This is a genomic window from Acinetobacter sp. YH12156 (assembly GCF_013418235.1).
Taxonomy (GTDB): domain Bacteria; phylum Pseudomonadota; class Gammaproteobacteria; order Pseudomonadales; family Moraxellaceae; genus Acinetobacter; species Acinetobacter pseudolwoffii.
In genome coordinates this window covers 1-57671 of the sequence record NZ_VPCL01000005.1, presented here as the reverse complement: position 1 = coordinate 57671, position 57671 = coordinate 1, and the positions used below count along the sequence as shown (strand labels likewise).

The following is a 57671-nucleotide window of genomic DNA, read 5'->3' as shown; positions in this document are numbered from 1 at the left end:
TGCTTGATAGCATGACACCGTTTGACTGTAGTCTACGCCATGTTCAATACCTAAGCGAATAATATTTGCTTTGGATAAATGTAACAAAGGTGTTTCAAATTTGAGCGCCTGACCCTCTACGCCAACCTTGGTCGCAAGGCGTGCCATGTTGGCAAATGCGTCAATAAATTCCGGTCGGCAATCCGGATAGCCCGAGTAATCAACCGCATTAATTCCGATCACAATTGCTTCGGCTTTAAATACTTCCGCAGCGGCTAAAGCATAAGACAGGAAGATGGTATTACGTGCCGGAACATAGGTAATCGGGATACCGGCTTGTTCATGATCAGGCACCTCAATGCTATGATCGGTAAGGGCTGAGCCACCCAGATTGCCCAGATCAATATTAATCACACGATGTTCCACACCGGCAGCTTGAGTCAGTGCTTTGGCTGCATCCAGCTCTGTGGTTGAACGCTGACCATACTTAAAACTGATCGCGATACATTCGTAGCGTGCCTGTGCCCAAGCCAGACATGTAGTTGAGTCTAATCCGCCAGATAACAGAACAATGGCACGAGGGCGCATAAGCTGATTCTCCAAAAAAGTAACTTTACAAAAAATTAACGACCAGTTTCATCATTCCATAACAACTTGTGCAGCTGTAACTGGAAACGAACAGGGAGATGGTCTTCTAAAATCCACTGAGCCAAATCACGCGCCAGTTGCGGTAAACGAACCGCGCCTTTTTCAATCGCAAATGCAGGCGAGAACCAGACTGTACTGACTTTCTCTTGAAGCTGATACTGTTCAAGCTGCTGCTTTGACCATTCATAGTCTTCACGGTTGCAGATCACAAACTTGATTTGATCATGTGGCGTTAAATGATCCAGATTGGATAACAAATTTCGTGCAACTTCACCTGAAGTTGGGGTTTTTAAATCTAGAACTTTGGAAACGCGCGAGTCTACTTTAGCAACATCTAAAGCACCACTGGTCTCTAAAGAAACCTCACAACCTAAATCAGCAAGGCGCTGCATTAAAGGCAGGGCATTCGGTTGAGCCAGTGGTTCACCACCGGTCACACAGACATAGGGTGTTTTAAAATCGAGCGTGGTCTGAATAATTTCATCCAGAGACTGACGCTGACCACCTTCAAATGAATAGGTGGTGTCACAGTATGTACAGCGTAACGGGCAGCCGGTTAAGCGGATAAAAACCGTTGGCAAGCCCGCAGCATTGGCTTCACCTTGTAATGAATAGAAGATCTCCGTAATGCGTAAACCCGCAGACGGATCAGAAACTGGAATTGCGGAAGAACGAAGCGTATTCATAACAAAACTAACCACTGAGAAATAAATAACCGGGTATAAAAATAAAAATCCCTACGATCATGACTGATCGTAGAGACGGGGAGCGCTTGAAGCTCCGAGGAACACCAATGTGCCCTCTAAGTTAAGACATATTAGTCTTCGCGTAATAGATCGTTCAGGCTGGTTTTAGAACGAGTTTGCGCATCTACTTTTTTCACGATAATCGCAGCATAAAGGCTGTAAGTACCACATTTAGAAGGCAGACTACCTGCAACAACGACTGAACCTGCTGGTACGCGACCATAGTGAATTTCACCAGTGGCACGATCATAAATCTTGGTCGATTGACCAATGAATACGCCCATTGAAATTACAGAACCTTCTTCAACGATCACGCCTTCAACGATTTCAGAACGTGCACCGATAAAGCAGTTATCTTCAATAATCGTCGGGTTGGCTTGAAGTGGTTCAAGTACACCACCAATACCAACACCACCAGACAAGTGAACATTTTTACCAATCTGTGCACATGAACCCACAGTTGCCCATGTGTCCACCATCGTACCTTCATCTACATAGGCACCGATGTTGACATAAGAAGGCATCAAGATCACGCCTTTGGCCTGGAACGAACCTTTACGCGCCACCGCGGGAGGGACTACACGTACGCCAGCCGCTTTGAATTGTTCTTCAGTCCAGTCTGAGAATTTAGTATCTACTTTGTCATAGAAACGAAGATCACAAGCTTGCATTGGTTTGTTGTCGTTTAATTTAAATGATAACAATACCGCTTTCTTAATCCATTGATGAACAATCCATTCACCATCGATTTTTTCAGCAACACGTAAAGTACCATTGTCTAGACCAGCAATTACGTCCTCAACTGCTTGACGGATTTCATCAGGGCAATCTGCAGCTGTGAAATTCGCACGATCTTCAAACGCTTTTTCAATGATTGTTGAAAGCTGCGACATGATCTTCCTTCCAGAAAAAATTTTCTAGATTTTACACTATATTGCATTAAAAATAGTTGAGCAGACTGAAAATAGATGAAAAATAGCCAAAAGTGTGGGAAGTTTGAAATAATGAACGTGATAAGTGTTATTTTTCATTATTTTAAAATGTAGTAGAAGTGTTAGAAAAAGCCAGGTTATCAACAAGAAAAACTAATTTGTATCAGAAAATAACAAAAGATCAGCAAAACATGAATAAAAAATATTTTTTAAGTCCTTTATATTGAACCCATCACGAATAACTAATGATCAAAATAAGTTCTTTTGAGGAGAGAAATAATGAAATCTTTACATAATATTTTAGCAGTATCGGTCTTAGCTGTAGTAGCGGGTTCTGCGATGGCTGCTGATGAAACAATCGTAACAGATGAAGGTGTGGCATCTTTTTCTTTCTTTAAACCAGCAGCTGTTCGTGCTGAAGTCGGTACTACCGGTTATGGTGGTGCACTTTCATGGAACGTAAACCCATATGTAGGGTTAACTTTAGGTTATAACGGTGGTGATATTTCTTGGTCTGACGATTTGTCCATAGATGGGACAAAATATGACCTGGATATGGACAATAACCTGACTTATCTAAATGCTGAAATCCGTCCTTGGGCGAACTGGTTCTATATGGCGGCAGGTGTAGCATATATTGACAATGATTATGGTATAGAAAGTCGTACGGGAGCTAATGGAATTATTACACTTGATGGCAATCGCTACCAAACAGTCGGTAATACTACTGGACGTATTTCTGGTGACTTATCGTATAAAAACAATATTGCGCCTTATGTAGGGATTGGCTTCTCACCAGCCATTACCAACCGTTGGGGCGTATTCGGTGAGATTGGTGCCTACTATAATGGTAATCCAACTGTTAATTTAACTCCTTCTGGTGAATTTACGTCATTAGATACAGGTGCTCCAGATTTTGAAGATGCTTTAATAGATCAAGAAAATAAAATTCGTAATGACAATGAATACGAATGGCTTCCAGTAGCGAAACTGGGTGTCAGCTTCCGCTTCTAAGCTATAGCTGCATAAAAAAAACGAGCTTCGGCTCGTTTTTTATTTATTAGAAGCTATTGAAAGTGATAGCCCAGTTTCAAACCTAGGATCAAAGCATTGTTATCAGAAACTGCAGATAAACCTGCAATCTGTGGCGTAATAGGTTCGGATGAGGAAATTTCAGGTTTTTGAAACTTTAAATAATAGAATCCTGTGGCAATATCCCAAGTATCTTGAATCTTGTAAAGATGACCTAGTCCAATACCCCAATATCCATCACTCGGATTTAATGTCGAAGCCGGATTTCCTGTACCGGAATCCCATAAGAGTTCGATAGAATTTATGCCAAAGGAGGGCCATTGATGGGCAAACCCAATTTTTGCAGACCATTGATCCTCCCGATAATCAATCATCCTGAATGATTTTAATTCTGGGAACTGTAAGGCCGCATAGTCAATCACTGCACCGAATTTAGGCGGCTGAATGACAAAATTTTGCCAGTTCGACCAACGCAGTGTGCCATAAAAGGCATTTTGATAAGGCAATCCTGTTTGAAAATCCAGATGGATGGATTGAGGGGTTTGAATCTGGGTATAGGGGGAGGGATTGGTGCCTACGACAATCGATTCAGCAGTTTTATGATGGTGAGCAATGGCTGAACGGTAAGTCAGCGCAGTTCTAAAAAAATATTCGGGTAGTTGATAACTGAATCCTGCAAGCCAGCCCCAAGCGGGATCTTGTTCAAATGTAGCCCGATAACCATTAAATATATAAAAGGTTTGCCCGGATAAATATAAGCTTCCTTCCAGACTTTGATAACTTAGCCCTGTATAAAAATTCCAGTGATTATCCGGTTGGAAGCCGATTAATGATGTGAGATTGTGGCTATCAAACTTGATAGTCGCGGCCTCAACAGAAAGCGCTTCACCTGCAAAAACAGGATTATAACTATAAGCCACATCTACATGATAAGGCTGATCATAAATCAGTCCCCATGATAGTTGAGGGTGAAGCTGTAATTTTAAGGCAACATTAGAAATAAATTGCGTACTGGCAAGTTGGCCCGTAGAAAAGTCAGTAATACCCAGTTGTTGCAGCTGCTCGGTATGCTGTACCTGACCGCTAATATCAGGGCGAACCCAAGCCAATGAAATTTCAGCATAATGATTTTTTTCAAAAAAAGACTGAATACTTTGATTGGACTGTTCAAAAGCAGCGCTATAACCTGACCCAGAAAAAGCGCAGCCCATACAGAAAAGAGCAAATTTGCTGTCGATCATATTGGTATAATTCAATTTATTATTAATGTGATTATGCTTGATATTTATACAAATTATCCACTTGAAAATAATAAAGAGGCTCGCGGGCCTCTTTGATTGAAAACTTATATATTTTTATTCGTCTGGATAGGCGACTTTTTTAAGCGCTTTAATATCGGCATCCGGCGAGCACAGGGAAATAAACTCGTAGCCATAACCACGTAGTAAATGTCCTTTACGTACCGCAATCCAGGTGGTATTCATGCCAAAAATATCCGTTTTAATCTGCTTTAAACGGTAATCACGCTCCGGGTCATAAGCGACATCGTTGACAATGCCGACGCCCATATTCATTTCCACATAGGTTTTAATCACATCGGCATCGAGTGCGGACATCACGATATCGACATCAAAGCCGGCTTCTTCAAAGGCGGTATCAATCTTGGAGCGACCGGTAAAACCACCATGATAGGTAATAATCGGGTAATGGGCCAGATCTTCGATCCGGATCTGATCTTTAGTTGCAAGTGGATGATTTTGCGGCGTAATAATACTATGTTGCCAGTTATAATAAGGTACGCTGGCCAGATTGTCTTCAGTCGTCAGTGCTTCGGTTGCAATACCGATATCGGCTTGACCTTGCAGCAGCATTTCCGTGATTTCTACCGGGCTGGCCTGTTGCAGAATCAAATGCACTTTAGGAAATTCTTTTTTGAATTGGCTGACAATCGGCGGTAGCACATAGCGCGCCTGGGTATGCGTGGTGGCAATGGTCAAGGTACCTTCATCAACTTTATTAAAATCATCAGCCAGACGCTTAATATTATCGGCATCGACCAGCATGCGTTCTACAATTCCTAATAGTGCCTGACCCGGCTCGGTTAAACCCAGTAGACGCTTACCCTTACGGATAAATAGCTGCACGCCAAGCTCATCTTCCAGATCTTTAATATGCTTACTCACTCCAGACTGCGAAGTATAAAGTGCAGCTGAGGCTTCAGTTAAATTAAAGTTCTGTCTAACCGTTTCTCGTATAATTCTTAATTGTTGGAAATTCATAATTCTCTTTACCCTAGAAGAGGATGGGGCATTTCGAAGCCCCATCTTTTGGTCTTAAGCGACCTGATTTTCAAATAAATGCAAGTTCACTGCACTTAACCACACGGTTTGATTGGGGCGGAATTGGTGTGCTCTTGCTTCATCAGGTGTCAGTAAGATTTCAATCAAGTTACCCTGACGGTCATTCAGTTCTGCAACGACTTTACCCGCAATCCATAATTCACGTATGAAGGTGGCCTGAATGGCATTGTCTTGTGGCTGTGCATGAATGCGCAGTTCATCAGGACGTGCGAATAAAATCACTTCACCTTGAGCAGCATTTTTTGCGCCATCAAACTGAATACGATCTTGACCGAGCTGAATAATGCCGCCGTTGTTCTGGCCTTCAAAACGATTGGCTTGACCCAAGAAATCAAACACAAATGGGGTTGCCGGCGTTTCATAGACCTCACGTGGCGAACCGATCTGTTCGACATTACCTTTGTTCATCACCACAATCTGATCGGCCACTTCCAGCGCTTCTTCCTGATCGTGGGTCACAAAGATCGAGGTGATGTGCAACTCATCATGCAAGGTACGTAACCAGCGACGTAATTCCTTACGGACTTTGGCATCCAGTGCACCGAAAGGTTCATCTAGCAACAGCACACGCGGTTCAACGGCTAAGGCACGTGCCAATGCAATACGCTGACGCTGGCCACCTGAAAGCTGAGCAGGGTAACGGTCAGCCAGAAAACCCAGCTGAACCAAATCAAGTAAACGCGTAACACGTTTTTTAATTTCCGCTTCAGATGGACGGGTTTTACGTGGGCGAACACGCAGACCAAAAGCAATATTGTCAAATACCGTCATATGACGAAACAGGGCATAATGTTGAAACACGAAGCCGACTTCACGTTCACGTACATGAACATTGGTCGCATCCTGACCTTCCAGAATGACCTGACCGCCATCTGCAGATTCTAGACCTGCAATAATCCGTAGCAGCGTGGTTTTGCCGCAACCTGATGGGCCGAGCAGGGCCACCAGTTGACCATCTGGAAAATCCAGCGAGATATTTTTAAGTGCATGGAATGCACCAAAGTGTTTTTCAATATTTTGTACTTGAATACTCATGTTGGCATTCCTTAAGAAACTGTAGAATCTTGATTACGTTTGTCCTGTTTTTCCTGGCGCAGTTCCACCCATGTTTTTAAAATCAGGGTGACAATTGCGAGGAGAGCCAGAAGCGAAGACACGGCAAACGCAGCACTAAAGGTATATTCGTTATAAAGAATTTCGACGTGTAGCGGTAAAGTATTGGTTTCACCGCGGATATGACCGGATACAACCGATACTGCACCAAACTCACCCATGGCCCGTGCATTACACAGAATCACGCCGTAAATCAGACCCCATTTGATATTTGGCAGGGTCACTTTCCAGAAAGTTTGCCAGCCAGATGCACCGAGCACAATCGCAGCTTCTTCTTCTTCCGTGCCTTGTGCTTCCATTAATGGAATTAACTCACGAGCCACGAAGGGTACAGTAATAAAGATGGTCGCCAGGACAATGGCAGGCACTGCATAAAGGATCTTGATGTCATTGTCCATTAACCAGGACCCCATCCAGCCTTGCGTACCGAAAATCAGTACCAGCATTAAACCGGCAATCACGGGAGAGACCGAAAATGGCATATCAATCAAGGTGGTCAGGAAGGATTTACCCCGAAAGTTAAACTTCGCCACTGACCATGCTGCAGCCACACCAAATACCACGTTCAGCGGTACGGCGATTGCAGCAGTCAAAAGTGTAAGTTTGACCGCAGATAAAGTATCTGGATGCACCAATGCCTGTGTATAAACACCAATTCCCTGTTTAAAGGCTTCCACAAAAACCAGAATCAAAGGCAGGATCAAGCAGCTCAAGAAAAAAATCAGTGCAAGAGTGATCAGGGTATAACGTACCCAGGTTGGCTCACGGGTTGCATCACGGGATTGCAGTTTTTCAGCCAGTGCATTGCTGTTGGTATTCAAACTCATCGTGCAGTTCTCCCGGTACGGCGGCTGGCCCAAGCTTGCAGTAAGTTAATCAGGAACAGCAGGACAAATGAAATCAGCAACATCACCACCGCAATTGTGGTTGCACCGGCATAATCATATTCTTCTAAACGAGAAATAATCATCAGTGGGGCAATTTCTGTTTCAAAGGGCTGATTCCCGGCAATGAAGATCACCGAACCATATTCACCAACACCGCGAGCGAAAGCTAACGCAAAGCCAGTGATAAGCGCAGGAAGTAAAATCGGGAAAATTACCTTGGTCACAATTTGCAAGCGATTTGCCCCGAGTGCAGATGCAGCTTCTTCCAGTTCGGTTTCCAGATCACTGAGTACCGGCTGTACGGTACGAACCACAAAAGGCAGGCCAATAAAGATTAGAGCCAGCGTAATACCAATCGGGGTATAAGCAACCTGAATACCAATCGGTTCAAGATACTGACCAATCCAGCCAGTCGGCGCATATAAAGAGGTCAAGGCAATACCGGCCACCGCTGTTGGCAGGGCAAAAGGCAAATCGACCAAGGCATCGACAATACGTTTGCCCGGGAAGCTATAACGTACCAGACACCAGGCCAATAACAGGCCAAACACCACATTCACCAGCGCAGCAATAATGGCTGCACTGAAACTGAGTTGTAGTGATTTTTGAATACGTTCAGAGCTCAGGATTTCCCACAAGCCTTCCCAGCCAATGCCCAGTGATTTAATAAAAACAGCAGACAGCGGGATTAAAACGATTAATGATAAATACGCTAGGGTAAAGCCTAGAGAAAGACCAAATCCTGGCAGCACTCGGGATCGCTGCGACATGATGACTCCTCAAAAGAGAGAAAGCTGGTTAAAACTAACCAGCGAAAATTAAAAAAAGAAATTGGACACAAGCATAATTTGCAACGACTAAAATGCAAATTTGAAATAATACTTGCTGTCATCAGTATTGCTGATATGTTGCATAGTCTTTTCTGAAATCAAATACTGGGCAAGTTCAGGAAAAGGGCCAAATCCTGAAGCGACATTGACATGCCCCACCTGTCCGAGATTAATCGGTTTGAGTTTCCAGGCTTTGGCCAGAAACTGGGCGTCTGCATAGCTTAACCAGGGATCATTTTCACTGATTAATAACGTGGCCGGAACCTGAATCTGCACTTGCTGAAAATAATGGCTGTAATCGGTCTGGCTGTTACGAACAAAACCATTTTCCCCAAAACGTGCCGGATTGGCCGGCGCGACCAGAATCAGCTTTTTAACTTTAGCAGTCAATTCTGGATGTTGTGCCAGTGCTGCGACCGAGGTTAAACAGCCAAAGCTGTGCGCTACAATCTGTACATCATCTTGAATATCTTGCAGGGCTTTGACAAATTCAGTGATCCATTCCTGCAAAACGGGATGATTCCAATCTTTTTGTTGCACACGAGAGCATCGACTGAGCTGATGTTGTAAGCATGTTTGCCAGTGATTGTATTCGCTACCACCTACACCTGGAACAATAAGCGTATGTATCATGTCGATGCTCCTGTCAGATCAGCTGCGAATTACTTCGCGCTGTTTGCCTTCACAATCTGGTCGAAAATACCGCCATTCTCAAAATGCGCTTTTTGCACTTTTGCCCAGCCGCCAAATTCCTGATCAATCGTTACCAGTTTGAGTGGTTTGAACACATGATTATATTTCTTTAAAGCTACTTCACTGCGTGGGCGATAATAATGTTTGCCTGCCAGATCTTGCCCCAGTGGTGAGTACAGGAAGTTTAAATAACCTTGAGCCAGATGCTTATTGCCTTTTCTCGCTGCATTTTTTTCTACAATCGCCACTGGCGGTTCAGCCAGAATAGACAGACTTGGCGTGATAATTTCAAACTTACCTGGTTGCTCACGAATCGCTAAGTACGCTTCATTTTCCCAGGCCAGCAAGACATCACCGATCCCGCGCTCGGCAAAGGTGGTAGTTGCACCACGCGCACCTGAATCCAGGACTTTGGTGTTTTTATAAATTTGGCGAACAAATTCTTGTGCAGTCGTGTCATTGCCACCGGCCTGATGTTTGGCCCATGCCCATGCCGCCAGATAGTTCCAGCGCGCGCCACCTGATGTTTTCGGATTCGGGGTAATAATGCCGACACCCGGTTTCACCAGATCGCCCCAGTCTTTAATCCCTTTGGGGTTGCCTTTACGCACCAAAAATACGATTGTTGAGGTATACGGTGTCGAGTTTTGTGGCAGTTTCTTTTGCCAGTCTGTTGGCAATAATTTGGCTTTTTCTGCAAGCACATCAATATCGGCTGCGAGGGCCAAAGTCACCACATCTGCATTCAAGCCATCAATAACAGAGCGGGCCTGTTTACCAGAACCACCATGGGATTGCTTGAAGTTAATTTTTTGACCCGTACGGCTTTCCCAATATTTGCCAAAACTCTTGTTGACATCTTCATACAATTCACGTGTCGGATCGTAGGAAACATTCAGAAAATCACGTGCTGAAGCACCCAATGAGGTTGCCGAAATCACAGCAGCCAGAACCCCAAGTTTTATTATTTTTGAAATACTCATTAGAAACCTCAATTTCTTACACGTTTTGTAACATAGCTGCAGAATAAACCTATTCTTTATGCGTAAAAAATAAATAAAAACGAATTTTATATGAAAAAAAAAGATAAGACAGAGCTGAAGTTATTGAAATGAAAATGGCCTTATCAATAAAGGCCATTGTTTCTGCTGGACTGCCTCATTATTTCGTATGATTTGCCTTTACAATTTGATCAAAGATCCCGCCATTATCGAAATGTGCTTTTTGTACCTTGGTCCAGCCACCAAATTCTTTGTCGATGGTGACTAACTTTAAAGGTTTAAATACGCTGCTATATTTCTTTAATACTTCGCTATTACGTGGACGATAGAAATTCTTCGCAGCCACAGTTTGCCCCGCAGGAGAATACAGATAATTCAAATAAGCTTTGGCCAGGTTTTCATTGCCATCTTTCTTGGCGTTTTTCTCTACAATTGCCACCGGTGGCTCGGCCAAAATTGACAGACTTGGCGTGATGATTTCAAATTTACCCGGCTGTTCACGAGTAGCGAGATGGGCTTCATTTTCCCAAGCCAGTAATACATCACCGATCCCGCGCTCAGCAAAAGTGGTGGTGGCTCCACGTGCGCCTGAGTCCAGCACTTTGGTCTGTTTATAAATTTGACGCACAAAATCTTGTGCTTTGCTGTCATTGCCACCAGGTTGATGTTTGGCCCATGCCCATGCCGCCAGATAGTTCCAGCGTGCACCGCCAGAAGTTTTCGGGTTTGGCGTAATGATCTCTACTCCAGGTTTCACCAGATCTCCCCAATCTTTAATCCCTTTTGGATTGCCTTTTTTGACCAGAAAGACGATGGTGGAGGTATAGGGGGTCGAGTTTTGCGGGAATTTTTTCTGCCAGTCTTTAGGCAGCAGACCTCTCGCTGCAATTTCATCAATGTCGGCCGCCAGCGCGAGGGTCACGACGTCTGCATCCAGACCATCAATCACAGCACGGGCCTGTTTACCTGAACCGCCATGCGACTGTTTATAGTTCACGTCCTGACCCGTGGTTTTTTTCCAGTATGCGCTGAATTCCTTATTAAAATTGTCATATAATTCGCGGGTTGGGTCATAAGACACGTTCAGGAAATCTTTTGCAGACACACTGAAAGCAGTGGCCGAAACCAGTGCAGCCAATACCCCAATTTTTAATTTACCAATATTCATTTTTGCCTCAATTTTTTTAGCTTTTGTTGGACAAGGCAAGAATAGCTAGAGATATTTTGCATAAAAAATAATTAAAAATGCATTTGATGTGAGTAAAAGAGATAAATCGATGGAGCTTATCTCTCAGTACTCAATTGTTGATTTGAGAGGCAATAAAATATGCTCTGTTTGAAAAATGCGAACCATGTCAGTGAGATAGAAGTACTCGATCGGGCCTTTCATTATGGTGATGGCTGTTTTAGCACGGCCCGGATTCGACAGGACCGGGTGGAATTATATGATCGTCATCTGGCACGTTTGCAGCTCAGTAATCAAAAATTAAGTTTGCATGCTGATTTAGCTCTGATTGCAGAAAGTTTAGAACTTTTACGTGAATCAGAAAGTCAGCTGAATGGAACATTAAAGATCGTGCTGAGTCGTGGAGTCGGCGAGCGGGGCTATAGTTTGCCAGAGCATCCGGCGGATCTGTGGCTATTTTATTATCCTCAAGCCTTACATGATTTAAAGTATGAACAGATCCAAAGTGGGGTATTACAGCAGGCACTGGGATTGACCATGCCGGGTCTGGTCGGACTAAAAACCTTGAATCGCCTGGAGCAGGTTTTGCTCAAGCAGGAGGCGGATCAGCGCGGTTGGTCTGAGGCACTGGTGACAGATGTACAGGGCGGGGTTGTCGAAGGGGTGAGCAGTAATTGTTTCATTTGTATAAACAATACATGGATTACGCCGGAACTTCGTTATAATGGCGTCTTTGGGGTGATGCGTGCAGAAATTCTACAACGGATGCAAGATCAGGGAATTGCCTGTCAGCAACGTTACATCGATATGGAGGAAATAGCCCATATTCAGAGTCTGTTTTTTTGTAATGCGCTAAACCCGATGAAAATTGTCACTCAATTTGAGCAGCGATCCCTGGATGGCGATGCTTGTATTGAACTTTTTAACCGTCTTCGATTAAATCAGATGTCTTAATATGTCAGCTTCCAAGTCTAAAGCCAAAAAGAACAATACAGCCAAATTTTCGTCACTTTTCAAAGGAATTGCCTTCGTCCTGATTGGACTTGCCTTGATTTTGGTACTGGTCTTAAAAAGTAGTTTGTGGAAAGACTATCCTGTAGACGGACAAAAACAGCTGCTGGCGATTGGGTCAGGGGAAACCTATTCTGGTTTTATTGACCGTCTGGCCAAAGAAAAACAGGTCAGTTTCCCGATTATTCTCAAGCTTTATCAGCGCATCCTGATTCATGACACCATGAAAGCTGGCGTATATGAAGTGCGCCAGGGCATGAGTATTCGTCAGGTTCTGGATATGATCTCCAATGCTGAAAATGCCCAGATGAACCGGATTTTGGTGATTGAAGGAACCACATTCAAACAGCTGATTGATGCTTTGAAGAAAGATGATCTGGTGACCAAAGAAGTGTCACATTTGCCAACGGCACAACTCCTTAAAGAGCTCAATATTCCATTTTCACATCCTGAAGGTCTGTTTGCACCGGATACATACTTCTTTGCTAAAGGTGAAACTGACCGTAAAATTTTAACCAATCTGTATCAGCGCCAGATGAAGGCACTGGATCAGGCCTGGGAAAAACGCGTGACTGATCTGCCCTATCAGAATAAATATGAAGCGCTGATCATGGCGTCGATCATTGAAAAAGAAACCAGTGTGGATAGTGAGCTAGAACAGGTTTCTGGAGTGTTCGTGCGCCGTTTAAAAATTGGCATGCGTTTACAGACCGATCCTACCGTGATTTATGGAATGGGCGATGCCTATAATGGCAATATTACCCGCAAGGATTTACGTACGCCGACGCCGTATAACACCTATACCATGTCTGGTTTGCCGCCAACGCCAATTGCACTGCCAAGTAAGAAAGCCATTGAAGCAGCCATGCATCCGGATAATTCTGACAACCTTTATTTTGTCGCCACGGGCAATGGCGGACATACGTTTACGACCAATCTGAATGATCACAATAAAGCAGTGCAGGAGTATCTGACCATTTTACGCTCGAAGAATAAGGAATGAGTATGTTTATTAGCTTTGAAGGCACAGAAGGTGTAGGTAAAACCACACTCATTCGTTCGATCTATGACGATTTTATGGCCCAAGGCAAAGATGTGATGCTTACGCGCGAGCCGGGTGGTACGCCGATGGCCGAGCAGATCCGAGCACTACTTCTGGCTGTGAATCATGAAGAAGCGATGGCGCATGATACCGAATTACTATTGATGTATGCGGCGCGTGCCCAGCATTTGGCACAAGTCATTCTGCCAGCCTTAGCAGCCGGAAAAATTGTACTCTGTGACCGTTTTACTGATGCCAGCTTTGCCTATCAATGTGCAGGTCGTGGACTCAGTGAAACAAAGCTGCAGTTATTAAATGATCACTTTGTGGCACGTATGCCGGACATCACCTTCTGGTTAGAAGCACCGATTGAACTGGGAATGAACCGGGCACGCGCGCGTGGCGCACTGGATCGCTTTGAACAAGAGAAAGTCACTTTCTTTGAGAAAGTAAGAGCCGGCTATGAAACGTTGTGGCAGCGTCATCCGGAACGGATCAAACGTCTGGATGCAACCCGTACACCGGAGCAGGTATTCGAGCAGGCTTTAAGTTATTTGAAGTCTGGTTTAAATTGAAATCCTGTTTATTTTAATTTTCACTAGGTAAATGTGTGAAAAATCTTCTATATTGAAGGCAATATAGAAGATTTTTTTAATAAGATGAAAACGACCAAAACCGAAATCCAACAATTTTTACAACAAGAATTTCCACAAAGCCTAGAAAAATGTAGGATCGAAGCCGTTGTTCCACGCGGCGCAACTTTGCTGTATCAGGTTAGCGCACAAGAGTTGCGTCCGGGTGGTACTGTTTCTGGCCCAACCATGATGACCTTGGCCGATCTTGCCTTATATGTCGCTATTCTGGGCGAAATTGGCCTGGTGGGTTTGGCTGTCACCACCAATCTGAATATCAATTTTCTCCGTAAACCTTCAGGTGGCACGGATTTGCGAGGAGAGTGCAAGCTTATTAAAGTCGGTAAAGTTCTGATTGTCGGGGAAGTCTGGATTTATTCAGTAGACCTTGATGAGCCAGTGGCGCATGTTACTGCGACTTATGCCATTCCACCTCAACACTAAACACCTGAAGAATAGAAGTTCAGTGATATAAATAGCCTAAGCTTAATTAAGTAGGTGAGCGCTAAAAGACAGGGAGATATGATTTAAAAATCATATCTCCCCAATAATCTAAATATTGACCAAGGGTGTTTCTACTTCAAAATTCACCGGATTTAGAATGGTCTTGCGTAATTCAGGCAATAATTCCGGATAGTCCAGTGTGAAATGCAGGCCACGAGATTCTTTACGCTGCATGGCACAGCGCACAATCATTTCTGAGACCAGCACCAGATTGCGAAGCTCGATCAGGTTTTTGCTGACCTGATAATCTTGGTAATACTCGGTGATTTCTTTTTTCAGCATTTCAATACGATGCAAGGCACGTTCCAGACGTTTGGTGCTGCGCACAATACCGACATAGTTCCACATGGTCTGACGTAGCTCATCCCAGTTTTGCAGAATCACCACATCTTCATCCGGATTGGTTACCTGTGAGTCATCCCAGATGGGTACGGGCGGAAAGGCATAGTCAGCATTGAAATGAGATTCGATATGCTTGGCTGCACTCATGCCATACACAAAGCATTCTAAAAGTGAGTTACTGGCCATTCGGTTAGCACCGTGCAGACCAGTATAAGAGGTTTCCCCAATTGCATATAGACCTGCGATATCAGTCTGGCTATGTTCATCGACCACAACGCCACCACAGGTGTAATGGGCTGCAGGTACCACTGGAATCATATCTTTGGTGATATCAATACCCAGTTCCAGCAGGCGGGCATAAAGCGTAGGAAAATGTTCTCTAACAAAGCTTTCATCCTTATGGGTAATATCCAGCCAGACATGCCGAATACCCAAGCGCTTAATTTCATAGTCGATTGCGCGTGCGACAATATCGCGTGGTGCAAGTTCGGCGCGCTCGTCAAAACGCAGCATAAAGCGTTCGCCATCGGGCAGACGCAGATAAGCCCCTTCGCCGCGCATTGCTTCAGTGATCAGGAAGGAGCGCGCTTGTGGATGATAGAGGCAGGTCGGATGGAACTGGTTAAATTCCATGTTAGCCACCCGGCAGCCGGCACGATAGGCCATGGCAATGCCGTCACCTGTGGCAATATCCGGATTTGACGTATAAAGATAGGCTTTCATGGCACCGCCACAGGCCAGGGCAGTAAATGGCGCTAAAAAGGTATGTACTTTTTCATTTTTTTCATCCAGTACATATAAACCTAGCGCACGGTTTTCACCGTCTAGGCCAAGTTTATGTGAACAGATCAGATCAATCGCAATATGATTTTCAAAAATTTTAATATTCTGTTTTTCTTGGGCACGTTGTACCAAAGTAGTCGAAATTGCACGACCTGTGGCATCGGCAGCATGAATAATCCGGCGCTGTGAATGGCCGCCTTCACGGGTGAGATGCAACTGTTCCTGTTCATCCAGAGTAAATTGCACACCGTGTTTTAGCAGAAAGTCAACTGATGGTTTGCCCCCTTCTACCGTCTGTTTGACTGCGTCCATTTCACATAGCTGTGCACCTGCAATCATGGTGTCATCAATATGCTGTTCAATCGAATCCATTTCATCGAGTACTGCAGCAACACCACCTTGCGCATAAAAGGTGCTGGCATCTGTCAGGGTGGATTTCGCTAAAACTGCAATATTAAAATGGTCCGGGAGCGATAAGGCTAAACTTAAACCGGCACCGCCACTGCCCACAATAATGACGTCAAATTGATGGGTAAGGGATGAATTAGACATGTCCATCAGCTAATTTTAAAAAAAGTTTGGTAATAACAGCGCTTTTTTGTGCAAAAGGCAAGCGTTGAAACGCTCATTTATTAATGAAAAAAATTAATCAAAGCCTTAACTTAGTGTTTTAATAATGAGATATTGTCCAGATTGAAGCATTGAAACATATTATTACTTAAACTTTACAATGTTTGTGATAAAACCTATTTACATAAATTTATCAACAATTTGAGTGAATAATTTATATGAAAATTCTAGACTTAAAAAAAGGATTATTTGCAGCGACCCTGACCATGAGTGCTGCACAGTTGCAGGCTGTCACACCGGTTGATTTTTCAAATCTGGTCGAGCAGGTCAGTCCTGCCGTGGTCAGTGTCAATGTCGTGAAAAAAATGAGCGAAGAAGAACTCTTACAACAACAAGTTCCGGAAATTCTGCGTCGCTTCTTTGGCAATCAGGTGATTATCCCGCAGCAGCGCATGCCACAGGAAAAAACCGGCTATGGCAGTGCATTTTTTATCAGTAAAGATGGCTATCTGCTGACCAACCATCATGTGGTTGAGGATGCATCTAAAGTCACCATTACCCTGAATGATCGCCGTGAAATTGATGCTACTGTGGTGGGAAGTGATGCACGTACCGACGTAGCTTTACTTAAGGTCACAGGTTCGAATTTTCCAGAATTGCGTACCGGGGATGTAGGCCGCTTACGTGTCGGTGAGCCTGTGCTTGCGATTGGTTCGCCATTTGGTTTTGATTATTCGGCCTCTGCCGGAATCGTCAGTGCCAAAATGCGCAACATGATGGGTGAAACAGCAGTACCTTTTATCCAGACAGACGTGGCCCTTAACCCGGGTAACTCTGGTGGGCCTTTATTTAACCAGCATGGTGAAGTAGTCGGGGTGAACTCGCGGATCTTCAGTGGAACCGGCGGTTATATGGGGCTCTCCTTCTCGATTCCGATTGATGTGGCCATGGAAGTGGCAGAGCAGCTGAAAAAGAATGGTAAAGTGACCCGTTCCTATCTGGGGGTCAGCTTGCAGGATATCGACCGTAATCTGGCAGAGTCCTACAACCTTTCTAAGCCCGAAGGCTCCTTAATTACTCAGGTTGCACCAAATTCACCCGCTGCACGTGCCGGTCTACGTGTCAGCGACGTGATTTTAAAATATAACGGCACTGCGATTTCACGCACCAGTGAATTATTAAACTATCTCAACCGTACTGCACCTCAGCAACAGGTACAGCTGGAGGTTTTACGTGATGATAAGCGCCGTAATATTTCAGCAACCTTAAGTACCGCACCGGATGATACCCCTGCAAAAGCCGGAGCACAGGCGCAGCCGAGCAAAGGACCTGTAATTGGTGTGGCTATTCGTGATTTAAGTTCGCTAGAAAAGGATCGACTGGAGATCAAAGGCGGGGTCATGATTCAGGATGTTCGTTCAGGTGGCATTGCCGCACAGGCGCGTATCATGCCAAACGATGTGGTGACGCATATTAATAACAAGGCAGTATTGAACGCAGAGCAATTTGTACAAGAAGTTTCTGAGTTGAAGAAGGGCAATGTGGCACGCGTTACGCTCATGCGCCAAGGGCAGCGTGCGATTGTCGGAATGCGTATCTAATTCTATTCAGATTTTTAAATATAAAAAACCGCTTTTGATGGGCGGTTTTTTATTTTTTGCAATTTACCCCAGCGATAAATTCGGTAGACTCTATAGCCTTAAAATCATGGAAAGGATAAGAGCGAAGTGAGCGGTATTTTTGATCTTGCATTAACGGTTCAAGCCAAACATATTGATGGATTGGGTCATGTCAATAATGTGATCTATGTGCAATGGATGCAGGATGTCGCATCAGCTCATATTGAAAAACTGGGCTTGGGATTAAAGCAATATGTGGAACTGAAACATGCCATGGTGGCGGTTGAGCATCAGGTGCAATATCGCAAGGCAGCTTTTGAAGGAGACGAGATTATTCTGCGCACCTGGCTGAATGATATCAATGCCCTGTATTCCTTTAGACAATACGCCTTTTATCGACCACAGGATCAGACCCTGTTGTTTACCGGAAGTACCCAATGGGCCTGTATTGAAATGGCCACCGGACGTCCAAAACGTATGTCACCGACTTTTACTCAGGCTTATCAGCCACTTTCAGAACATGTAAATCCTTTTGACTTTTCAACTTTACATCTGGATTAATAAGATAACTTTTTCCAGTTTGATCAGTACATCTGGATAATATTGATGAAGAAGTGGAGTTGAGGAGCTATTTTCTAATCATGGTGATCCAGATTTCATCTGACTGATGTGTACGCGACATAGGGAATAAAGGAAAAAATATAATTCTTTTTCTAGATCACCATTCTGCTATAATCCTTCGCAATTTCTATTCGGCTTTTGTTATGTAATATTTTTAAATTACATAGCGCGTTTTTTCTCAAGGTAACCCATGGCGCAAGCTAAAAAATCTGTTGATATTAAAAACATTCGTAACTTCTCGATTATTGCGCACATTGACCACGGTAAATCGACCCTAGCGGATCGCTTTATTCAAACTTGTGGCGGCTTGCAAGATCGTGAAATGCAGGCTCAAGTCCTTGACTCAATGGAGCTTGAGCGCGAACGTGGGATTACCATTAAAGCCACTTCGGTAACCTTGTACTATACTCATCCCAACGGTCAAGAGTATCAGTTGAACTTTATTGATACGCCGGGACACGTCGACTTCTCGTATGAAGTGTCGCGCTCGCTCGCAGCCTGTGAAGGTGCTTTATTAGTCGTTGATGCCGCACAAGGTGTGGAAGCACAGTCTGTCGCCAACTGCTATACCGCGATTGAGCAAGGTCTGGAAGTACTGCCTGTACTGAACAAGATCGATTTGCCACAAGCTGAACCTGAGCGTGTGATTCACGAGATTGAAGAAATCATCGGCATTGAAGCGACAGAAGCACCGACATGTTCAGCCAAAACCGGTCTGGGCATTGAAAATGTTTTAGAAACCCTGGTGAATGTGATTCCGGCACCGGTCGGTGATCGCGAAGCGCCGTTGCAAGCGCTGATTGTAGATTCATGGTTTGACAACTACCTTGGGGTAGTTTCTCTGGTACGTGTAAAGCAGGGTCGTGTGCGTAAAGGCGACAAGATGTTGATGAAATCAACAGGTCAAACGCACATCATTACTTCTGTGGGGATCTTTAACCCGAAACATACTGAAACAGGCATGTTGGAAGCAGGCGAAGTCGGCTTCGTGATTGCCGGTATTAAAGATATTTTCGGTGCGCCGGTGGGTGATACCATTACCTTGGCAACCACACCTGAAGTTGCAACCCTACCGGGCTTTAAAAAAGTAAAACCGCAGGTTTATGCCGGTTTATTCCCGATTGATGCCAGTGACTTTGAACCGTTTCGTGAAGCTTTGCATAAACTGCAAATTAATGACTCGGCCTTGTTCTTTGAACCGGAAAGTTCGGATGCACTTGGTTTTGGTTTCCGCTGTGGCTTCTTGGGCATGCTACACATGGAGATTGTACAAGAGCGTTTAGAGCGCGAGTATGATCTTGATCTGATTTCTTCTGCGCCCACCGTAATTTATGAAGCGGTGATGAAAAATGGCCAGACGATTTATATCGACAGCCCGTCTAAAATGCCGGATGGTTCAACCGTAGAAGATTTACGTGAACCGATTGCCGAATGTCATATTTTAGTACCGCAAGAATATCTGGGTAATGTCATGACCTTGTGTATCGAGCGCCGTGGCATACAAAAAGACATGAAATTCCTCGGCAATCAGGTGTCGATTACTTTTGAAATTCCAATGGCAGAAGTGGTCATGGATTTCTTCGATAAATTGAAGTCTTGTTCACGTGGTTTTGCATCCCTCGACTATAACTTTGTCCGTTTTGAAAGTTCTTCATTGGTAAAAGTGGATGTACTGATCAATGGTGAAAAAGTCGATGCTCTGGCAATGATCTGTCACCGTAACGACGCGCGTCATCGTGGCATTGCGCTGGTGGAAAAAATGAAAGACCTGATTCCGCGTCAAATGTTTGATGTGGCAATTCAGGCGGCAATTGGTGCGCAAATCATTGCACGTTCTACTGTAAAAGCCATGCGTAAAAACGTATTGGCCAAATGTTATGGTGGTGACGTGTCACGTAAGAAAAAACTTCTGTCTAAACAGAAAGAAGGTAAGAAACGCATGAAGCAGGTGGGTAGTGTCGAAATCCCGCAAGAAGCGTTCCTCGCTGTGTTAAAAGTCGAACGCTAGAAGAATAAGGATATAAGCCCATGGATTTTGATTTTAATTTGATTCTTGTTCCTGCGACGCTGTTTTTTGTCGCACTGTGGTTGCTTGACAAGTTTGTCCTGAAACAAAGACAAACTCGCGGCAAGGGCAATGAAAATTTTATCATTACCTGGGCTTATGACTTTTGGCCAGTACTGACGATTGTACTGGTGCTGCGTTCGTTCTTGTTTGAACCGTTTAATATTCCATCGGATTCAATGGTGCCAACCCTGGAAACTGGGGACTTTATTCTGGTGAATAAATTTGACTATGGGGTGAAACTGCCTATGGTCAACACTAAAATTATTGATACTGGCAGTCCAGAGCGTGGCGATGTGGCAGTATTCCGTTATCCACCACAACCGACCATCAGCTATATCAAGCGTATTATTGGTTTACCCGGTGATCATATTGTCTATGATCATGGTCAGTTGAGCATCAATGGTGAACAAGTAGCGAAAGTTCCAGTGGAATTTAGCCGTGAAAAAGATCGTCTGGATACACCCAATGCCATTTATCATAAAGAAACTTTAGGTCAGCATAGCTTTACCATGCGTGAGCTGGAAGGGGTCAATGTCGCGCGTCAGGCACCTTATATTAACTTTGTGGAAAATGGTAAATATTCAAGTGAAAATGGTTTATATTGGGAAGTAAAGGTGCCAGAAGGTCATTACTTTGCGATGGGGGATAATCGCGATCAGAGTGCTGACAGCCGTTTCTGGGGGCTTGTTCCGGAAGAAAACTTAACAGGTCGTGCATTCTATATCTGGATGCATAAAGAACCTGGCTTTAAATTGCCATCGTTTGGTCGCAACGGGACAATCGATTAATTGTTTCAATCAGGAAAATAAAAAATGAGACATCAACAAGGTGCTTCGTATATTGGGATTTTATTTGCAATCGTGGGGTTTGCATTTCTAGCCAAAGTAGCGATTGCAGTGTGGGGACCCTACTTTGATGATCGTATGGTCGATGGTGAGATTGAGGCGCTGTTAAAAAGTGTGCCAGCCAATATAACACCAGAAAAATTCCGTCAGCAGATGAATCAGCGTTTATCAATGAATAATATTCGCGATCTGAAGTTTGATGAAATTGCCAAAGTTACCCATACCGATGGTTTGCAGGTACACAAGAATTATGAAATTCGTAAAAATTTCATAATGAATATCGATTTAGTGATGAAGTTTGAGAAAAATTTTGATCAAAGCGCAGTCAAAACTCAATGATGAACGTCTTGCCAGACGGATCGGTTATCAGTTTAAACAAGCTGAACTGCTCAAGCTGGCACTGACCCATCGTTCAGTCAGTCATAAACAAAACTATGAACGCCTAGAATTTCTAGGCGATTCTCTTTTAGGGATGATCATTGCGAATTATCTCTTCACTGCCTACCCAAGCGAAAACGAAGGCCGGCTGACGCGTATGCGTGCCACCTTGGTTCGACAGGAAGCATTGGGGAAAATCGCCAATGATTTAAAACTCAGTCAGAATTTAATTCTCAGTACCGGTGAATTGAAATCTGGCGGTCATCATCGCGAGTCTATACTGGCAGATACTGTAGAAGCCATTATTGGCGCAATCTATGTGGATTGCGCTGATCTCACTGTGTTAGAACCGATTGTGTTAAAATGGTATGAACCGTATTTGGATCATATTGAGCCGACCGATCAGCTTAAAGACCCTAAATCACGTTTACAAGAGTATCTACAAGCACGTAAGAAACCTCTCCCAGTTTACGAGGTTGTAGATATTCAAGGTGATGCCCCTAATCAGCATTTTAAAGTGGAATGTGAGATTGAGGGATTACCGACCATGCAAGGTGAAGGCGCCAGCCGACGTTTTGCTGAACAAGCCGTTGCGGCAGATATTTTAAAACTTTTGGAGCATAAGTCTTAATGACTACTCATTCCGATCACATTGATGCTGATCACGAGTCGCAAAGCGACAGTCACGACCTGGTAAATCAATTTTTTAGCGCACAAGGCACCGAAATTCCGTCGGATTATCGCAGTGGTTTTGTCGCTATTGTAGGTCGCCCGAATGTGGGTAAATCTACCTTAATGAACCATATTTTGGGTCAGAAACTCTCAATTACCTCACGTAAACCGCAAACTACACGGCATAAAATTGTCGGGATTGATTCGCGTGAAAAGTCTCAGGCGGTATTCGTGGATACGCCGGGGATGCATAAAAAGGAAGTACGTGCCATCAATAAAATGATGAACCGTGCTGCCCATTCGGCTTTACGTGATGTGAATCTGGTTTTGTTTGTGGTGGATGCACAGAAGTGGACGCCGAATGATGATCTGGTACTGGAAAAGCTGAAAAATGCTGAAATGCCGGTGATTCTGGTGATCAACAAATTAGATACTTTTGAGAACAAGAACGAAGCTTTACCACTGATTCGTGAGCGCGAAAAGCTGATGAACTTTGCGGAAATCGTACCTGTTTCTGCACTTCGTGGTGCCAATCTTGAGCATTTACGTGACACGATTGCCAAGTATCTGCCGTTCCAGCCGCCATTGTACTCCCTGGATCAACTAACTGACCGTTCAGAGCGTTTCCTGGCTTCTGAAATTATTCGTGAAAAGATCATGCGTCAGCTGGGTGAAGAACTGCCATATGATTTAACCGTGCAGATTGAATCATTCAAAACTGAACAGCCAGTGATGAATGAAAAGACTGGTCGTATGAAGCCGGCCTGTACCTATATTGATGCTACGATTTTTGTCGATCGTCCAAGCCAAAAAGCCATTGTGATTGGTGAGAAAGGCGTTAAGCTGAAAAAAATCGGTATGGATGCACGTCTCGACATGGAAAAAATGTTCGAACAGAAAATCATGCTGACCCTTTGGGTGAAAGTCAAAGGCGGCTGGTCTGATGATGAACGTGCATTGAAAAGCTTAGGTTATAGCGATATCTAAGTTATAAAATTAATAAGCCCCTTTAAGGAATTTCGTGATGATGAAAGTGTTGGCAGTGCTTGCATGTGTTTTATTCTTGCAAGGCTGTATCCATAAAGTGGTCACGGTTCCTGTCAAGGTGGCTTATAAAACCACAAAAGTCGCAGTCAAAGGCACTGCGGCTGTTGTGGGCGCAGTCATCCCGGATGGAGATGACGACGATGATAAAAAATCAAAAAAAGATAAGGATTAAAGTGTCCGCTTATGCGTAACGAAGTACTGCATGGTTATCTGATTCATCATCGTAAGTACCGTGAGCGCAGCCATATTGTGCATTTATTTACCCAGGAATACGGTCGTATGGATGGCATTCTCCGGCAAACACCGCCGCCGCAATATCAGCCCATCAGTTTGCAAGCCACCGGAAAATCAGAACTCAAAAACTTTACCAAACTGGAAATTGTCAATCAGCCGATTTTCTTTTTTGGCGATGCCTTTTTTTCAGGCTTTTATCTGAATGAAGTCCTGTTGCGTTTGTGCCCCCTAGAAGTGGAAATGCCGCAAACCTTTGCCAAATATGCAGAGACATTAACTGCATTGCAGCAATTATCAGAACAATCTAATCCCAATTTATACTTAAAACAGATTTTGCGGCAATTTGAACATATCTTGCTGGAAGAACTCGGTTATGGTCTGGATTTTTCCCTAGATGCTCATCAGGTACAAATCGATCCGTTACAACACTATTATTTTCAGCTCAATGCCGGTTTTATGCCATCGGCCAAAGCATTACGCTCTACCATGTCAGGTCAGCAGATTTTAAGTATGCTAGATCATGAAAATGGTGGGGATTTTAATCTGGAACAGTTACAATTGTTGACGAAACTGTATCGACAGGTGATCACGGCCTTATTGGGTGATCGGCCATTAAAAAGTCGGCAACTCTGGATTCAAAACTCTCAATCTCAAACGTAGTTAGGAAAAGATTATGGCTGCATTACTTGGTGTCAATATTGACCATGTCGCAACATTAAGACAAGCACGTGGTACAACGTACCCAGACCCAGTCAATGCTGCATTGATCTGTGAGCAGGCCGGGGCAGAGGGCATTACCTTGCACTTGCGTGAAGACCGTCGTCACATTCAGGATGAAGATGTGCGTCGTATGCGTCCTGCACTGAAAACCCGTATGAACCTCGAGCTGGCGGTAACAGATGAGATGGTCGCTTTTGCCAAGGAAATTAAACCGCATCATGTCTGTTTTGTCCCTGAAAAACGTCAGGAAGTCACCACTGAAGGTGGTCTGGATGTGGTGACCCATTTCGAATCAGTCAAAGCAGCTACGCAAGAACTGGCGGCGATTGGTTGTGATGTGTCTTTGTTTATTGATGCCGACTTTGCCCAAATTGATGCAGCAGTTGCTTGTGGTGCACCGACCATCGAGATTCATACTGGGGCTTATGCCGATGCAGAAACGCCTGAAGCCCAGCAGACTGAGCTTGAGCGCATTATTAAAGGCGCTGAATATGCCGCATCGAAAGGTCTGGTAGTGAATGCCGGTCATGGTTTAAACCTCGATAATGTAACGCCAATTGCGGCGATTCCACAAATTCATGAACTTAATATTGGCCACTCATTAATTGCAGATGCTGTATTTGTAGGTCTGGCACAAGCTGTTCAGCAAATGAAAGCTGTGATTAAGTCAGCACGTTAAGATCAGAATCGTTATGTCAAATATTAATTATGATGAACTGATGCAGCCGGTGATTGCTTTCCTGGGGTGTGAAACGCCCAAGGCATGGCTGAATGTGGCAGTCGAAAATCTTGAAATCTTGATGCAAGATCATGCTAATTGTGAGAAAAAAGCAGCCAGCACGGCCATGAACCTGATGTTTCGCTATAGTTACTTTGTCGATTTACAGGTGAAGCTTGCGCAGTTAGTGCGTGAAGAAATGCTGCATTATGAACAAGTGCTTGAACTGATGAACAAGCGCGGTCAGGCCTGGCAGAATTTGAGTGCAGGGCGTTATGCCGGTGGCTTGCGCAAAGAAATCCGGACTTTTGAACCTGAAGCCTTGATTGATGTCTTGGTGATTGGTGCTTTTGTGGAAGCACGCTCTTGTGAGCGTTTCTACGCGCTGGCTTCGCGTGTGGATGATGAGTTGGCACGTTATTACCGTTACTTGCTTAAGTCTGAATCTCGTCACTTTGAGGACTATCTGGCTTTGGCGATGGATGTGGCGACCACGGCAAAATTGAAAAATCCGCAAGAGGATATTCAAAGCCGGATTGATCATATTCGTAACGTTGAAAAGCAGCTGATTCTGACACCAGATGACACTTTCCGTTTCCATAGCGGTGTTCCGGCTCAAGCGGCTTAATTGCAGTGAACATTTAAAAATCCTCCGTTCATGGGGGATTTTTTATATCCAGAGCAAATATATAAATGAGAATTATTTATATCTACAGACTTAATCCATAAAATACAGCAGATTTCTTAATAACGATGATGAAATAATGAATAAGCTGGTAAAAGTCATGCCTTTTTTGATCTTTGGAGTGTCCCGTCCTGAAATAAGTTTACACCTTAAGAGACTTATTTTATGGAACATGCACGAGAACAACGAGTTAAGCGCACACAACGTGATTATAGCTTCGCCTTTAAAATGATGGTGGTACATGAAGTAGAAAAAGGGCAAATTACTTATAAACAAGCTCAGGCAAAATATGGTATTCAAGGAAGATCAACTGTGCTGGTATGGTTACGCAAGCACGGACAACAGGATTGGACTTCGAATATGCCGACTTCTTCTAAACGCCAATTGACACCCCAACAACGAATCCGCCAATTAGAAAAACAGTTAGCCGCAGAAAAGCTCAAAACTGAATTTATACAGGATGTGATTTATCACATTGATAAAGAGTGTGGGACTGATCTTGGAAAAAAGTATACCGAGCACGTTTCAAAGATTGGCAAAGCCAAAGAAGACTAAGCGTTTCACGTTATTGTCAGTGGTTAGGAATCACTCGACAAGCTTATTATCAAGCAGAAAAACGTGCTCAAATGACTGCACAAGTAACAGAACAAATACTCGAGTTGGTTATGGAGTATCGCTGTCTCATGCCAAGTATCGGAACACGTAAGCTGTATTGGCTTATTAAAGGCAAATTGTTGCAGCGTGGTTTAAAGTGTGGACGGGATCAGTTATTTAAAATATTGAAAGAAAATAATTTATTGATTCGCCCCAAGCGTCGTTATACAAAAACTACGGATAGCAAGCATTGGATGAAGAAGCATCCAAATTTATTAAAGGATTATTCAGCGGTGCAAGCCAATGAAGTCTTTGTCAGTGATATTACCTATGTTGAGAGTGCTGAAGGCGTACATTATTTATCCTTAGTGACAGATGCTTATACCCGCCAGATTAAAGGTTATAAGTTATCGAATGATATGCGTGCAGAGAATGTTGTGCAGGCACTACATATGGCGATGCAGCATGTGACAGATCGGGCAGCCAGGATGATTCACCATTCAGACAGAGGCTCTCAGTATTGCTCTGAACTATATCAATCGGCATTACGCCATTATGGGGTATGTCCTTCTATGACAGATGGAGGAGACTGTTACCAGAATGCATTAGCAGAGCGGATTAATGGAATATTAAAGCAGGAGTTTTTAACTACACGATGTCAAACCATGAAGGAGTTAGATCACTTAATTGCGGAATCTATCATGATTTATAATTGCTATAGACCACATTTAAGTTTAAATATGAACACCCCGAATCAGACGTATGAGCAAACTAAAACCGAGCTAATTGCTTAACTCGGTTTGAAGTGGAATACTGTCAATCTATTTCAGGACAAGACAGAGTGATCAGCAGTACAGCCTTTGCACACTATCCTTATGTTGCCCCACTAAGTTATCAAACTTTTAACAATCACACTGCGATTGTATCTGGCTTTTATGACAATCCATTTGCCTCGGAAGTGGCGATTAAAAACTTTAAGTTTCATTATCATACGCCTACAGGCCAAAAGATTTATCTTGCAGATGATGCATGGACCAAAACACAAACCCTAAGTAGTTATAGTCTGGAAAATAAACAAGAGGGTACCTATCGGATTCGTGGCGAGAAACAGGGGAATAGCCTAAAGTATGCACAGGTTGCTCAAAAATGGAAAATGGTTCTAAGTGCTGTTCCAAAAGCCAATCAAGCCGCCAATCAAAATGTGATTTATCAGCAAGCGCTGAAGAAAAACATGCCACAGAAAACTGTGCAGACTATCGATATTATTGAAACCTTTGTCTCACGGCGTGTGACGTCGAATCAGGTCATTCAGCATATCCATGCTGGCTTTGATGTTCAATTTATCACGCATCCAAATGCATTTAAAAAATCTCAAGCGATTCAATTGAAAGTACTGGATGATAAAAAAGGAGTTGCGAATTTAAACGTTGAGATTTTGGCACAAACGACAGATTTTAGTCGTGATAAAAAAATCTATAAAGCGCTCACAACAGATGCGCAAGGGTTACTCAACTTTAATATGCAGGAAAAAGGCCAGTACTTAATGAAAATTGATTATCAGCAGCCTTTCGAAATAAAAAAGAATGATTTAAAGCGTTATAAATATACCTTGGCTTTTAATGTAATGGATTAAGCCAAAACGAGCCTGAAATCATTCAGGCTTGTTTTATAAAATATTAAACGAAAAAAAGCCCACTTCGTTATGAGTGGGCTTTTTAGTATTTGGCTCTCCAACCTGGGCTCGAACCAGGGACCTGCGGATTAACAGTCCGTCGCTCTACCGACTGAGCTATTGGAGAATCTGAAAGCGATTATAGAGGGATTTTGACAGGGGTCAAGCAAAAACTGTCATATTTATAACAAATTCAGCCTGTCTGTTTTTAATTTAGACAATTGCATAAATTTTACGAAAAATACTTGTCAGAATAAATTTCACTTGCTAGATTAAAACCATAAAGTCGTTTGACCAAATGGTCAAACAGTGTGGATTTAAACCTACTTGCCAGCACAAAAATGGCTAAACCGGAGACAGCGAATGAATACGCTCAGCATCCCTCAAATTTTCTCTCAACTCACTTATTATCAAGAAAACTATCTGCAGATTATTGCAGATCCAGCACAGTATTATATTCCTGTTACAGATGCTCATATCAAGCTATGGCCCTTGGCGCAACAGTCCTTGTATCTAGGTGATTTGCTGCAATTGTGGTTTGCAGAAAAATGGTTGGTAGAAACTGAACGTCAATTTAGCTTTGAAGTATTTTTGAATGCCGATTATCTGAAAGAGCAAAGCAAAGAATTATATATCTATGCCATTTCAGGTAATCTTTTGACCGGTACCAATCAATCCAAAGCTTGGCAGGCATCGACAGCGCAAATACAAGATGTAGAGCTGGCCAATGTGTCCAAGCATTATTTTGAGTTTCAGGGCTTAAGCCGACCACAGATCGCTTGTGTTCAAGCCGGACAGACGAAGGGCAATATTGCTTAGGTCATCGATTGAATGCTGGCCATAGGTTCTCTTGGTTATTCAGGGCGAATAATCATACAGGTCGCAGTGGCATGGGCATATAAACGGCCTTCTTCATCCAGAATCCGACCTTCAGCAATACCCAGATTTTTACTGAGGTTAATTGATTGTCCGGTCGCTTTAAGCTGCTGGTCTTGAGGAATCGGTCGGCACATTTTAACATTCAGATCAATCGTGCCATAACCGACCCCTGCTTCGAGTAAAGTATGAATCGCACAGCCTGTCACCGTGTCTAAAACAGTTGCTGCAAAACCACCATGCACGCCACCAAGCGGATTTAAATGCCGGTGATCGGCTTTGACTTTAAATTCTACGTATCCGCTTTGGATAACGGCAGGTTGCATCGACATGGTTTCGCTAATGCTTGGAGCGGGAATTTTCCCATCTCGCATCGCTTGTAATAAGGCCAAACCGTTCATTTCTTTTGGATTCATTCTGCTTTTCCTGTGATTATTCTTTAGCTGTTTCGATTTTATTTAAAAGTGAAACATCAATAATAGCAAGTGACATATTTTTTAATGAGATGTTGCCGAAGGTAATTGTTATCTTGGAGGGTTAAAAGTTATTGTGGTTAAAATATTTATTTTTTTAATGCTATTGCAGATAGCAGGAGAGTGCTATTTCTACCGGAAATAGAGATACTTTAGATATTCAGGAATTTCGATCAATGCTATGTGTGGCATACACTTTGGCTGCGATCATTTGTTTGATCTGCTTAAAATACGTTATCAAAAGCATCTTGGAATGGCATAAAAAAACCCGCGATCAACGCGGGTTTTTAAATCAAGCGAATTGATTATTGTGCCGCTTTTTCAGCTTCGATAGAAGCAATCGCAGCGTCAACGCCTTCGATTGAATCAGCAGCTTTCTTGATGCGCGCAAGTGCATCAACCAACACTTCATCTGCAGTTGCATAAGAAATACGCATGAAACCGCCCAGACCGAATGCATCGCCAGGAACAACGGCAACGCCAGTTTCTTCCAGTAACCAAGCAGAGAATTCTGTGCAAGATTTCAAACCTTTGGCACGAATCAACGGCTTGATGTTTGCGTATGCATAGAATGCACCATCCGCAGGTAAGCAAGAAATACCATTGATGTCATTCAAGCCTTTCACAACCAGGTCATGACGACGTTTGAATGCTTCAATCATTGGCTCAAGAACATCTTGAGGACCATTCAATGCAGCTTCGGCAGCAACTTGTGAAATTGAAGTTGGATTTGAAGTGGATTGTGACTGGATTTTTTTCATCGCACCGATCAGTTTAGCAGGGCCCGCTGCATAGCCAATACGCCAGCCAGTCATTGCATAGGCTTTAGACACACCGTTTAACACGATCGTACGGTCATACAGGTCTGGTGCAACAGTGGCGATGTTATAGAACTCATCTTCCCAACGAATCGGTTCATACATGTCATCAGACGCGATGAATACTTCAGGGTATTTACGCAGTACCTCGGCCAAAGCAAGAAGTTCTTCTTTGGTGTAGATCATGCCAGTCGGGTTAGATGGACTGTTCAATACCACTAAACGCGTTTTGTCGGTGATGGCAGCTTCTAGTTGTTCAGGTGTGATTTTGAAACGCTGTTCTTCACCACATTTCACAATCACAGGTACGCCTTCAGCGATGATTACCATATCCGGGTAGCTGACCCAGAAAGGTGCAGGAATGATGACTTCATCACCTTTGTTCAACAAAGCCAAAGACAGGTTAAAGAATGATTGTTTACCACCACAAGAAACCAGAATCTGGTTTGCTGCATAGTCTAGGTTATTGTCGCGTTTGAATTTAGCAATAATGGCTTTTTTAAGACCTGGCGTACCGTCAACAGCGGTGTATTTGGTGAAACCGTTGTTAATCGCTGCAATTGCTGCATCTTTGATGTGTTGCGGTGTATCAAAATCTGGCTCACCTGCGCCCAAACCAATAACATTATGACCTGCAGCTTTTAATTCAGCAGCTTTGTTGGTCACAGCAAGCGTTGGGGACGGTTTGATGGCATTTACACGATCAGATAGACGTACGTCCACGGCAGTATTCCTTCTTATAGGGATTAAAAAATAAAAAGCACATTATCTTAGCTTAAAATGCGAGGCATGGGGCAAAAGAATTTGGAAAACTTTGAGGAGAAAATGGTGTACTTGCAGAGCTTTATCTTGAACTCCGATGCCAAGGGACAACAGTTAAAAGGCTTGAGTTATCAAGTAAACCCCATAAGCCAGTCAATATAAACTAAAAATGGCCACTTTATAGTGACCATTTTGTGGTGTTGTCTTGGTACTTATTTATTAAAGCGTGACAGATCTTCATCCGGACGCGCGGTTAAGATTTCAACCCCTGTTTTAGTGACGAGCAGGGTATGTTCATACTGTGCTGACAATGAATGGTCTTTGGTGACCACCGTCCATTTATCACCCAGTAATTTGGTTTTCCAGTCGCCACCATTCACCATAGGCTCAATGGTAAAAGTCATGCCTTCTTCTAAAATCATCCCGGTATCTGGCTGGCCATAATGCAATACTTGCGGTTCGTCATGGAAAGTCGTGCCAATTCCATGACCACAATATTCACGTACCACACCAAAACGTTCAGATTCGACATATTTTTGAATCACGTGGCCAATATCACCAATGGTTGACCCTGGTTTTACAGTTTCAATACCCCGGTACATGGCTTCTTGCGCTACTTTACATAGACGGTTAGCAAGAATAGACGTTTCACCACCGACGATGTACATCATGTTGGTATCGCCATGATAGCCATCTTTAATCACAGTGACATCGATATTCAGAATGTCACCTTTTTTCAATTTTTTGCTATCCGATGGAATGCCGTGACACACCACATGATTCACAGAAGTGCAAATCACATGCTGGAAAGCAGGCCGACCTGGTGCTGCACCATAACCTAAGCAGGCTGGAATGGCTTGTTGTTGGTTAACAATATAGTCATGACAAATCGTATCAAGTTCTAGCGTAGTAACACCTGGAACAATATGCGGTTTGATCATATCCAATACTTCTGCCGCCAGTCGCCCTGCCACACGCATTTTTTCAATTTCGTCAGGGGTTTTGATAAGTCGACGTGGCGCTTGGTAAGTGTTGTTCATGATCTCTAAAAACTTTTGGAAATTTGTGTGTGACTATGGTATAAATAGCCGCCCATTTTATCAAATGCTTTTTCGTGAATAAATTTCACGGGCTTTGTGCGATGGGACAAAAAATCCGCACATATATCGACACATTACTCTGGGTGCTTCTAGGGATTGTTGTCACTTTATATGTGAGTTGCGTTGTCAGCTAAAATTTCGTCATGCGAGGCATGAAACGATGGTAATGGTATTCCCTTATCGAGTTTCATAACGAAGTATGAGGGGATTTTAGCTACAACCCTTCGGGACAGGGACGTTTTTTGACGCTACTGCGTTATGAATAGTTTATTTAGAATGTTAAATCTCACTATTCATGCCTTGTATCGCTAAAAAATGTCCTCTGTCGCAACCACTGATAAAATGACAGCAATCCCTTGGGTGGAGAATGCGGGTATATGGAGGCCTAACCCAAACTTTAAGGTAAAGAAAATGGCAGATTACAACGTAGGCATGCGCGACCTTCTACAAGCAGGCGCACACTTTGGTCACCAAACACGTTTTTGGAACCCAAAAATGCGCGATTACATCTTTGGTGCGCGTAACAAAATTCACATCATCAACCTTGAGCACACTGTTCCTGCGTTAAATGATGCTTTGAACTTTGCTAACAACTTGGCGAGCAAAAAGAACAAAGTTTTGTTTGTTGGTACTAAGCGCGCAGCTTCTGCAATCATCCGTGAACAAGCGCAACGTGCTGGTCAACCATATGTTGATCACCGCTGGTTAGGTGGTATGTTGACGAACTGGAAAACACTTCGCCAATCTATCAACCGTCTAAAAGACCTTCAAACTCAATCTCAAGACGGTACTTTCCTTAAGCTAACTAAACGTGAAGCTTTAGAGCGTACTCGTGAGATGGAAAAACTTGAACGCGGTCTTGGCGGCGTGAAAAACATGGGTGGTTTACCTGACGCATTATTCGTAATCGACGTTGATCACGAAGCAATTGCAATCAAAGAAGCAAAGAACCTTGGTATTCCTGTAATCGGTATCGTTGATACAAACTCTAACCCAGACAACGTAGATTACGTTATTCCGGGTAACGATGATGCGATCCGTGCAGTAACACTGTATGCTTCTGCTATGGCTGATGCGATTCTTGCTGGTAAAGAATATGCTCAATCACAAGCGAATGCACAAGCTAAAGCAGAAGAAGCTCCAGCTTCTGAGGCTTAATGCGTTTGACGCAAGCTTGTCATTTTTGCGACATGTGATGGTGGCAAAGTAAGCGTTATGTATGCAGGCGGCCCATGAGAACTCCTCTGGGCCGTTTCTGTTCTAAAAAGAATTCATTTTCTACCGAATTTAGGAGATAAACATGACTGCAGTTACAGCAAGCATGGTTAAAGAATTGCGCGATCGTACTGGTCTTGCAATGATGGAATGTAAAAAAGCTTTGACAGAAGCGGGCGGCGACGTTGAATTAGCGATCGATAACCTACGTAAATCTGGTCAAGCGAAAGCTGCTAAAAAAGCGGGTAACATCGCTGCTGATGGCGCGATCACGATTGCTCAAGAAGGCAACAAAGCACTTCTTTTAGAAGTAAACTGCCAGACTGACTTCGTTGCAAAAGATGAAAACTTTGCTGGTTTCTCTGCGAAAGTTGCGGCTGCTGCACTTGCTGCAAACGTAACTGATCCTGCTCAAATCGCTGAATTGAAACTAGAAGATGGTGCAACTGTAGAAGAAGCGCGTATCGCTCTTGTTCAAAAAATCGGTGAAAACATCCAAGTACGTCGTGCGAAAATTGTTGAAGGTGCTAACCTTGCAGTTTACAAACACGGTCTTCGTATCGGTGTTGTTGTTTCTTATACTGGTGATGAAGCAACTGGTAAAGGCTTGGCAATGCACGTTGCTGCGTTCAACCCAGTCGCTGTAAATGCTGAAGGCGTTTCTGCTGAGCTTATCGCGAAAGAGAAAGAAATTGCTGAAGCGAAAGCACTTGAATCTGGCAAGCCAGCAAACATCGTTGAGAAGATGGTTGTGGGTTCTGTCGAGAAATACTTGAACGAAGTTGTTCTTGAGCGTCAAATGTACGTAATCGACAACGACAAGAAAGTTGCTGACGTTCTTAAAGCAACAGGTACTACTGTAGCTGAATTCGTTCGTTTCGAAGTTGGTGAAGGTATCGAGAAGAAAGCTGAAATGAGTTTCGCAGAAGAAGTTGCTGCTGCTCAGGCTGCTGCTCAATAATTCGGTAACGAATTATAAAGAAGCTCCACTTTGTGGGGCTTTTTTTATATCTGCATAAAAATACAATAAGTCGAAAGCGGTAGTTTTTCTTGGAAAATGCGAGTTTGCTTAGAAAGTGCGCGTGATAAAATCAACGAAATTTAAAGAATTGAAAATCATTAATAGCGCATATAAAACCGACATGGGTATTGGGGCGATGATTGTCTTATTGATTGCTGTATATCTGTGTTGATACCTAACAAAACCAGTTTGAGAGGAGCTCCTCAACATAAAGTCAGCCAAGTCGCCACACCGATACTCATTTTAAAGCTATGTCTCAAGATGATCTCAATAAAATTCAGACTGCTTTTCAACATCATCAGGGTGATATTGGGGTTCGATCTTATCGAGCAATGATTGCAACGTTAGGTGATGATCATAAAGGATCACGCTATTAAGAGTTCATGCTTGAATGATCAAATTGTATTGGTGACATATAATATCGATTCCGCACCCGGCATTGGTGCGATTCAAAAAGGTGATATTGTCGAATTTTATAGTGAATATAAATAGCGAGAAGGGGGATGTGGCGCACTGGATGCATCATGATTGTGCCCGAAAACATGTGTATGGCCGGTTAAAACATCAAGGAAGAACCTATCAAGAAGGTTCTTCTCATTAGAAAAAATGAAGAATGCTGCTAAATGCTCTTCATGTCTCGTATCTGGCGACTTTTCCAGGAAGGTGCTACTTTAGCTAAATAAGCATCCATGCACCAAATCGGGCCAATAAGAAGGAATTGAAGGTCTTTAAAGAAAGATGGCTTTTTGCCTTCCACTTTGTGGCCATAAAACTGACCAATCCAGGCAAAAACAAATAGGCCAACATAAAAACCGGCACCGACTGGCAGAATCCAGATTAACCAGGCCATGATCAATGTTAAAGTAGCCATTGCAACTGCCAAAACAATATCTAGTCGGGCATAGAAAATAAAAGCCAGAGCTAGCAGAAGGGCGGTCAGTAAAGCACTAAAGTGCGCAATAATGCCAATAATCGAAAAATAGATAGTCGGTACGCAGACCCAGTGAATCAGCTTATTGGTTTTGTTTTGATGACTGTCACTATATTCATCCAGCCATTCAGATATTGTTTTCATTATTCGCTCCATTCCATGAATACGTTGTGCTTGCCTGAAAATATAAAGCAGAATCTAGGTTTGGTCAAAAGTTAATCGTGCCAGAACGTGAATTTTATTTGGCGAATTTGCAACATTCAAGCTGTAATGGACAGGTAGCCGGAGATAAGAGGAACTATAGATTGATTGTCATTTTTCTATAACTTGAAGTTAATAAAAAAGCCACATTACTGTGGCTTTTGGTTAAATGTATTGCAAGTTAAATCTTAAGAATTTGGACCAGCGACACGCTCAATACTGACATTGCCAACACCGGCATTGGTAATGCCGAGTTTCTTCGCTGCGCCATAAGATAAATCGACGACACGGTTACCATGGAATGGGCCGCGGTCATTGACTTTAACCACTACGCTTTTACCATTATTTCTATTGGTCACACGAATATAACAGTTCAATGGCAGGCTACGATGAGCAGCAGTCATTGCATTCATGTCAAAGGTTTCACCGCTTGCAGTTTTACGGCCGTGGAACTGGCGACCATACCAAGAGGCTGTACCTGTCTGACTGAACTTGCGTACAGTATTAGAAGCCACGGTATTCAGTTTTTCAATCACTGAAGGCTCTTCTGCAGGAATTTCAATTTTCGCTGCAATGGTTTCACGGCGAACTTTATCGCCAGAACGCTCAGTGATTGAAAGGCTGTTCAAATTGGTGAAATTTGAATTGAAGCTTTGAGCTTCTTTATTTAATACACGCGTTGCAAGGCGCGAATTGTCATTTTCGTGATTAAACGAAGATGACGGAACCATATCTGCCTGCGATTGCGTCAGTGTGACTATCGTGGCAATAGCCATAAAATACTTCAAAATTGAAGAATGCATCGAATCAACTCCTAACAGCATATCGCATGGATTTGTTCATAAGTAACTGAAAAACCATGTAAACACGCCTGATATTTAACTTATGCAACTACATTTAACGAAATGGATAATATTCATGCCTGCAATATCCTGTCTAGTATTTAATTAAAATAGTTTAAAAAAGAACTTAAAATAAACAATGAGTGATTAAAATATGATCAATATTGTAACACAATATTAAAATTGATCAATATTTGCTCATAATCACTCATAAAAATGTTGACTTTAATAATTTGTATTAAATTCTCATGTTAACGGCTAGTAATTTCTGTACCTAATAACCACAATGCAGTGGCATACATTCGGCTGCGATTATAAGTAGTAATCACTTGAAAATTTGGATAAGTAATATAGTAAATATGCCCATAATTTTCTTGTAATTGAATTACATTGACCAAGTCTAGATCGTCAATTTGAACAATAGGATTCATTGGGCTAATCCCTTGTGTTTTTAACACACCATATGGGCTAGGTTGAGTCAGATCTTTGGCAATTACCGCATCCGGGTTCGAGCCACTATAACGGGCCGGAAAAGCAATCGGTTGATTACGCTGCCAGCCATGCTGGGCTAAATAGTTGGCAATCGAGCCAATCGCATCTACTGCTGAATTACGCAGGTCAATATGTCCGTTACCATCGTAGTCCACGCCGAATTTTGGAATATTACTTGGCATGAATTGTGGATAACCGACCGCACCTGCATAAGAGCCGACGATAGAAGAAGCTGAAACGCCATCTTTATAAGACCAGGCAATTAATGCCGCCAGTTCATCTTGAAAATACTGGGCACGACGCTCATAACCAAAACCTAAGGTGGCCAGCGCATCACGGGTGACAAAAGAACCCTTATTGGTACCAAAGCCGGTTTCTACCCCTAAAATCCCGAGAATGATTGACTGTGGTACACCAAACTGCTGTTCAGCGCGATTCAGCGTTTCCGCATATTGCTGTTTAAAGCGCACACCGCGTTGAATGGTCGACTCAGCCAGAAAGTTGGTTTTATAAGAATACCAAGGCTTGCTTTCACCTGGACGATTCATAATATTGATGATATTGGGCAGGTTGCGCGCCCCGTTCATGGCTGAATCGACTTGCTGGGCACTCAGCCCATAATTTTGCATGGCAGTCTGTTTAAAACTGGCATAAGAGGGATGAGATTGGAAATCGTTGGCCAGACTGAAACTGCTGAGACCTAATGCGGTCAATGCGATTGAAAGCTGTTTAAATTTTTTATAAAAATTCGATTTCAACATCTTGGTACGATTTCCAATTTTTGATAAGTTGCGGGCAATGTTATTTGAATCATGCCATGAAAAAGATTGAGAAATTTTTTCAATCATGAGGCTGTAAAAACCAGATTAAAGATAACATTCGGATGATTAAGAGACCTAGATGCATATACAAAAATAGTGAAAGACTGGTTATTTTTGCGTCAGTTTGCCTTGTGGAGCTGCTTATCTGTAACAAGCTATTTCATTGAACATAAAAAAGCCTGACCGAAGTCAGGCTAATTTTAAAAAATCACTCTTAGATGATTCTATGCAGACCTATTCTGTATAGAACAAGGTGTCATGATATTCAGCCATGGCGCGAAGCTCATCCTTGTTCAGATTGAGAATGATTTTATCTGCAGCCATATTGATGGCCTTAATCACAGCAGAAGCACCAATATCTGCTGCCTTGCGTTTGATCATGCCAAGATCCAAGGTTTTATTAAAATCGACCATAAAGTGACGTACCGTCGCTTCACCAAACTGCTTATACAGGTTGCTAAACATTTGTTTGTCGATACTCTGACCGGCTTTTAGTTCCGCATAATGATGTTTTAAATTGGTCACCAGATTGGCATCCAGCGACTCACCAATACGGATTTGTCCTTCAGGGTCTTTAAACAGACTACGTTCAGAGAAAGCAATAGATTGCTTCACCACATCATTCGGCGCTTTACTCAATAACTGTTTCAGCAATACCGCCACAGTTGACTTGATATAGCCCGCCAGTTTTTCCGCAGTATCGCGCTTATCACTTGCAGGAAAACGACGCACCAGTTCCGTGAGAATCGCATCAATAATTTCATCATTAATCATCAATGCGGTTTTATCACGGAGTGGGTAAAGCGGCTCATTTGAATTTTTATTTTGTTGTGCAGTCTGAATTGTATTTAAAAGCTCTGCAGAAGGAATAAAACCAAAAAATGGCATTGTTAAACCTCAATGTTTTTATTGTCGCGCTAATCGAATAGGGCGAGGCATCCATGTTAAATCCGATACACGGCAAGGGTTGATATCCAATCCACCACGGCGTGTATAGGTTGCGTAGACCATCAGCTTTTCCGGTTTCAGTTGTTGCCAGAGATCGGCAAACATCTGCTCCACGCATTGTTCGTGAAAACCGTTATGCTGACGATAAGAAATAATATAAGCCAAAATACTCTTATAACAAGGTTTTTTGCCCTGATAGCGTATAAATACTGTACCCCAATCCGGTTGTCCAGTGACTGGGCAGTTACTTCTTAATAAATGTGAATACAGCTGGATTTCAACTTCTTCGGTATGGTTCGCATCCAGAGCCAAAAGACTCGCATCAGGATGATTTTCCAGACGTTCCGGAATTAGTTCATCAATGCAGATGCCTTCAGGCTTGGTAACTTCCAAGTCATCAACCTGAAATAAATCTAACGTAATCTCTGCGCCAGCCGCAGCAGATAAATCTTTTTCCACCGTGGCGATAAAGTCAGCTTGAGATTCAAATTTGGCAAAATTCAAACTATTAAAGTAGAGCTTGAGTGATTTGGATTCAATCAGATTCGGCGAAGAAGCAGGCAGGCTGATCCGTCCAATTGCGACTTGCGGCACACCGGCTGAATTTAACCAGGAAATTTCAAAAACATGCCACCAGTCGGTGCCTTGCTGAATCGCTTCAACATGTGCGTATTGTTCACGGGCAGGCGCGCGCGAAATTGGAAACAGAACATCCGGCTGATATTCTGTCGGGTAATTGGTGTCTTTACCAAGGAGAGATTGTTCTACACTCATTATTCACGCATTCCTGAACCACGGGAGAGTAAATGATAGGCCAATGCATAGAGCAGGCCGCAACATAAGGTGACCACTGCAAGTGAAACAGTTACATTGACATCGCTATGTCCTAAAATGCCATAGCGGAAGGCATTGACCATATACACCACAGGGTTGATCAAAGATAAATTTTGCCAGAATGGACTTAAGGCAGAAATTGCATAAAACACACCGCCTAAATAAGTCAGTGGCGTTAAAACAAAGGTCGGGATAATCGAAATATCATCAAAAGATTTGGCATAGACGGCATTGATAAAACCACCCAAAGAAAACAGCAGGGAGGTAATCAATACGGTATAAATCGTCACAAACCAGTTGGTAATGTATAGATCCGCAAAAAACAAACTCACGGCACTAACAATAATCGCCACCAGTACTCCACGAATCACACCGCCCAGCACATGTCCCCAAAGAATGGCATGCATCGGTACTGGACTCATGACCAGCTCTTCAATACTCTTTTGAAATTTTGAACTGAAAAAACTGGAAGAGACGTTGGCATAGCTGTTGGTAATCACGGCCATCATGATCAGACCGGGCACAATGAACTCCATATAGCTATAGCCGCCCATGTCTCCAATCCGCGAACCGATCAGATTGCCGAAAATCACGAAATACAAGCTCATGGTGATGGCAGGTGGTAACAAGGTTTGCGGCCAGATCCGCATAAAACGGCGGACTTCTTTATATACAATGGTATATAAAGCTACGCTGAGTTGATTAATGTTCATTGCGCAGCTCCATCCAGATTTTTTTCGACCATTTTGACAAAAAGCTCTTCCAGACGATTGGATTTGTTACGCATACTGCGTACCTGAATATTCTGTGATTCCAATAGCTGGAACAGATCATTCATGCTATGTGCCTTGTCCATGGTAATTTCTAAGGTCATCGGGTCGATTAAATTAAAACGTACCCCGATAATCTCCAGATGCAAAGGTTCAATCGGTGCTGCAAGATCAAAAATAAAGGATTCTTCATTCAGCTGACTTAGGAAGCTCTTCATGCTGGTGTCTTCTTTAATCACACCACGATCGATAATCGCAATGCGGCGACACAGCATTTCGGCTTCTTCTAAATAGTGGGTGGTGAGAATGATGGATGTCCCTTGCTCATTCATCTCGTTCAAAAACTCCCACATTGAACGACGTAATTCGATGTCGACACCCGCAGTTGGTTCATCCAGAATCAAAAGTTTCGGTTCATGCATCATGGCACGTGCAATCATCAAGCGACGTTTCATACCGCCCGACAGCATACGCGCCTGCGTTGCACGTTTTTCCCATAGGCCCAGCTTGGTCAGATAGAGTTCAGCCCGTTGCTGTGCAATTTTTTTAGGAATACCGTAATAGCCGGCTTGCGTCACCAGAATGTCGAAAGTTTTTTCAAACTGGGCGAAGTTAAATTCCTGAGGAACCACACCTAAACACTGTTTGGCTTGGGAGGGGTGGGTATCCAGGTTGTGACCGAAAATTTCGACTATGCCGGCGGTTTTTTTTGTTAATGAACTGATAATACCGATGGTGGTGGATTTTCCGGCGCCATTTGGCCCCAGAAGTGCATAAAACTCACCTTCTGGTACATTTAAGTTGATTCCTTTTAATGCCTGAAAGCCATTGCGATAGGTCTTTGACACATCTCTTAAGATCAGTGCATCAGTCATGAATATCTCAAATGGTGAAAAGTTGAGATATTGTGAGTGATCTTGGAAAATAAGCCAAGTGATTCACATGGAATTCTGTGTTGCTGTTTTGGAACATTGTATAAAGTCTAAGCATAAAATGACGAAGTTATAGATAGTTGCTTTACCTTATGATTTTTTTTGTTATGATGTGCATCGCGCGCTCATAGCTCAACTGGATAGAGTACAGGTCTCCGAAGCCTGTGGCGTGGGTTCGAGTCCCGCTGAGCGCACCATTTTCTTATTTCTTACAACATAAAAATCTCTTTAAATTAAATCTTTATACCAGATTGCTTTTCATAAAACTTTTTATTCAGTGCCACCATATAGATTGCATTGCTTAAATCGAATCTCAAACTCTGTCTTTTCACTTTATTTGATACTGCTCAAAAATAATCTTAAAAGTTTTCAGACAAACAAATGACATGCTCATTTTCTTTTACTTATTCTGATTCTATATTTTGATTTGATACGCTAATTCACAACGGCTTTGAATATTTTGAATACGAGAGCTGATTGCAATGCAGAGTACGACTCTTGAATATCTTGAGGATGAAATAACTCAAATGTTTTTAATAAACCGATTTTTGAACAGATTATTTGTTGAGTAAAATTCATTAAAATAATTTAAAAGTGAAAATATTAAAGTGATTATCCTGAAATAGATTATGCTATTCACCAAGCTTGAGTAGCTGGTTTCTGTATTTTTTTGGGTAAGCCATATGATAGAACTACGACATTTAAAAACACTGACAGCGCTAAGAGAACATGGATCACTGGTTGCAGCAGCAGGAGATCTCTGTTTAACACCTTCAGCTTTGTCTCACCAATTGCGCGAACTCGATCAATGGTTCGGGGTTGAAGTGGTCAATCGCCGTAGTCGCCCTGTGAGTTTTTCTAATGTAGGTTTACGTTTGTTGAAACTGGCTGATGATGTGCTACCACAAGTACAGATAGCGCAAAGTGATATCACACGTATTGTGCATGGACAGACAGGCCGTATTATATTCTCGTCAGAGTGTCATAGTTGTTTTGACTGGCTAATGCCACTTTTGAATCAGTATCGTATCCAATATCCAGATGTTGATTTGGATTTTGCTTCGGGCTTTGAAGCCAATCCGCATGAATTGTTACAAACGGGCGAGTTTGACTTGCTGATTACTGCCGATCCGATTGCACTCAAAGGTGTGGAATATTTCCCGGTATTTGAATATGAATCACGTTTGGTGTTGTCTAATACACATCCTTTAGTACGTGCCCAAGAGATTACGGTGCAGGAACTGGCAGAAGAAACATTAGTAACTTATCCGGTAGATAAGCATCGTCTGGATATCATGTCACGCTTGTTTATTCCTGCGAATATTTTGCCAAAACAGATTCGGACGACCGATCTGACTCAAATGCTGATTCAGCTTGTTGCCAGTGGTCGTGGGATTGCGGCATTGCCAGATTGGGTGGTAAATGAATATGAACAGAAGGGCTGGGTGACTTCGCGCCGTCTGGATTGTGTAGCCCCTGAAGGCTTACGCCGTACTTTATATGCAGGTTATCGAACTGAAGAAAAACAGAAAGATTACTTTGAGGGATTCTTAAAGCAGCTTGACCGATTCTCTAAAAAGCGGGCACAGTATTACACTTGATCCTAATCTCAAAGGAGCAGGCTCAATAATATGAATATTAAGGATTCTGTTCCTCTTCATCCTGATGTTGTTGACGGATTTGGTCTCTTTTTACCTGAGGGTCTTTATCTACGCCCAGCTGACCGCGCTGCATCTCTCGATCCTGTTTTTCTTGTGGGTCCAATTCCTCTTCTGGAAATTCTTCATTAATTTTTTCATCTGGATGAGTCATCGCAATATACCTTTTCTAGAAATATAGATTTGTTTTGATCGATTTAATATCGGGTTTGAGTACATTTGTTTATTGTATATGAGCGACTTTATTACACTGTTGTTTTATAACTGATTTGATTTTACAAATTGTGATGCTTATAAGTGTGTTTATACAGTACATTTTAAATAAAAATTAGTGCTTTATGTTCAAAATAACAATGGATTATATCTATAAGAAAATTACTTTTAATTCGGCTAATTACAGCGGTTCCTGTAGAGGTTCGCTAATTTCTGAGTAGCGCTTATTATTCTCAATAATTTAAAAAAATAAATTTTAAAAAACTGAATAAATTAATAAAGGATGATGTGAACACATATTGAGCTAAATTAACTTAAATTAAAATTTTATAGAAATCATATATTTATGCTAAAAATATTTTCTTCTAAAAAGAATAATATTTGGAAATTAATAAGCGTGAAATATCATAATTTAGTTTTGAAAAATGACAATTTAAATCTTGTATGAGTCTTCTTTTAGAAGTGTAAAGAGGGCTTGTAGGTCTGAAAAATGTTGCTATATTGAACTCATGGTAGGTCGTAAAACCAATAAGACGCTACCGATAAGTTGGACGGATCAATGACAGTTAGTTGAGTTTGATGTTGATCACCAAACAATAAATCTAGCACTAGCCATCCAACACAGAGCTCGCAGCAATGCGAGCTTTTTTAATGTCTGTTATAAAGCTTTGTTTAATGATTCCAGATGATTTCTTTTCTAATTGATTCCTATAAAAAAAGTTTACATTGCCAAATTCGCTAACATCTTGACCCTAAATAAGCGATTTAAGTGTGATATAAAAAATGGAAACTTAGGAAATAGAAAGGAGAGAGAAATGTCAAAGATTATTGATATAAAGGTGAAAGACCAATTTAGCAAGGTCATTGAGGCGAAAGCTTTATTACGTTCATTTGCAGAGCAACATCAGCATGATGCAATTGATCTGGTAAAAAAAATTGAACATATCGTGGTAGATGGCGAAACTATTTTACCGAGTATTGAACTGTTATTTGAAAGTCAAAAGTCTTCAAATATTTATAAAGTCGTAGAATAACTGGATCAATACGTTATACAAAGGTGAAAAAATTGAGTCCATCTATCCGATATTACAGGTTTAGCCATTAAAAACTCACCTTCCTGGTGAGTTTTTAATGAATGCAGAAAAGCAAAATTTATCCCCTATTAATAAAAAAGCCCACCGAGGTGAGCCAGAAATTAGATGTGCTTAAGTTGTACATTCACATCATATTTTTCAAATTCTTGCAGAATCTGTTTTAAGGTTTTCTGAGCGGTGATATGTTCGGGGCTTAAAGAAATTTCCTGACGAGTATTACTGTCAAAACATTCAATGGCTTGAATCAGCCAATGGTGCTCGATAGAGCTTTTTTGAATCACTACACGTCGCGGTTGTAAACTGTCACTGAGCTGGCGGGGCAGTACATAGGTAATTGCCAGTTGCACAAGTTCTAGTTCTTCAGCCGGACTTAAAAAGGTAATGACCCAATTGCCCACCTTGCTCAGTTGCATGGGGTTATCAAACGCATCGAATTCTAAATAATGTGGCATATAGCAACCAAGCGGATTTTAATGATCACTATATGGCGAGATTTTCAGGTTTTTTCTATCCCGCTTAAGTCTGATATTTCAGGCTTTAAATTTAGAGATAATGTAAATATAATATAAAATCAATTACTTATATTTGAAATCTAAATCTGCTTGATTGCTAAAGTCACTCATTTAAGAGTTTAAAAGACTAAGACATGCTTATTCATGAGCTTGATTTTGCTGTAATTGTGCCAAAGAAAAATTGATCTGTTTTAGAATGTGATTCAATTCTTGCGGAGGAAGTCGGCTTTCCTGCAATGAGGTGATCCACTGTATTTGGCACATTTTTAAACTGCGCACATCCTGTACCTGTAAAATATGCTGAATTTGCTGTTTGGCCATCAAGCCACAATATTTTTGTAAGCTTTCCATCATCATATATTTGAGGTCTTCAAAAGATAAAGCTTGCGGTTCGGGTAGATGGGGTTGATTGTCTGGATTTGTTTCAATAGATGAATTTTCTTGCAGCTCTTCGATAGGAACTAGGAGGTTTTTGCGGTTCTCGGTTACACAAGGGACGGGCAGAGGTGAATTTAAGGGACGGTAAATCTCGGAATGCGCCAAATTGATTTTGGTATCGACTTCTATGCCGGTCTGATGTGGACTGTTTGATATTATGCTGGTGTGAGCCGGAACAATTAAATCCATTTCACAAAGTTGCTCTAAAAGCTCGGCGGGAGCTAGTTGCTGCTTTAATCTCTCATGTAACAGATCAAAATCTTTGCTGCCGATTAGCACCAATAAGCGGCGTTGGCGTGCGGTCAAGGGGATAGAGCGATTCTGTAGCACCTCGACCCCACGTGGAGTTTTATAAAAATGCATCATAGCTGAATGAGTTGTTCACTAAATTCAGCTAGAGCATAGTCTGGGATAATTACAATAATATGAAGAATATATTAAAAAACAGATACTTGTTTTAAGGGGTTTAAAGCGTGCTAATCGCTGTATTTTCGAGAGCCTTACGCAAATAAGGATCCAGTTCATCTTGGCGCAATAGCCATTGCACATAGTCGGCAGGAAGCTCTGCAATTGCGCTACCGCGATGTTTACCAAAGTTAATCGTACGTGGAATTCGGGCATCTTCAGAAGCATCGAACAGCTCCTGCATACTGTTAATTTTCAGGTGGTGTACGATATGCATCAGGATGTTGGCAGTTAAAATAATATCCATATCGGCACGATGCGCTTTACGGATCATTTCACGTGCTCGTTCACTGCCTTTGGTAATCATATAAATCAGTGCAGAAATATTATGTGCTTCTGCATCTGGCCAGACCCGACGTGCTAAAGCCAGTGTACAAATCGCTTTAATTTTCGAGGTATCTACCCCACATTTTTCGACGGCACGAACGTCATAATCAATATTATGACCAATCATATAAATCGTTTCATCTGGCAGACGAAAAGTACTGTAATGTGGCTGACCTTCCAGATCAGATTCCAGAATATGATGCACCGCCATGGCGGCAAAAGAAATGGGTTCGTCACATGAATAGAGCTGATCAAACAGGCGGCTTTTATCCATACTGATTTTATGGTCTACAATTGCGACAGGCGCATAGGCAACTTCAATGGGTTGACCATTTAAAGTATGCGTTTCGGTATCAAGAATAATGGCCTGCATGCGTTGAGCACCATAAAAGAAGAGACAGACTCATATTAACGATAAATTGGGAAAAAGATTAGGCTGAATATTAAAAAATATACTTTTTAGCGCAAAGAATGCTGTTAATAAATCCAATTTTGCTGCAGGTTAAGGTTCAGAACTCTCATGCAGGAAAAGATTTAGCGGTACACCTGAAATGTTCTAAGGGTTAACACGCAGTTGCTGTTCTAGGTTTATAGAGGATAAAAAGGTAAGCGGAACTTAGCTTGAATCTCATTTTAAAATGCTTGCAGAGCGCTCGAGAAAACCAGTCTTTTCACATTTCAAGCAAGACTAGATGGTGAAGGAATAAAAAATGCTCAAAATTTTAAAAGTTAAAAACTTTAACGCCAATTCAATAATTTGATTTTACTTAAATTGGTCATGATTTCTAAAGGCTGGAGTAATATTTATAAAAAACTGCAGAAAGTTCATGATCGAAAATGCAAAACTTCATGCTACAATACGCGCCAATCTTAGCACGGCTTAAAAGCCCTAAATCAATAGGACCTCGCTAATGTTTGCCAATATCTCTATTGCTGAATTTGATCCAGAATTAGCTCAAGCAATCTCGAATGAAGATGCTCGTCAAGAAGCTCATATTGAGCTAATCGCTTCTGAAAACTACTGCTCACCAGCAGTCATGGAAGCTCAAGGTTCAAAACTCACTAACAAATATGCGGAAGGCTACCCAGGTAAACGCTACTATGGCGGTTGCGAATACGTAGACGTGATCGAACAATTGGCGATTGACCGTGCTAAAGAACTCTTTGGTGCTGATTATGCTAACGTTCAGCCACATGCTGGTTCACAAGCAAACTCAGCGGTTTACTTAGCGCTTCTTAACCCTGGCGATACAGTTTTGGGTATGAGCCTTGCTCACGGTGGTCACTTGACTCACGGTGCAAAAGTAAGCTTCTCTGGTAAAACATATAACGCGATTCAATATGGTTTAAACCCAGAAACTGGCGAAATCGACTATGAAGAAGTTGAACGTTTAGCGGTGGAACACAAGCCACGTATGATCGTTGCAGGTTTCTCTGCATACAGCCAAATCGTAGACTGGCAGCGTTTCCGTGACATCGCGGACAAAGTGGGTGCTTACCTGTTTGTTGATATGGCGCACGTTGCAGGTCTGGTTGCTGCTGGCGTTTACCCAAGCCCAGTGCAAATTGCTGACGTAACAACGACCACGACTCACAAAACACTTCGTGGTCCACGTTCTGGTTTAATCCTTGCGAAAGCAAACGAAGAAATCGAGAAAAAATTACAGTCTGCTGTATTCCCGGGTAACCAAGGTGGTCCTTTGGTTCACGCGATTGCAGCGAAAGCGATCTGCTTTAAAGAAGCGATGGCGCCTGAATACAAAGAATATCAAAAACAAGTTGTGGTGAATGCAAAAGCCATGGCTGAAGTGCTAATCGCTCGTGGTTATGATATTGTGTCTGGCGGTACTGAGAACCACTTGTTCTTGTTGTCGTTAATCAAACAAGATATCACAGGTAAAGAAGCAGATGCCTGGTTAGGTGCTGCTCACATTACTGTGAACAAAAACTCTGTACCAAACGATCCACGTTCTCCGTTCGTGACTTCAGGTATCCGTATCGGTACACCTGCAGTGACAACCCGTGGTTTCGGTGAAGCTGAAGTACGTGACCTTGCGGGCTGGATTGCTGACATTCTGGATGCGAAAGGTGATGAAACGGTCATTAACGCGGTGAAAGCGAAGGTTGAAACTGTATGTGCTAAATTCCCAGTTTATGCATAATCGGTTTTAATCGGAAAGGAGCTCCCAACCGGGAGCTTTTTTTATAGCTGTTAAAATGACGAGAAAAAATCAGGATTTGGTTTAGCGCAATTCGAGTTAAACTATATCTATATCGCACCATGATTCAGGCCTAATATTTAATAGCTGATGTTGATAGGACAAGAAAATGAGTCATCAACAAAATCATATTGCGTTTTTCTGAATCTGGCTTAAAGTTTTTTATAGACCAATCTCATTTTTAAATATTTAAAAGAACTGATTTATTCATTGCCAGCTTTTTAGATCCACCCTGTACATTCTGCTTAGTACCTGAAAATTTTTATGCAAATTTCAGACGAGCTCAGGTGTTGGTGCAATAAGCGCTGTGAGTGAGATCATTTTCTTTAAATCTGAACATTGTATTTATAGGAATCATTCAAATATGGGCACAACCTGTATTTGGTGTTCCTGTTGGCTGTTGATTCATTAATTTTTTATTTAGGTATCTAACAAAGGTAATCAGGATGAATAAAACCACTATTATTTTATCTCAGCAGGATTTAGATCGTCTGGAAACCATGCTTGAGCATCAGACCAAGCTGAGCGAAACCATGATTCGTCTGGAAGATGAACTGGCACGTGCTGAAATAGTTGGCCCCGCGGAGATCGCAAGTAATATTGTCACCATGCATTCGCGTGTGTTACTGACTATTGCACCGTCTCCAGAGCCTGTGGAAGTCACACTGGTTTACCCACATGAGTTTAAAGGTGATAAAGGTCAGGTAAATGTGATTGCACCGATAGGCGCAGCCATTCTGGGCTTAGCCGAAGGTCAAACCATTGAATGGCCACAACCAGATGGCCACACCATGAAAGTGACCATTGAAAAAGTGCTTTATCAGCCAGAGAGTACCGGGGATTATCTCTGATATTGTCTTGAACGCATGCTCAAAAGCCATAGTAATATGGCTTTTTTCATCTATGATTTATGATTGATGTTCAAGAGTTTCATCAGACTAAGCTAGCAGTACAGCAAAATTTATCAAACACATTTGCTTTCATTGCAAAAAATATAATTAAAATAAAGATAAAACATGGATTTAGTTAAAGTGATGTAACGAATTTCTGGATAAATATACACAACGTGGTCTGTTTTTTTGCTACATTCGAGGATATTCAAGATTTTTATTTAATCTCTCTAAAAGGATACAGTCTTCGTCATGTCGCGATTTGAAGCTTTACCCGCCTTGACTGACATGTCTTTTGATCGTGAAGAAATACTGGCGATCAAACGTAATGAACTTGTGCCTGTACTGAGCCATCAATATGGACTGAATCATTATGCGGATTCTCTGATTCAGGCACAATCGGTGTTATTAAATGGGGTCGATCCGCATTTGACCCAACAGCTGAGCCAGACCATTGAGCAATTGATTCAGGCTTTGGCAGAATCTAAAAAATATCTGAAAAAACGTAAATTTAATGCACTACAAAAATGGCTTGGGATCGATCTGGATTATGGTTCGAGTCAGGTTGAATATTATCAGCGACTGGACCGTTTACTCGATCAAGCAGATCACCTAAGTCGTAAGTTACAGATTGAAATCCAGAAATCTCAGGCCCGTTTTCAGCAGCTTTTGGGTCTACGTGAGCAGATGGCCAAGCATATTGTCGCGGCAGACGAGTTTTTATCAGAATATCCGCTGTTCATCAAAAACCAGCATCCACTGGATAATTTTTCTGAGCGGCTTTCCAAGAAAATCAATACACTGCGTACCTTGCAAAGCAGTAATGACATTGCCATTACCCAGATGCAGCTTTCACAGCAGCTGTCCTTTAGCTTATTAGACCGCTTTAAAGAAGCGCAACAGGTCTTGATTCCGGCCTGGCAATATCATGTCCAACAAAGCCAGAGCAAGCACTCGACAAGTGATCTGGAAAAACTTGATAATAGCCGTGAAAGTCTGATTAAAACGTTAAAAAAATCCCTCGAGAAACCCTCGAAAACATAACAATATAAGGTGAACCATGACCAAGTCTGATTTAGTAAATTTACCTGTTGAAAGCTCGAATGAACTGGTCGAACAAAAATTTCAGCAAATGGATCTGAAAGAACTGGGCTTGCAACCTGCTGACTTTCAGGAAGTACTGGCAGCACGTAAAGAATTGCAGGATATGAGTCATAACAGCGTGGCTGAGTATGGTAAAAATATTGCGACCAAAACCTCGACCTATACTGATGAATTACTGAATCTGGTCCAAAATAGAGATCTGGATGCGACAGGGCAGAAACTGAATCAGGTGGTGCAGGTGGCCCAGCAACTGAATACCAGCAGCATTTTAAGTCAAAAGAAAAGTTCAGGTTTTTTTGGCAATCTCCTTAGCAAGTTCAAAGGTGCAAAAGGCAACTTTGATGCACATTTCAATACCACCAAAGAGCAGCTCGATGTGCTGGTCAAAGAAATTGAAACCTCGCAGTCCGGTTTGAAAGCGCGTGTAGATACCCTGGATAAAATGTTTGACGGGGTACAGGATGAATATAAACAGTTAGGCGTACATATTGCAGCCGGCCGTTTACGTGAGCAGGAGCTACAGCAGGAAATCTCCGCTTTAACCGCTTTGCCGCAAGATCAAACCACAACACAGAAAATTTATGATCTGAACCATCTGGCCAATAATCTGGAAAAACGGGTCAGCGATTTGCAGGTTTTGCAGCAATCTGCCATGCAAACCTTGCCGATGATCCGGATTATCCAGTCCAACAACCTGATGCTGGTCGACAAGTTTTATGCCATTAAAAATATTACTTTACCGGCATGGAAAAACCAGATCAGTCTGGCCATTTCTCTGAGCGAACAAAAAAACAGTGTCCAGCTGGCCAATACCATTGATGATGCCACCAATGAACTGCTGCGCCGTAATGCAGATCTATTGCATCAGAACTCTGTCGATACCGCAAAAGCCAATCAGCGCTCCGTAATTGATATCGAAACGCTTGAACATGTGCAAAACACCCTCATTAAAACAGTCAATGATGTGATACAGATTCAGAAAGAAGGTGTACAAAAACGCACAGAAGCAACCGTGCGTTTAAAGGCTTTACAGGATAATCTGAATCACTTGGTGATTGAATCAAGTACGAGCGGATCAAAGCCCAACTAAATATTGTGGTTGAAGATCTAAAAGGAGTAAAGATTGCCTCCCTTAGATGAATATGCGGTGTCTCCTGGTGAGATCAAGCAAGGCGTGGTTGCGCTCAAGAAACGTCAACGCAATTTGATGTTATTGGGTATCACCAGTTCTACGGTATTTATTGCCTCCATCATTGGTCTGTTTTTTCAGCAGGAACTGGTCTATGGCTTTTTTGGCCTGAGTACCGAAGTGCAGCAGTTACATTTACCGGTCAGTGTAGATGCCACGCTGGCCAGCATTGGTGATAGTCCGGATTATTTTTTTAGTTTGCTGAGCTGGTTTGGCTGGCTGATTATTAAAATTTTTGCTTCTTTTATCGGTGCATTTTTTATCATTGGCCTATTAAAGAAACTGCGTTTCTTTTATGTGCGCTTTCAGTCTTTTGTGCTGAAATTTGTCGCTTGGCTAATTGTCTTTATCGTGATCTGGTCGGGATTAACTTACTGGCAGCATGATTTACGGAATGACCGGCATGATGCTTATCAGCAGGTGGTGTATTACGATAGCAATATCAATGACAGTGAAATTGCACGATACCTCGCCGATTCAGAGATTGCCGCACCGGTAAAATCTTATTTACTGGCACAAACAGCACTTTTGCATAAACCGCAAGATTTATCGGCTGCAAAACCTTATGTATTCAATCTGGTAGAAGCAGAAAAGCAGGATGCAAAATTTGAGCAATATGGCTTTAAGCCGGAACAACTCTGGACCATGCAGCAACAGATCTATGGTCAAGCCATGACACCGGTTGCCAAGAGTGTAAATACGCAAGTACAACAGGCAAACCAGTTGAGTCAGATCACCTATCTGGTGATTATTGGAGTGGCCATTTTATCGGCATTTCTGAGTTTGGTTCTGTTCTTCTTGGCCAATTCAATCAAAGGCCGATCCTTGCGTATCGAGCAACGGATAAATTAATATTTTAGAAATGCTCCTGTTTAGGAGCATTTTTTATCTGCTGATGAAACAATATAAAAATTAAAAGTTGAAATACCAAAAATAATTATCAAACCAATGATCTAAAAAAACGATTTATAATATAAAAACAAACTGTTTTACCTATTTTGATTTATGCATTAATATCGCTTTATCAAATAAATATTTATTCCTTTGGAGACGTTAGCCATGTTAGACCAAAATACTTCAGCCCAATTAAAAACACTACTCGAACGTCTGGAAAGCCCGATTGAACTGGTTGCGACTTTAAATGATTCCGACAAATCTGCAAAAATCAAAGAACTGGTAGAGGAAATCGCTGCATTATCTGATTTAGTCACTGCGCGTTTTGATGGCCAGAACCAACGTGCACCAAGCTTTGGTATTGCCAAAGCAGGTGAAGAACCACGTGTCTACTTCGCAGGTCTGCCAATGGGGCATGAATTCACCTCACTGATTCTGGCTTTACTACAAAGCTCTGGTTATGCACCGAAAGTATCTGCTGAAGTTTTAGAGTCGATTAAAGGCTTAGGGATCAAATCTGATTTTGATGTATTTGTATCACTCAGCTGCCATAACTGTCCGGATGTGGTTCAAGCCTTAAACCTGATTGCAATTTACAACCCGGGCACAACAGCCACCATGATTGATGGGGCATTCTTCCAGGATGAAGTGGAAGAACGCAAAATCATGGCGGTGCCGATGGTGTTCCAGGACAACCAGCATATCGGTCAGGGTCGTATGACGTTGGAAGAAATCATGGCAAAACTGGATACCAACTCTGCAGCAAAAGAGGCTGAAAAGCTCAATGCCAAAGACGCCTTTGATGTACTGGTGATTGGTGGTGGTCCTGCAGGTAATACATCTGCAATCTATGCAGCGCGTAAAGGTATCCGTACAGGTATCGTGGCTGAGCGCATGGGCGGTCAGGTCATGGACACCATGGACATCGAAAACTTTACCTCGATTCAAAAAACCCAAGGTCCCAAGTTTGCTGCTGAAATGGAAGCACATGTACGTGAATACGGTGTTGACATCATGAACCTGCAACGTGTCTCTAACATCAAAGGTGCAGATGAAACAACGAATGGTCTGGTAGAAGTGACTTTAGAGAATGGTGCCAAACTGGAATCGAAAACAGTCATCCTGTCTACAGGTGCACGCTGGAGAGAAATGAACGTTCCGGGTGAACAGGAATACAAAACCCGTGGTGTGGCCTACTGCCCACACTGTGATGGTCCATTGTTCAAAGGCAAACGTGTTGCGGTAATCGGTGGGGGTAACTCTGGTGTTGAAGCTGCGATTGATCTTGCAGGGATTGTAGAGCATGTGACTTTGGTTGAGTTTGATAGCAAGCTTCGTGCGGATCAGGTATTGCAAGACAAATTAACAAGCTTGCCAAACACCACGGTAATTAAAAATGCCTTGTCGACTGAAGTGGTGGGTGACGGTTCACAAGTGACTGCACTGAAATACAAAGACCGTGTAACAGATGAAGAGCACACTGTTGAATTGGCTGGTATCTTCGTACAGATTGGTTTGTTGCCGAATACCGATTTCTTAAAAGCAACAGCGGTAGAACTTTCAAATCGTGGCGAGATCCTGATTAATGAGCGTAACGAGACCAATGTGAAAGGTGTATTTGCGGCGGGTGACTGTACTACTGTTCCGTATAAGCAGATCATCATTGCCACCGGTGAAGGCGCGAAAGCATCACTGTCTGCATTTGATTACATCATCCGTTCAGGTCAGTAAAAAATAGCACCAAGGTTCCCCAAAACCTTGGTACTCGATCTCGATTATCTTTGTTATACCTTTTTATAGGAACTCCGGACGCTAACACCAGAGTTCCTTTTTTTATTGTTATATTTGCTTCCTTTTTTAGATCAGCCAGAAGCATCCCCAATTGCTTCTGGCTGTTTCTTTCCTCTGTACTGTTTTTGTTTTGACTCTTATTATTCAGCCTTCCCCAAGGTTGTCTTTATTCAATGCAATATTTATTCCAATGCTTGATCAGTACTTAAGACTGGAACAAATTCAAGACTTTAAATTTTTCTAACAGTTGCTCTTGCGTCTCTACATGCTCAGGATGTGGCACAATGCACTCAATTGGGCATACATCTACACAGGTTTGGCGCTCATAAAAGCCGACACATTCCGTACAACGGTTCACATCAATCTCATAGACTTTCGCACCCTCATAAATCGCATCATTTGGACATTCTGCTAAACACATATCGCAATTGATGCATTTGTCGGTAATCAGCAGCGCCATGTTTAACTCGCCTGATAAGCCAGTGACGATGCCGAAATATCTATAGTCGATGTCGGCAGATTGCGGATGAGCAGTGCATATTGCATATCTACATCTGCTGGAACCGGAATCTCGACGATATGACCTGAGCCTTTAGCCTCAGAAATCAGATTGCCTTTTTTGTCTTTCATTTCGGTTAAAACAAAGCTGATATTGCCTTGAGTCGTCATCAGCTCTAAGGAATCACCCACGACAAAACGGTTTTTTACATCAATTTTGATGGAGTTACCGTTACGTTCTAAGACTTCACCGCAGAACTGTTGATGGTCAAAACTTGAAGAGCCATTTTCATAATTGTGATATTCACTGTGCACATGACGGCGCAGGAAACCTTCGGTATACCCACGATTGGCCAGACCTTCTAATTGCGTCATCAATGCTGGGTCAAATGGTTGGCCCGCAAGCGCATCATCAATGGCCTTACGATAGATTTGTGCGGTACGGGCACAGTAAAAATAGGATTTGGTCCGGCCTTCAATCTTCAAGGAATGTACCCCGACCTTGATCAGACGATCGACATGTTGTACCGCACGTAAGTCTTTAGAATTCATGAAATAAGTGCCATGTTCATCTTCTTCGGCAGCAAACATGTCTTCATCATTACGCTGTAATAATATCGGTTCATCAAATTGATGCTGTGCTTGCATATGTGCTTCGTCGGCATCTTGAGAGCAGCAGCCTGAATCCAGATTTTTCACCGGAATCACATCACCAGTTTCATCTTCCTTCGCATCCAGAACTTTGTATTCCCAGCGGCAGGCATTGGTACACGCACCCTGATTGGCATCACGTTTATTCATGTAACCAGACAGCATGCAACGGCCGGAATAGGCCATGCACAGCGCACCATGTACGAAAACCTCAATCTCCATATCCGGTACTTGCTGTTTAATCTCAGCAATTTCTTCAATCGATAATTCACGTGACAGAATCACGCGCGTGAGTCCCATATTTTTCCAGAATTTTACCGTTGCCCAATTCACTGCATTGGCTTGCACAGACAGATGAATATCCATTTCTGGAAAATGTTCACGCACCATCATGATCAGGCCCGGATCAGACATGATCAGCGCATCCGGCTGCATCGCCACCACAGGTTCCAGATCACGAATAAAATTTTTCAGTTTGGAATTATGCGGCTGGATATTGACGACCACATAGAACTTTTTACCTAGCTCATGGGCTTCTTGAATGCCAATCGCCAGATTGTCATGATCAAATTCATTATTACGAACGCGCAAACTATAACGCGGCTGACCTGCATAGACTGCATCTGCACCATAGGCAAAGGCATAGCGCATATTTTTCAGTGAACCGGCAGGTGAGAGGAGTTCAGTAACGGTCGTCAGGCTCATGATGGAATCGAAAGACATATAAAAAGTACGGTTTTATTCTAACCATCTAAAATTTGGATTCAACCCAGTAAATTACTCGGAAATAAGCAATTTAGAATAAAAAGAATGTTTTATTTTGAGTGAAATGAAGCACTAAAATTATTCAATATTCAATTATTTTCAGTCTGTTCGAGCATTTTTAAAATCTGGCAATGATCAATGGTGGTCGGGATATTACAACTTTTTCGAAGTGCAATCAGTTGTTGTTCGAATAGCTGTAATTCCCTAATTTTTCTGGAGATATCTTCTAAATGCTGGTCAATGAGCTGATTCACTGCACTGCATTCCTGCTGCGGATTCTGTTCGAGTTTAATCAGGGCTTCAATCTCTTTTAAGGACATGTCCAAAGCACGACAGCGTTTGATAAAAAGCAGCCTTTTCAGGGCTTCTTCACCATAATAACGATAGCGATTACTTGCTCGAAAATTCGGCTGTATCAAGCCTTTCTTCTCATAAAAGCGAATGCTATCTGTGCTTAAAGCAGTCTTTTTGGCTATTTCTGAAATTAAATAGACTGACATTGCTCGCTCCTGCTTGACCTTGGAGTTAGTCCATAGTTTCTAATTATTTTAACTCATTTTTTGCACGAAAGTATGGAAGATCAACATGGCCTGTAGCTGTAGTCATGAACCTGCTCCACCCAAACCTGACAGTAAGTTTAGAACAGCGTTATGGATTGCCTTGGTGGTGAACCTGACTTTATTTGTGGTAGAACTGATTGGTGGGGCCTATGCACATTCATCGGCTTTGTGGGCAGATGCCTTGGACTTCTTTGGTGATGCCGTCAATTATGGCGTCTCTTTGGCGGTCATCGGTGCAAGTCTGTACTGGCGCGCAACAGTCGCCTTGCTCAAGGGAATGACCATGGCCTTATTTGGCTTGGTGATCATCGGTAAAGTCATTTATGCCTATCTGCAAGGCATTCCGCCAGAGGCACTGACCATGGGCTTGATTGGTGTGCTGGCATTGCTGGCAAATGTATTTACGGCAGTCATTCTTTATGCCTTTCGTGAAGGTGATTCCAATATGCGGTCAGTCTGGCTGTGTAGCCGAAATGATGCCATTGGCAATGCTGCCGTGATTCTGGCAGCAGTCGGGGTTTTTGGTACAGGCAGTCTGTGGCCAGATATAATAGTGGCGATGATTATGGCGAGTCTTGGTTTAACTGCGGGTTATCAGATTGTGAAGCAGGCACTGGCAGAACGGGCATTAGGACATGAGTCAGCCTGATTCTGAATATTTAAGTTTAATCCTAAAAAAGCTGCTTAACGGGCAGCTTTTTTATGGCCTGTATGTTTTAAATAGATGAAAAATAAAGCTTTACAAATCCACTAATTTTAGAAAGAATCATCCGCGAAATTTATAGAATAGCGATATAACTTAACCATTTAATTTTTATTGTTTTTGAGGGGGGACAATGAACTTCATAAAACTACTTTCACTTGCGGCCATGGTGCTGATGACGGGCTGTAGCTCTATGGTCATCACTTATGATGCCACCGGTCAGGTGATTGGATCATGTAAAGCAACCCGCGGTCTGCTTTCAACTGCAAGTGCCCATTGTGGTGGTTCAGGTAATGCGATGGGTGTGAATTACAATAGCGTGGATGCCAAGACGGGTTTGTTGCCAGCACTGCCAAGTCAAAACCAGATTAATTAGGACTTACGCACTATTATTTATAGATTCTCTGTGGTAGCAGATGATTTTTATCGAGAATAAAGTCATCAATGAAGTTTTTGATAACTGGTCTAAATAATTTCTTCTGCCAACGATATACATTTTC

62 protein-coding genes, 2 tRNA genes and 1 pseudogene (1 of these 65 running past the window's edge) are annotated in these 57671 nt (G+C 42.4%); 34 read left to right on the top strand and 31 right to left on the bottom strand.

Translation table 11 applies throughout. The features are described 5' to 3' along the window. The 3 genes from queC to dapD all read right to left on the bottom strand — a co-directional run. Positions 1-567 carry the 5' portion of a 7-cyano-7-deazaguanine synthase QueC gene (gene queC, locus FTU87_RS06725; RefSeq protein ID WP_005170088.1) on the bottom strand. 102 nt of this gene lie to the left of the window's left edge, so 567 of the gene's 669 nt are visible here — the first part of the coding sequence; it begins with the start codon at positions 565-567; its stop codon lies beyond the left edge, outside the window. 35 nt (positions 568-602) lie between these two features. Continuing rightward, positions 603-1313, bottom strand: coding sequence for a 7-carboxy-7-deazaguanine synthase QueE (queE, locus tag FTU87_RS06720; protein WP_180096869.1), 711 nt, complete (start codon positions 1311-1313; stop codon positions 603-605). 131 nt (positions 1314-1444) lie between these two features. Continuing rightward, positions 1445-2266, bottom strand: coding sequence for a 2,3,4,5-tetrahydropyridine-2,6-dicarboxylate N-succinyltransferase (gene dapD / locus FTU87_RS06715; protein WP_180096868.1), 822 nt, complete (start codon positions 2264-2266; stop codon positions 1445-1447). A gap of 318 nt (positions 2267-2584) precedes the next feature. Here dapD and carO point away from each other — a divergent pair, with 318 nt between their 5' ends. Then, entirely contained in the window at positions 2585-3319 is a 735-nt protein-coding gene (carO, locus tag FTU87_RS06710; protein WP_180096867.1) for an ornithine uptake porin CarO, read from the top strand. Positions 3320-3372: 53 nt separating this feature from the next. Here the strand turns inward: carO and FTU87_RS06705 are convergent, their stop codons facing one another. From FTU87_RS06705 to FTU87_RS06670, 8 genes are all read right to left on the bottom strand, one after another. Further along, a complete protein-coding gene (locus tag FTU87_RS06705) occupies positions 3373-4578 on the bottom strand; it encodes an outer membrane protein transport protein (protein WP_180096866.1) in 1206 nt (401 codons plus the stop codon). 114 nt (positions 4579-4692) lie between these two features. After that, positions 4693-5616, bottom strand: a complete 924-nt coding sequence (locus FTU87_RS06700) for a CysB family HTH-type transcriptional regulator (RefSeq protein WP_005097573.1) — start codon at positions 5614-5616, stop codon at positions 4693-4695. Positions 5617-5670: 54 nt separating this feature from the next. Next, positions 5671-6732 carry a sulfate/molybdate ABC transporter ATP-binding protein gene (locus FTU87_RS06695; RefSeq protein WP_100329043.1) on the bottom strand — a complete coding sequence of 354 codons (1062 nt, stop codon included), beginning with the start codon at positions 6730-6732 and terminating at the stop codon, positions 5671-5673. Between the two features lie 11 nt (positions 6733-6743). After that, a complete protein-coding gene (cysW, locus tag FTU87_RS06690) occupies positions 6744-7637 on the bottom strand; it encodes a sulfate ABC transporter permease subunit CysW (protein WP_180096865.1) in 894 nt (297 codons plus the stop codon). After that, positions 7634-8467, bottom strand: a complete 834-nt coding sequence (gene cysT / locus FTU87_RS06685) for a sulfate ABC transporter permease subunit CysT (protein ID WP_005097570.1) — start codon at positions 8465-8467, stop codon at positions 7634-7636. Before cysT ends, cysW begins: the two co-directional genes overlap by 4 nt. An 87-nt stretch (positions 8468-8554) precedes the next feature. Beyond that, positions 8555-9160, bottom strand: a complete 606-nt coding sequence (locus tag FTU87_RS06680) for an alpha/beta hydrolase (protein WP_005097569.1) — start codon at positions 9158-9160, stop codon at positions 8555-8557. 29 nt (positions 9161-9189) lie between these two features. Beyond that, entirely contained in the window at positions 9190-10203 is a 1014-nt protein-coding gene (locus tag FTU87_RS06675) for a sulfate ABC transporter substrate-binding protein (RefSeq protein ID WP_159516071.1), read from the bottom strand. A gap of 178 nt (positions 10204-10381) precedes the next feature. Continuing rightward, positions 10382-11389, bottom strand: coding sequence for a sulfate ABC transporter substrate-binding protein (locus FTU87_RS06670; RefSeq protein WP_159138201.1), 1008 nt, complete (start codon positions 11387-11389; stop codon positions 10382-10384). A gap of 159 nt (positions 11390-11548) precedes the next feature. Here FTU87_RS06670 and pabC point away from each other — a divergent pair, with 159 nt between their 5' ends. From pabC to FTU87_RS06650, 4 genes are all read left to right on the top strand, one after another. Further along, positions 11549-12361 carry an aminodeoxychorismate lyase gene (gene pabC, locus FTU87_RS06665; protein WP_100534827.1) on the top strand — a complete coding sequence of 271 codons (813 nt, stop codon included), beginning with the start codon at positions 11549-11551 and terminating at the stop codon, positions 12359-12361. Position 12362: 1 nt separating this feature from the next. Further along, positions 12363-13421: an endolytic transglycosylase MltG gene (mltG, locus tag FTU87_RS06660; protein WP_005097564.1), complete on the top strand. Its 1059-nt coding sequence runs from the start codon at positions 12363-12365 to the stop codon at positions 13419-13421. A 2-nt stretch (positions 13422-13423) separates the two neighbouring features. Beyond that, positions 13424-14035 carry a dTMP kinase gene (gene tmk / locus FTU87_RS06655; protein WP_074383333.1) on the top strand — a complete coding sequence of 204 codons (612 nt, stop codon included), beginning with the start codon at positions 13424-13426 and terminating at the stop codon, positions 14033-14035. A gap of 84 nt (positions 14036-14119) precedes the next feature. Continuing rightward, entirely contained in the window at positions 14120-14536 is a 417-nt protein-coding gene (locus FTU87_RS06650; RefSeq protein ID WP_005097561.1) for a PaaI family thioesterase, read from the top strand. A 108-nt stretch (positions 14537-14644) separates the two neighbouring features. On the opposite strand, the gene nadB is transcribed toward FTU87_RS06650, so the two are convergent. After that, positions 14645-16273, bottom strand: a complete 1629-nt coding sequence (gene nadB / locus FTU87_RS06645; protein WP_180096864.1) for an L-aspartate oxidase — start codon at positions 16271-16273, stop codon at positions 14645-14647. Positions 16274-16509: 236 nt separating this feature from the next. Here nadB and FTU87_RS06640 point away from each other — a divergent pair, with 236 nt between their 5' ends. The 13 genes from FTU87_RS06640 (at position 16510) to FTU87_RS06580 (ending at position 28125) form a co-directional block, all read left to right on the top strand. Continuing rightward, entirely contained in the window at positions 16510-17892 is a 1383-nt protein-coding gene (locus FTU87_RS06640; protein WP_005097559.1) for a Do family serine endopeptidase, read from the top strand. Between the two features lie 126 nt (positions 17893-18018). Next, positions 18019-18471 (top strand): thioesterase family protein, encoded by a 453-nt coding sequence (locus FTU87_RS06635; protein WP_180096863.1) that lies wholly within the window; start codon positions 18019-18021, stop codon positions 18469-18471. A 250-nt stretch (positions 18472-18721) separates the two neighbouring features. Next, entirely contained in the window at positions 18722-20539 is a 1818-nt protein-coding gene (gene lepA / locus FTU87_RS06630; protein WP_180096862.1) for a translation elongation factor 4, read from the top strand. Between the two features lie 20 nt (positions 20540-20559). Continuing rightward, positions 20560-21387 carry a signal peptidase I gene (gene lepB, locus FTU87_RS06625; protein WP_005097555.1) on the top strand — a complete coding sequence of 276 codons (828 nt, stop codon included), beginning with the start codon at positions 20560-20562 and terminating at the stop codon, positions 21385-21387. A gap of 24 nt (positions 21388-21411) precedes the next feature. After that, a complete protein-coding gene (locus tag FTU87_RS06620) occupies positions 21412-21783 on the top strand; it encodes a DUF4845 domain-containing protein (RefSeq protein ID WP_180096861.1) in 372 nt (123 codons plus the stop codon). Then, positions 21755-22453 carry a ribonuclease III gene (rnc, locus tag FTU87_RS06615; protein WP_159138197.1) on the top strand — a complete coding sequence of 233 codons (699 nt, stop codon included), beginning with the start codon at positions 21755-21757 and terminating at the stop codon, positions 22451-22453. The genes FTU87_RS06620 and rnc overlap by 29 nt, the downstream gene beginning before the upstream one ends. After that, positions 22453-23481 (top strand): GTPase Era, encoded by a 1029-nt coding sequence (gene era, locus FTU87_RS06610; RefSeq protein ID WP_005097549.1) that lies wholly within the window; start codon positions 22453-22455, stop codon positions 23479-23481. The genes rnc and era overlap by 1 nt, the downstream gene beginning before the upstream one ends. A 37-nt stretch (positions 23482-23518) precedes the next feature. Continuing rightward, positions 23519-23713 carry an NF038104 family lipoprotein gene (locus FTU87_RS06605; RefSeq protein ID WP_005097547.1) on the top strand — a complete coding sequence of 65 codons (195 nt, stop codon included), beginning with the start codon at positions 23519-23521 and terminating at the stop codon, positions 23711-23713. Positions 23714-23724: 11 nt separating this feature from the next. Then, complete coding sequence (locus FTU87_RS06600) at positions 23725-24435, top strand: DNA repair protein RecO (RefSeq protein WP_180096860.1); 711 nt, start codon at positions 23725-23727, stop codon at positions 24433-24435. A gap of 13 nt (positions 24436-24448) precedes the next feature. Next, complete coding sequence (gene pdxJ, locus FTU87_RS06595; RefSeq protein WP_159516068.1) at positions 24449-25174, top strand: pyridoxine 5'-phosphate synthase; 726 nt, start codon at positions 24449-24451, stop codon at positions 25172-25174. Positions 25175-25187: 13 nt separating this feature from the next. Next, positions 25188-25841, top strand: coding sequence for a tRNA-(ms[2]io[6]A)-hydroxylase (locus tag FTU87_RS06590; RefSeq protein WP_159138194.1), 654 nt, complete (start codon positions 25188-25190; stop codon positions 25839-25841). A 222-nt stretch (positions 25842-26063) separates the two neighbouring features. Then, positions 26064-27286, top strand: a protein-coding gene (locus tag FTU87_RS06585) for an IS3 family transposase (RefSeq protein ID WP_104425744.1) whose coding sequence is annotated in 2 segments (ribosomal slippage) — positions 26064-26400 and positions 26400-27286 — 1224 coding nt in all. Because the reading frame shifts where the segments join, the coding sequence is not laid out codon by codon here. A gap of 47 nt (positions 27287-27333) precedes the next feature. After that, on the top strand, positions 27334-28125 hold the full coding sequence (locus FTU87_RS06580) for a DUF4198 domain-containing protein (protein WP_373684766.1): 792 nt from the start codon (positions 27334-27336) through the stop codon (positions 28123-28125). A gap of 90 nt (positions 28126-28215) precedes the next feature. Here FTU87_RS06580 and FTU87_RS06575 read toward each other — a convergent pair. Continuing rightward, positions 28216-28291, bottom strand: a tRNA-Asn gene (locus tag FTU87_RS06575). 236 nt (positions 28292-28527) lie between these two features. Between FTU87_RS06575 and FTU87_RS06570 the strand changes: the two genes are divergently transcribed. Then, the gene (locus FTU87_RS06570) at positions 28528-28983 is read left to right on the top strand and encodes a hypothetical protein (RefSeq protein WP_005170144.1); all 456 of its coding nucleotides are present in this window, start codon (positions 28528-28530) and stop codon (positions 28981-28983) included. A 35-nt stretch (positions 28984-29018) separates the two neighbouring features. Here the strand turns inward: FTU87_RS06570 and FTU87_RS06565 are convergent, their stop codons facing one another. From FTU87_RS06565 to map, 3 genes are all read right to left on the bottom strand, one after another. Continuing rightward, positions 29019-29456, bottom strand: coding sequence for a PaaI family thioesterase (locus FTU87_RS06565; protein ID WP_005170148.1), 438 nt, complete (start codon positions 29454-29456; stop codon positions 29019-29021). Between the two features lie 362 nt (positions 29457-29818). After that, the gene (locus FTU87_RS06560) at positions 29819-31054 is read right to left on the bottom strand and encodes a pyridoxal phosphate-dependent aminotransferase (protein ID WP_180096858.1); all 1236 of its coding nucleotides are present in this window, start codon (positions 31052-31054) and stop codon (positions 29819-29821) included. A gap of 251 nt (positions 31055-31305) precedes the next feature. Next, positions 31306-32133, bottom strand: coding sequence for a type I methionyl aminopeptidase (gene map / locus FTU87_RS06555; RefSeq protein WP_005097535.1), 828 nt, complete (start codon positions 32131-32133; stop codon positions 31306-31308). 471 nt (positions 32134-32604) lie between these two features. Between map and rpsB the strand changes: the two genes are divergently transcribed. From rpsB to FTU87_RS15290, 4 genes are all read left to right on the top strand, one after another. Beyond that, the gene (rpsB, locus tag FTU87_RS06550; RefSeq protein ID WP_005097534.1) at positions 32605-33351 is read left to right on the top strand and encodes a 30S ribosomal protein S2; all 747 of its coding nucleotides are present in this window, start codon (positions 32605-32607) and stop codon (positions 33349-33351) included. Positions 33352-33493: 142 nt separating this feature from the next. Then, positions 33494-34369 (top strand): translation elongation factor Ts, encoded by an 876-nt coding sequence (gene tsf / locus FTU87_RS06545; protein WP_005097533.1) that lies wholly within the window; start codon positions 33494-33496, stop codon positions 34367-34369. A gap of 447 nt (positions 34370-34816) precedes the next feature. Next, entirely contained in the window at positions 34817-34921 is a 105-nt protein-coding gene (locus tag FTU87_RS15105) for a DUF3465 domain-containing protein (protein WP_257220463.1), read from the top strand. A gap of 25 nt (positions 34922-34946) precedes the next feature. After that, a complete protein-coding gene (locus FTU87_RS15290; protein WP_373684768.1) occupies positions 34947-35030 on the top strand; it encodes a hypothetical protein in 84 nt (27 codons plus the stop codon). Between the two features lie 18 nt (positions 35031-35048). On the opposite strand, the gene FTU87_RS06535 is transcribed toward FTU87_RS15290, so the two are convergent. The 7 genes from FTU87_RS06535 to FTU87_RS06505 form a co-directional block, all read right to left on the bottom strand. Beyond that, complete coding sequence (locus tag FTU87_RS06535; RefSeq protein WP_180096857.1) at positions 35049-35504, bottom strand: DUF962 domain-containing protein; 456 nt, start codon at positions 35502-35504, stop codon at positions 35049-35051. A gap of 245 nt (positions 35505-35749) precedes the next feature. Continuing rightward, positions 35750-36364 carry a septal ring lytic transglycosylase RlpA family protein gene (locus tag FTU87_RS06530; protein WP_005097531.1) on the bottom strand — a complete coding sequence of 205 codons (615 nt, stop codon included), beginning with the start codon at positions 36362-36364 and terminating at the stop codon, positions 35750-35752. Between the two features lie 290 nt (positions 36365-36654). Next, positions 36655-37656, bottom strand: a complete 1002-nt coding sequence (gene mltB / locus FTU87_RS06525) for a lytic murein transglycosylase B (RefSeq protein WP_180075284.1) — start codon at positions 37654-37656, stop codon at positions 36655-36657. 294 nt (positions 37657-37950) lie between these two features. Further along, complete coding sequence (locus FTU87_RS06520; RefSeq protein ID WP_005097528.1) at positions 37951-38604, bottom strand: hypothetical protein; 654 nt, start codon at positions 38602-38604, stop codon at positions 37951-37953. Between the two features lie 18 nt (positions 38605-38622). Next, positions 38623-39438 (bottom strand): NADPH-dependent 7-cyano-7-deazaguanine reductase QueF, encoded by an 816-nt coding sequence (gene queF, locus FTU87_RS06515; RefSeq protein WP_180096856.1) that lies wholly within the window; start codon positions 39436-39438, stop codon positions 38623-38625. After that, the gene (locus FTU87_RS06510) at positions 39438-40211 is read right to left on the bottom strand and encodes an ABC transporter permease (RefSeq protein ID WP_005097525.1); all 774 of its coding nucleotides are present in this window, start codon (positions 40209-40211) and stop codon (positions 39438-39440) included. Before FTU87_RS06510 ends, queF begins: the two co-directional genes overlap by 1 nt. Continuing rightward, the gene (locus FTU87_RS06505) at positions 40208-41143 is read right to left on the bottom strand and encodes an ABC transporter ATP-binding protein (RefSeq protein WP_100357432.1); all 936 of its coding nucleotides are present in this window, start codon (positions 41141-41143) and stop codon (positions 40208-40210) included. The genes FTU87_RS06510 and FTU87_RS06505 overlap by 4 nt, the downstream gene beginning before the upstream one ends. Before the next feature lie 178 nt (positions 41144-41321). Here FTU87_RS06505 and FTU87_RS06500 point away from each other — a divergent pair. Together FTU87_RS06500 and FTU87_RS06495 are read left to right on the top strand one after the other, a co-directional pair. Further along, positions 41322-41397, top strand: a tRNA-Arg gene (locus tag FTU87_RS06500). A gap of 486 nt (positions 41398-41883) precedes the next feature. Next, positions 41884-42801 (top strand): LysR family transcriptional regulator, encoded by a 918-nt coding sequence (locus tag FTU87_RS06495; protein ID WP_005097509.1) that lies wholly within the window; start codon positions 41884-41886, stop codon positions 42799-42801. Between the two features lie 37 nt (positions 42802-42838). Here FTU87_RS06495 and FTU87_RS06490 read toward each other — a convergent pair whose 3' ends face one another. Further along, positions 42839-43012, bottom strand: a complete 174-nt coding sequence (locus FTU87_RS06490) for a hypothetical protein (RefSeq protein ID WP_005097508.1) — start codon at positions 43010-43012, stop codon at positions 42839-42841. An 874-nt stretch (positions 43013-43886) separates the two neighbouring features. On the opposite strand from FTU87_RS06490, the gene FTU87_RS06485 reads away from it, so the two are divergent. After that, complete coding sequence (locus FTU87_RS06485; RefSeq protein WP_005097507.1) at positions 43887-44105, top strand: hypothetical protein; 219 nt, start codon at positions 43887-43889, stop codon at positions 44103-44105. A 161-nt stretch (positions 44106-44266) separates the two neighbouring features. Here FTU87_RS06485 and FTU87_RS06480 read toward each other — a convergent pair whose 3' ends face one another. The 3 genes from FTU87_RS06480 to FTU87_RS06470 form a co-directional block, all read right to left on the bottom strand. Continuing rightward, positions 44267-44617 carry a hypothetical protein gene (locus FTU87_RS06480; protein ID WP_005170170.1) on the bottom strand — a complete coding sequence of 117 codons (351 nt, stop codon included), beginning with the start codon at positions 44615-44617 and terminating at the stop codon, positions 44267-44269. A gap of 198 nt (positions 44618-44815) precedes the next feature. Next, positions 44816-45481, bottom strand: coding sequence for a hypothetical protein (locus FTU87_RS06475; protein ID WP_180096855.1), 666 nt, complete (start codon positions 45479-45481; stop codon positions 44816-44818). Positions 45482-45581: 100 nt separating this feature from the next. Then, positions 45582-46280 carry a 3'-5' exonuclease gene (locus FTU87_RS06470; protein ID WP_180000653.1) on the bottom strand — a complete coding sequence of 233 codons (699 nt, stop codon included), beginning with the start codon at positions 46278-46280 and terminating at the stop codon, positions 45582-45584. 538 nt (positions 46281-46818) lie between these two features. Between FTU87_RS06470 and glyA the strand changes: the two genes are divergently transcribed. The 6 genes from glyA to ahpF all read left to right on the top strand — a co-directional run bounded on the left by glyA (position 46819) and on the right by ahpF (position 53934). Further along, positions 46819-48069, top strand: a complete 1251-nt coding sequence (gene glyA / locus FTU87_RS06465; protein ID WP_005097502.1) for a serine hydroxymethyltransferase — start codon at positions 46819-46821, stop codon at positions 48067-48069. A gap of 503 nt (positions 48070-48572) precedes the next feature. Next, entirely contained in the window at positions 48573-48977 is a 405-nt protein-coding gene (rnk, locus tag FTU87_RS06460) for a nucleoside diphosphate kinase regulator (RefSeq protein ID WP_005097501.1), read from the top strand. A gap of 291 nt (positions 48978-49268) precedes the next feature. After that, the gene (locus tag FTU87_RS06455; RefSeq protein ID WP_005097500.1) at positions 49269-50060 is read left to right on the top strand and encodes a hypothetical protein; all 792 of its coding nucleotides are present in this window, start codon (positions 49269-49271) and stop codon (positions 50058-50060) included. Between the two features lie 16 nt (positions 50061-50076). Further along, positions 50077-51210, top strand: a complete 1134-nt coding sequence (locus tag FTU87_RS06450; RefSeq protein ID WP_074383320.1) for a toxic anion resistance protein — start codon at positions 50077-50079, stop codon at positions 51208-51210. A 33-nt stretch (positions 51211-51243) separates the two neighbouring features. Next, entirely contained in the window at positions 51244-52161 is a 918-nt protein-coding gene (locus FTU87_RS06445; protein ID WP_180096854.1) for a hypothetical protein, read from the top strand. Positions 52162-52368: 207 nt separating this feature from the next. Then, the gene (ahpF, locus tag FTU87_RS06440) at positions 52369-53934 is read left to right on the top strand and encodes an alkyl hydroperoxide reductase subunit F (protein WP_180096853.1); all 1566 of its coding nucleotides are present in this window, start codon (positions 52369-52371) and stop codon (positions 53932-53934) included. A gap of 265 nt (positions 53935-54199) precedes the next feature. Here ahpF and FTU87_RS06435 read toward each other — a convergent pair whose 3' ends face one another. From FTU87_RS06435 to FTU87_RS06425, 3 genes are all read right to left on the bottom strand, one after another. After that, positions 54200-54454 (bottom strand): YfhL family 4Fe-4S dicluster ferredoxin, encoded by a 255-nt coding sequence (locus tag FTU87_RS06435; RefSeq protein ID WP_005097495.1) that lies wholly within the window; start codon positions 54452-54454, stop codon positions 54200-54202. A 2-nt stretch (positions 54455-54456) separates the two neighbouring features. Beyond that, a complete protein-coding gene (gene yegQ, locus FTU87_RS06430; RefSeq protein WP_180096852.1) occupies positions 54457-55866 on the bottom strand; it encodes a tRNA 5-hydroxyuridine modification protein YegQ in 1410 nt (469 codons plus the stop codon). A 131-nt stretch (positions 55867-55997) separates the two neighbouring features. Beyond that, positions 55998-56408, bottom strand: a complete 411-nt coding sequence (locus FTU87_RS06425) for a Cd(II)/Pb(II)-responsive transcriptional regulator (protein ID WP_180077746.1) — start codon at positions 56406-56408, stop codon at positions 55998-56000. 85 nt (positions 56409-56493) lie between these two features. On the opposite strand from FTU87_RS06425, the gene FTU87_RS06420 reads away from it, so the two are divergent. Then, on the top strand, positions 56494-57117 hold the full coding sequence (locus FTU87_RS06420; RefSeq protein ID WP_180077748.1) for a cation transporter: 624 nt from the start codon (positions 56494-56496) through the stop codon (positions 57115-57117). 187 nt (positions 57118-57304) lie between these two features. After that, on the top strand, positions 57305-57547 hold the full coding sequence (locus tag FTU87_RS06415; protein WP_180096851.1) for a hypothetical protein: 243 nt from the start codon (positions 57305-57307) through the stop codon (positions 57545-57547). Between the two features lie 13 nt (positions 57548-57560). Here FTU87_RS06415 and FTU87_RS06410 read toward each other — a convergent pair. After that, positions 57561-57671 (bottom strand): annotated as a pseudogene (locus FTU87_RS06410) (IS701 family transposase); the annotation flags it as partial.

Excerpts from the sequence above, each read along its gene's own strand:
- queE (WP_180096869.1), bottom strand. The coding sequence starts at position 1,313 with ATGAATACGCTTCGTTCTTCCGCAATTCCAGTTTCTGATCCGTCTGCG.
- dapD (WP_180096868.1), bottom strand. The coding sequence starts at position 2,266 with ATGTCGCAGCTTTCAACAATCATTGAAAAAGCGTTTGAAGATCGTGCG.
- carO (WP_180096867.1), top strand. The coding sequence starts at position 2,585 with ATGAAATCTTTACATAATATTTTAGCAGTATCGGTCTTAGCTGTAGTA.
- FTU87_RS06705 (WP_180096866.1), bottom strand. The coding sequence starts at position 4,578 with ATGATCGACAGCAAATTTGCTCTTTTCTGTATGGGCTGCGCTTTTTCT.
- FTU87_RS06700 (WP_005097573.1), bottom strand. The coding sequence starts at position 5,616 with ATGAATTTCCAACAATTAAGAATTATACGAGAAACGGTTAGACAGAAC.
- FTU87_RS06695 (WP_100329043.1), bottom strand. The coding sequence starts at position 6,732 with ATGAGTATTCAAGTACAAAATATTGAAAAACACTTTGGTGCATTCCAT.
- cysW (WP_180096865.1), bottom strand. The coding sequence starts at position 7,637 with ATGAGTTTGAATACCAACAGCAATGCACTGGCTGAAAAACTGCAATCC.
- cysT (WP_005097570.1), bottom strand. The coding sequence starts at position 8,467 with ATGTCGCAGCGATCCCGAGTGCTGCCAGGATTTGGTCTTTCTCTAGGC.
- FTU87_RS06680 (WP_005097569.1), bottom strand. The coding sequence starts at position 9,160 with ATGATACATACGCTTATTGTTCCAGGTGTAGGTGGTAGCGAATACAAT.
- FTU87_RS06675 (WP_159516071.1), bottom strand. The coding sequence starts at position 10,203 with ATGAGTATTTCAAAAATAATAAAACTTGGGGTTCTGGCTGCTGTGATT.
- FTU87_RS06670 (WP_159138201.1), bottom strand. The coding sequence starts at position 11,389 with ATGAATATTGGTAAATTAAAAATTGGGGTATTGGCTGCACTGGTTTCG.
- pabC (WP_100534827.1), top strand. The coding sequence starts at position 11,549 with ATGCTCTGTTTGAAAAATGCGAACCATGTCAGTGAGATAGAAGTACTC.
- mltG (WP_005097564.1), top strand. The coding sequence starts at position 12,363 with ATGTCAGCTTCCAAGTCTAAAGCCAAAAAGAACAATACAGCCAAATTT.
- tmk (WP_074383333.1), top strand. The coding sequence starts at position 13,424 with ATGTTTATTAGCTTTGAAGGCACAGAAGGTGTAGGTAAAACCACACTC.
- FTU87_RS06650 (WP_005097561.1), top strand. The coding sequence starts at position 14,120 with ATGAAAACGACCAAAACCGAAATCCAACAATTTTTACAACAAGAATTT.
- nadB (WP_180096864.1), bottom strand. The coding sequence starts at position 16,273 with ATGTCTAATTCATCCCTTACCCATCAATTTGACGTCATTATTGTGGGC.
- FTU87_RS06640 (WP_005097559.1), top strand. The coding sequence starts at position 16,510 with ATGAAAATTCTAGACTTAAAAAAAGGATTATTTGCAGCGACCCTGACC.
- lepA (WP_180096862.1), top strand. The coding sequence starts at position 18,722 with ATGGCGCAAGCTAAAAAATCTGTTGATATTAAAAACATTCGTAACTTC.
- lepB (WP_005097555.1), top strand. The coding sequence starts at position 20,560 with ATGGATTTTGATTTTAATTTGATTCTTGTTCCTGCGACGCTGTTTTTT.
- FTU87_RS06620 (WP_180096861.1), top strand. The coding sequence starts at position 21,412 with ATGAGACATCAACAAGGTGCTTCGTATATTGGGATTTTATTTGCAATC.
- era (WP_005097549.1), top strand. The coding sequence starts at position 22,453 with ATGACTACTCATTCCGATCACATTGATGCTGATCACGAGTCGCAAAGC.
- FTU87_RS06605 (WP_005097547.1), top strand. The coding sequence starts at position 23,519 with ATGATGAAAGTGTTGGCAGTGCTTGCATGTGTTTTATTCTTGCAAGGC.
- FTU87_RS06600 (WP_180096860.1), top strand. The coding sequence starts at position 23,725 with ATGCGTAACGAAGTACTGCATGGTTATCTGATTCATCATCGTAAGTAC.
- pdxJ (WP_159516068.1), top strand. The coding sequence starts at position 24,449 with ATGGCTGCATTACTTGGTGTCAATATTGACCATGTCGCAACATTAAGA.
- FTU87_RS06590 (WP_159138194.1), top strand. The coding sequence starts at position 25,188 with ATGTCAAATATTAATTATGATGAACTGATGCAGCCGGTGATTGCTTTC.
- FTU87_RS06570 (WP_005170144.1), top strand. The coding sequence starts at position 28,528 with ATGAATACGCTCAGCATCCCTCAAATTTTCTCTCAACTCACTTATTAT.
- FTU87_RS06565 (WP_005170148.1), bottom strand. The coding sequence starts at position 29,456 with ATGAATCCAAAAGAAATGAACGGTTTGGCCTTATTACAAGCGATGCGA.
- map (WP_005097535.1), bottom strand. The coding sequence starts at position 32,133 with ATGAACAACACTTACCAAGCGCCACGTCGACTTATCAAAACCCCTGAC.
- rpsB (WP_005097534.1), top strand. The coding sequence starts at position 32,605 with ATGGCAGATTACAACGTAGGCATGCGCGACCTTCTACAAGCAGGCGCA.
- tsf (WP_005097533.1), top strand. The coding sequence starts at position 33,494 with ATGACTGCAGTTACAGCAAGCATGGTTAAAGAATTGCGCGATCGTACT.
- FTU87_RS15290 (WP_373684768.1), top strand. The coding sequence starts at position 34,947 with ATGCATCATGATTGTGCCCGAAAACATGTGTATGGCCGGTTAAAACAT.
- FTU87_RS06535 (WP_180096857.1), bottom strand. The coding sequence starts at position 35,504 with ATGAAAACAATATCTGAATGGCTGGATGAATATAGTGACAGTCATCAA.
- FTU87_RS06530 (WP_005097531.1), bottom strand. The coding sequence starts at position 36,364 with ATGCATTCTTCAATTTTGAAGTATTTTATGGCTATTGCCACGATAGTC.
- mltB (WP_180075284.1), bottom strand. The coding sequence starts at position 37,656 with ATGTTGAAATCGAATTTTTATAAAAAATTTAAACAGCTTTCAATCGCA.
- FTU87_RS06520 (WP_005097528.1), bottom strand. The coding sequence starts at position 38,604 with ATGCCATTTTTTGGTTTTATTCCTTCTGCAGAGCTTTTAAATACAATT.
- queF (WP_180096856.1), bottom strand. The coding sequence starts at position 39,438 with ATGAGTGTAGAACAATCTCTCCTTGGTAAAGACACCAATTACCCGACA.
- FTU87_RS06510 (WP_005097525.1), bottom strand. The coding sequence starts at position 40,211 with ATGAACATTAATCAACTCAGCGTAGCTTTATATACCATTGTATATAAA.
- FTU87_RS06505 (WP_100357432.1), bottom strand. The coding sequence starts at position 41,143 with ATGACTGATGCACTGATCTTAAGAGATGTGTCAAAGACCTATCGCAAT.
- FTU87_RS06495 (WP_005097509.1), top strand. The coding sequence starts at position 41,884 with ATGATAGAACTACGACATTTAAAAACACTGACAGCGCTAAGAGAACAT.
- FTU87_RS06490 (WP_005097508.1), bottom strand. The coding sequence starts at position 43,012 with ATGACTCATCCAGATGAAAAAATTAATGAAGAATTTCCAGAAGAGGAA.
- FTU87_RS06485 (WP_005097507.1), top strand. The coding sequence starts at position 43,887 with ATGTCAAAGATTATTGATATAAAGGTGAAAGACCAATTTAGCAAGGTC.
- FTU87_RS06480 (WP_005170170.1), bottom strand. The coding sequence starts at position 44,617 with ATGCCACATTATTTAGAATTCGATGCGTTTGATAACCCCATGCAACTG.
- FTU87_RS06475 (WP_180096855.1), bottom strand. The coding sequence starts at position 45,481 with ATGATGCATTTTTATAAAACTCCACGTGGGGTCGAGGTGCTACAGAAT.
- FTU87_RS06470 (WP_180000653.1), bottom strand. The coding sequence starts at position 46,280 with ATGCAGGCCATTATTCTTGATACCGAAACGCATACTTTAAATGGTCAA.
- glyA (WP_005097502.1), top strand. The coding sequence starts at position 46,819 with ATGTTTGCCAATATCTCTATTGCTGAATTTGATCCAGAATTAGCTCAA.
- rnk (WP_005097501.1), top strand. The coding sequence starts at position 48,573 with ATGAATAAAACCACTATTATTTTATCTCAGCAGGATTTAGATCGTCTG.
- FTU87_RS06455 (WP_005097500.1), top strand. The coding sequence starts at position 49,269 with ATGTCGCGATTTGAAGCTTTACCCGCCTTGACTGACATGTCTTTTGAT.
- FTU87_RS06450 (WP_074383320.1), top strand. The coding sequence starts at position 50,077 with ATGACCAAGTCTGATTTAGTAAATTTACCTGTTGAAAGCTCGAATGAA.
- ahpF (WP_180096853.1), top strand. The coding sequence starts at position 52,369 with ATGTTAGACCAAAATACTTCAGCCCAATTAAAAACACTACTCGAACGT.
- FTU87_RS06435 (WP_005097495.1), bottom strand. The coding sequence starts at position 54,454 with ATGGCGCTGCTGATTACCGACAAATGCATCAATTGCGATATGTGTTTA.
- yegQ (WP_180096852.1), bottom strand. The coding sequence starts at position 55,866 with ATGTCTTTCGATTCCATCATGAGCCTGACGACCGTTACTGAACTCCTC.
- FTU87_RS06425 (WP_180077746.1), bottom strand. The coding sequence starts at position 56,408 with ATGTCAGTCTATTTAATTTCAGAAATAGCCAAAAAGACTGCTTTAAGC.
- FTU87_RS06420 (WP_180077748.1), top strand. The coding sequence starts at position 56,494 with ATGGCCTGTAGCTGTAGTCATGAACCTGCTCCACCCAAACCTGACAGT.
- FTU87_RS06415 (WP_180096851.1), top strand. The coding sequence starts at position 57,305 with ATGAACTTCATAAAACTACTTTCACTTGCGGCCATGGTGCTGATGACG.